Here is a 57,671-nt window from a genome sequence, read left to right on the forward strand (position 1 = left end):
CCTCTATATGAAGAACTTCTTCATATAGAGGCTTTTTTAATATGAAAGATATAAAGGGAGGAAAAACAAATGGATAAAAAAACATATTATATTACTACACCTATATATTATCCGTCAGCAAAGCTGCATATAGGTAATACTTATACTACTGTGGCAGCAGATGCACTAGCAAGATTTAAAAGACTTACAGGATATGATGTAATGTTTTTAACTGGAACAGATGAACATGGGCAGAAAATTCAAAGATTAGCAGAAGCTAAAGGAATTACGCCAATAGCTTATGTAGATGAAATTGTAGCGGGCATTAAAGACTTATGGAAAATGATGAATGTAAGCTATGATAAGTTTATAAGAACTACAGATGATTATCATATAAAAGCAGTTCAAGATATATTTAAAAGATTATATGATCAAGGAGATATATATAAGGATTCTTACGAGGGATGGTATTGTACACCTTGCGAATCCTTCTGGACAGAAACTCAATTGGTAAATGGTAATTGTCCTGATTGTGGAAGACCTGTTGAAAAGGCAAAGGAAGAAGCTTATTTCTTTAAAATGTCTAAATATGCAGATAGACTTATTGAATATATAGAAAATCATCCTGAGTTTATTCAACCAGAATCAAGAAAAAATGAAATGTTAAATAATTTTTTAAAACCAGGACTTCAAGATCTTTGTGTTTCAAGGACTTCATTTGATTGGGGAATACCTGTAACATTTGATGAAAAGCATGTTATATATGTTTGGATAGATGCATTAGCAAATTATATAACAGCGTTAGGATATGGAAATGAAAATAACGACCTATATAATAAATACTGGCCAGCAGATGTACATTTAGTTGGTAAAGATATATTGAGATTCCATACAATTTACTGGCCAATAATGTTGATGGCTCTTGACATTCCTCTTCCAAAGCAAGTATTTGGTCATGGATGGCTTTTAGTTGACGGGGGGAAAATGTCAAAATCAAAGGGAAATGTTGTAGATCCTGTAGTTTTAGTAAATCATTTTGGAGCAGATGCTGTAAGATATTATCTTTTAAGAGAAATACCTTTTGGAGCAGATGGATTATTTAATAATGAAATATTCATAAAGAAAATAAACTCTGATTTGGCAAACGATTTAGGTAACTTATTATCAAGAACATGTGCAATGATAGAAAAATATTTTGATGGAACAATCCCAGCTCCGACAGCAAAAGAATCAATAGATGATGAACTTATCAATCTTGCATTAAAAACACCTAAAAAAGTAGAAGAAAGTATAGATAATTTGAGAATTCCAGAGGCACTAGACACTATATGGGAGCTTATAGGAAGAGCTAATAAATATATTGACGAAACAACTCCATGGATACTTGCAAAAGAAGAAAGTAAAAAAGAAAGACTTGGAACTGTACTGTATAATTTAGCAGAAGCGATAAGATTTGCATCAGTATGCATATCAGCATTTTTACCAGAAACTAGCGAAAAGATAAATAGACAATTAAATGCAGATGTTACTACTTGGAATAGTCTGGCTTCTTTTGATGGAACACAAGCAGGAAATAAGGTCAACAAAGGAGAGTTATTATTCCCGAGAATAGATGTAGAAGAAAAAATAGCCGAATTAAATAGGCTCAAAGAAGAACAAATGGCAGCAGTTAAAAAAGTTGAAATTCAACCAATTAAGGATGAAATAACTATAGAGGATTTCGAAAAGGTTGATTTAAGAGTAGTAAAGGTTATAGAGTGTGAACCTGTAAAAGGCGCGAAGAAATTGCTTAAACTAAAAGTAGATTTAGGTGGAGAAGAAAGACAGGTAGTTTCTGGAATAGCTAAGTATTACAAACCAGAGGATCTAATTGGAAAATATGTTGTACTTGTAGCAAACTTAAAGCCTGTAACACTCAGAGGAGAATTATCACAGGGAATGATTTTGGCGGCGTCCACAGATGATGATAGTAAATTATTCACGGTGAGTATTCCAGGCGAACTTCCAACAGGAAGCATAGTTAGATAATATTTAATGTGTTTAAAGTCTCATCTTTACTTTATAGTGAGGATGAGACTTTATATTTTTAAAGTTATATAACATACCATAAAAATGTAAATTTTGAATAATAAGTATAAAAGTTGTAAAAAATAAGTTTGTGGTATAAAATACTTATAAAATGGGTTCAATATATAAAGTTTAATATTACCTATTTTTTACTTTTTTATCAATGGACAAGTGCTATATTAAAATGAAAAATATTAGAGAATATTAAAGCTTTATAAAGAAATTAGCTAAATAAATAAAAAAAATAAAGTTGACTATATACCTGATTGTAATAAAATGGTAATATATTCAACAATTACTAAATGTGTTGAATGGAGAATTGCAATGGAAGAAATAACAATAATAGATAAGAAAATAAATATATTTGATGCACATTCTCATTATGATGATGAGCAATTTGATGAAGATAGGGAGTTGATTATTGAGGAACTAAGAAAAAATAATGTAATTGGAGTACTAAATTGTGGTGCATCCTTAAAAGGTAGTGTAGATTCAGTTTCCCTTGCTGATAAATATGATTTTTTTTATGCAGCAGTAGGGATACACCCAGAATATGCAGATAAATTAGACGAAGCCGTTATAGATGAACTTAAAAAGTTAGCGAAAAATGATAAGGTTAAGGCTATAGGTGAAATAGGACTTGATTATTATTACGATGAAAATCCAGAAAGAGAGATACAAAAAAAGGTATTTATAAGGCAAATGGAGCTTGCAAAAGAACTTAATCTACCTGTAATTATACATGACAGAGATGCACACGAAGATACATTAAATATAATAAAACAGTTTCCGGAGGTTACAGGGGAAATACATTGCTTTTCAGGAAGCTTAGAGTTTGCAAGAGAATGCTTAAAGTTAGGATATTATATAGGCATTACTGGTGTTGTGACTTTTAAAAATGCTAAAAAGATAATTGAGGTTGTAAAAGAAATACCTTTAGATAAAATTGTAGTAGAAACAGATTGCCCGTATATGGCTCCAGTTCCGTATAGGGGAAAAAGAAATAAATCAGACTATATTAAATTTATAATAGAAAAAATAGCTGAAATTAAGGAAGTAGAGCCTGACGAAGTAAGTGAAGTAACAATTTCCAATATTAAGTACTTGCTAAATATAAAAAAATAGTGTAAAATGGGTATGCGATTTTTAAGCTTTAATTGTGTTTCCATATTTAGGTGATTAAATGCTTTTTTAAGGCATATAATTATAATAAATTTTATAAATTCCACTATAATAAATTTTATAAGTTCCACCTAAAAATAAGCGTAGACTGTTTTGGAAAACAGCAATCATAATTTTTTATATTCTTAAGATTTATGCACAGAGTTGCATTGTAAACAGTCTAAAAAGCATGAACGATATTTAGAAAAATAAAGTATGTATTTGTGGCAGTATTGTCGTTCTTGCCTGAAGGAGGTATTGTAATGGTGGAAAAGTTAAAAGATTACTTTAAAAAACATTTGTCAAGTGGTCCTAAGGCTATTTCAGCAGTAATGCTAGTTTTAGCTATTTTAACAGTAGTGATTTGCAGCATGAGAAAAACAATTATAGTTTCAATAGACGGAAAAGAACAGAAAATTACTACGTTGAGTAGTACTTATAAGAGTGCATTAAGTAACAACAACATAACTGTAGGACCGAAGGACAAGGCAATCCCAAGTTTAGACAGTAAAGTTGAAAGAGGCGCTAACATTTCCATTAAGAGAGCATTAAATGTTCATGTGGATGTTGATGGAAAACAATTAACTATACAATCTGCAGAAGATAGTGTTGAAAAAATGCTAGAAAAAGAGGGTATAGGACTTAAAGAGTTTGACAAGGTAACTCCATCAAAGGATGTAGCGCTTAAGGACGAATTAAAAGTAGCAGTAGTAAGAGTTGAGACAAAAGAAATAAAAGAAACTAAACCAATAGATTATGCAACAGTTGTTAAAAAAGACGATGATATGGAACAGGGGACTAAAAAGACTATACAAGAAGGACAACCAGGAGAGAAAGAAACTGTTTCAAAAGTGGTCTATGAAAATGGTAAAGAAATTTCAAGAAAATTAGTAAGTGAAACTGTAAAAAAGAACCCTGTTGAAAAAATAGTAGCTATGGGCACAGTAGGTGTGTACACTCCTTCACGTGGAGGAAAGGTTGCTTATAAAGACTCCATTAGAATGAGAGCTACAGCTTATACTTCAGATTATGAAAGTACAGGTAAAGGACCTGGTGATGCAGGATTTGGAATTACAGCAACTGGAACTGTAGCTAAAAGAAATAGCAATAGTTATAGTTCAGTGGCAGTTGACCCGAGGGTTATCCCACTTGGCACTAAACTCTACATTGAAGGATATGGATACGCAGTTGCAGAAGATACTGGCGGTGCTATAAAGGGTAATCGCATAGATGTATATTTTAATTCAAGTTCAGAAGCAGACAACTGGGGTGTAAAATGGGTCAACGTTTATGTGGTAAAATAGGAGCATATGCTCCTATTTTTTTCTGTAAATTGTTTAGGCATCTTCAAAAAATAACTAGTCAGTAGATTAGTCTATTTGACTTATTATTTTTTCAGATGTCTTATTAAAGTTATGTTATTATGATATTATGAGAATAATTATATTATAAGTGTTTTATTTTTTTATGGAGGTTAAAGTCCTAAATGGACTTTAACGGGTAATTTTGCTAGGTAAAAGTTCTAAATGAACTTTCACGGGTAACTTGTAAGCGGAAGCGAAAATCTTAAGTTACCCGGTACCCGAAGGGAAACAAGCAAAACTACCCAGTGTTCCGACTAAAAGGAGGAAAACTATGATTAAAGAAGTCATTGTAGTTGAAGGAAGAGATGATATTACTGCAGTTAAAAAAGCTGTAGATGCCGAAGTTATAGCTGTTGGTGGATTCGGAATAAACAAAAAAGTGATTGATAGAATAAAAGAAGCTCAAAAAAGGCAGGGAGTAATAATTCTTACTGATCCCGATTTTGCGGGGGAAAAAATAAGAAGAATAATATCTAAGAGAGTACAAGGAATTAAACATGCATATATCTCCCAGAAAGATGGTATAAAAGATGGAGACATTGGTGTAGAGAATGCAGAACCAGATACCATAATTAGAGCATTAGAGTGTGCTAAGTGTGAGAATAAGGAGAAAAGAGAGGAATTTAATGTTGAAGATATGATTTTCTTTGGTCTTACAGGGAACAATAATTCAAAGAAAAGAAGAGATATCCTAGGAAAAGAATTGGGTATAGGATATTGTAATACTGCTCAATTTTTAATGCGTCTTAATAATTATGGAATTACTAGAGAAGAGTTTATAGAAGCTGTAAATAAAATAGATAAGGAGAAATAGTATGGAGAACTTATCCACTAAAGATATAGTAAAAAAATATGAATTTAAATTTTCAAAAAGTCTAGGACAAAATTTTTTAATAGATAATTCTGTTCTAGAAGATATAGTATGCGGTGCTGAGGTTAATAAAGATGATTTGGTAATAGAAATTGGACCAGGAGTTGGTACTTTAACTAAAGAGCTATTAACAAAAGCTAAAAAGGTGTGTGCAATAGAATTAGATTCAGACTTGATACCTATTTTAAATGAGGAGCTTAAAGAATTTGATAACTTTCAACTTATACATAAAGATGCACTAAAAGTAGATTTTAATGAAATTATAGGTGAAGAAAATAGCGTTAAGGTTGTAGCTAATTTACCTTATTATGTAACTACACCTATAATTTCAAGACTTTTAAATGAACATTATAAATTTAAGTCATTAACTATAATGATACAAAAAGAAGTTGGAGAGCGAATTGCAGCAAAGCCTAATACAAAAGAATATGGAGCGCTTTCAATTCTCGTACAATACTATTGTGATATAGATATAGTTAGAAGAGTAAGTCCAGCTTCATTTATACCTAGGCCAAAAGTAGATTCTATAGTTTTAAGGCTAAATAAGCTAGATTCTCCTAGAGCGGAAGTTAAAGATAGGGATTTATTTTTTAAGGTTGTAAGACATTGCTTCAATATGAGAAGAAAAACCATGTGGAATGCTTTAAAAGGTTTAAAGTTATCTAGTGAAACAATGGAAACAGCTTTTAATAACGCAAATATAGATCCAAAGAGAAGAGGAGAAACATTATCTATAGGTGAATTTGGTAAATTAGCAGATTCTATACATGATTTATTATAATCTTTTTTACAACTTTTGTACTATTTGTTCACTTTTTGCATGTTACTTCATATATTATAATGAATAAAATATATGGAGGTACACGGAGTTGGTACAAAAAAAGAGCTATAGTAGGTATTTCATAATATTACAGGAAGATGAAAAAGGATACTCTATATCATCTGATAAAGTAGTTTCAGGATATGCCAAGTTAGAAGTAAAAAACGAAAAGTGTAAAATATCTTATTATGTGCAAAACCTCAAAAAAGAACTAGCGCCTTATTATATGATGTTAATATGTAATAAAAAAGAAGTAAAAAAAATAATTAAAATTGGAGAAATGAACATAGATGACTACGGCAGAGCAGATATTTGTTACGATTATCCTATGGATAATGTAGCTGGTAGTGGCATATCCGTTGACAAGATTTCAGGAGCAGCTATAGTTAAATTATTAGATAATAATATATTAGGTGTTATGAGTGGATTTTCAAGTACTGAAATACCGGATTGGAAATCATTTGCTGTGATTGAAGATAAGGCTAGAGAGTCCAAAGAAGAGGTAATGGAAGAGCCGAAAAGTATATTCGATAAGTATGAGGAGAGTATAGAGGCAGCAAAATTAAGTGAGAATAAAGAAAGCATTATTGAAAATAATGGAACTACAAGACAGGATGAAAGTGGAGAAGTTGAGAGCGTAGTATTAGAAGAGTATGCTGAGCAGCCTAGAGAAAATAAAAACGATCAAGTTGAGGAGCTTACTCGTGAAGAAGAAAAACAACAAGATGTTGAAGTTGAGGAGCTTACTCGTGAAGAAGAAAAACAACAAGATATTGAAGTTGAGGAGCTTACTCGTGAAGAGGAAAGACAACAAGATGTTGAAGTTGAGGAGCTTACTCGTGAAGAAGAAAGACAACAAGATGTTAAAGTTGAGGAGCTCACTCGTGAAGAGGAAAGACAACAAGATGTTGAAGTTGGGGAGTTTACTCGTGAAGAAGAGAACATAAAATTGGAAAATGAAGATGTACAAGTAGCAAATAGAGAAGATTCAAGTGAAGAACTTTTAAGAGAAAGTAAAGATGAACCTGATGATTACCCAAGAGGATCAACAGGAGACTTTTTTAGAAACTTAACTGATGGATTTGAAGAAATTACAGATATGGCTTCAGATATAAAAAGAGCTAAGTGGTTTAGAGTTTCAGTAGGTCAAGTGGAAGATATGTATGATGCATCAAATTATAACAGATATACTATATTATATTATCCTATGATAAGTTACTATCCTTATTTTAAGAAGCATGGACACTATGTAGTAGGTTATAAGTATGATAAGCAAGGAAAAGTAAAATATTTGGTTTATGGAATACCAGGAACAAGGGGTAAAGAGCATCAACCTTATGGTGGTAAGACTGGATTTGTTACTTGGGTACCTGCAAAGTCAGCATATGGTGATCGTAGCGGCTTTGGGTACTGGCTTATGTTTTATGATTTTAGAACCTCAACTATCGTTGTACCAGTAAAAAAGTAGAACATGATTTATTATTATAGCACCAAAAATATCTAATATTTTTGGTGCTGTTTTCATATAATTAACTAAATCAAGTTGATAATTTAAGACTATAGGAGGTGAAAATGAAACTTATATTTTATTTAAGGTGGTACTCATATGAAACTTATAATAATAAATAGAAAAAGATTAGGGGTTACAGTAATAATAATAGGTCTTATGTTTGTATTATTAGGACTTGAAAAAAAATTTGATGCAGGACTTAAGTTTACTGCTCTTATACAAAACAATATAAGTTCCCTGCAAAAATATGAAGCTTTAGATAAGAAGTTGAGCTATAAACTTCCATCCGAATGGGCTACAGAACAAAGAAACTTTTCAGGAGGAGAAATAATATATCATAATGATTTTATAGCAAAGGATTCTAAAATTCATGGTTTTGTAGAGGCTTGGAATCTAAATAAGGATTTAAGAACATTTTTAGAAGAGAGTAAAAAAATATCTAGTGAGCAAAATTTGTATAAGGATTATAGTATCAATCCTATAATTATAAATAATAGAGATGGTTATTTGGTCTCTTATACTATAGTTACTCCCTCAAATGAAAGTGTTAAAGGATATGAATATTTTTTGAGAAATAAGGATAAATTTTTTAGGTTTTCCTTTTTTGTAAGAGAAAATAATTTTAAGGAGAACATGCCAACTATTTTTAAAACTATAGTTCAAACATTAAATTATAAAGAATAATAAGTAAGAAAAAACTCTCTTGTGACATATATTACAAGAGAGTTTTTTTATATTAAATATGTTATAATGTATGAAGCAGCTTCAAAAAAATAACTAGCCAGTATGCTAGTCTATTTTCTTCTAGGTGCCTAAAGTAAAACTTTAAGTAAGTATTGAAGTTTAGGAGGTAATATTAGTTGACAAAAAGAATTAATAAATCATTAAATATAAAAAGATTCTTCTTAATTATTTTTATGATAATTTGTGTGTTCTCTACTGGTTGCTCGAGGTTAGATAATATAAAAATTAAGTCTGGCCTTAAAAATACTGATTTCGAATATATAAAGCAGGGGAAAATACAGAAAATTGTAATACAAAGTACTAGAGATCAAGGATTTAGATTTATAGTTACCGACCAAAAGGCAATAGGAGAGCTATATGACATATTATCGACTGCAAAAGCTGCTACACAAAAATCCTCTCTTGAACCAGATTATGTCTTTGAGATGGTGGAAGGAAATAACAAAGTACATAAGTTTAATTATGTAGCAGGACTTGACAAGTCAGATTCCGGAAATCTTTATAGTGATGATAAAACCTATGTTGTTTCTAAAAGAATTGACAATGATATAATAAAAAGTTTTTGGACAATAAGGAAGCCAAAGGACTTTAAAGAAGTGTATTATGGTTCAATAATAGATACCTTAAGTGAATATTTAAAAGATAAGGACAAAAATAAGAGTGTAGGAGTAAGTCTAAAAGATGATGTGGATGCAGCAAAGTTTATATTGTCTACTGACTTGGAAGACTTCAAAGGAGAATTAAAAGATAAGTTTAATAATGCAAGTGTTGCAGATAAGGGTAAAGAAAATTATGATATTTGGGTAACAGTAAAGACTCAAGGATATAAATCAACCTTATATAAAGCGACAGTGGTTTTTTGGGATAAAGCTGAAAAAAGCGAAAAGAAGTACTATATTTATGACAAATATGAAAATAGTAGGTGGAATGTAAAAATATCATCAGAAAAACCTTCTGAATTCTAGAAGTACTATGGAATTTATTCTATAGTACTTTTTTATTTAAATGGAAAAAGTAATAATGAAAGTGGTATAATTGTATTTAAATTGAATAATGTGGAAACATAATTTTTATAAAACACTTTTAGCAAGACGTATAAAGGAGGAATTGAAATGGGAAATTGTAATAGCTGCCCAAGTAAAGGAAATTGTAATAGTGATAGTGGATGCTCAGGACTAATACCTAAGTATGGGAAGATAAAACACATAATTGGTATTATAAGTGGAAAAGGTGGGGTTGGAAAATCCACAGTTACAGGGATATTAGCAGTTCAATTGAGAAAATTAGGATATACAGTAGGCGTATTAGATGGAGATATAACTGGCCCATCAATACCAAGGTTTTTTGGAATAAATGATAAGAGATCAGATATTTCTCAAGTTGGCGATGGTGATGAGGTAAAATTTGCTCCAGTAGAGACTTCTATGGGAATTAGAGTTATGTCTTTAAATCTGTTAACAGAGGAAGAAGAAGCTCCAGTTATATGGAGAGGTCCAGTAATTACTGGAGTTTTAAAACAAATGTACAGTGATACCGAGTGGGGTGAACTGGATTATCTTCTTATAGATATGCCTCCAGGAACCGGTGATATAGCCTTAACTATAATGCAAGAGGTTCCGTTAGAGGGAATGGTGATAGTTTCAACTCCACAAGAGATGGTATCTATGATAGTTAAAAAAGTGGTTATAATGGCGAAAAAAATGAATGTAAATATAATAGGAGTAGTAGAGAATATGTCCTATGTTACATGTGGCAAGTGTGGCGAGAAAATTAGAGTCTTTAGTAAAAAAACAGCAGAAGAACAAGCTGAATATTTAGGATTACCGCTTCTTGCTGAAATGCCAATAAATCTTGATCTTGTAGAAAGTATGGAAAATGGAAATGTTGAGGATTATGTAAGCAAATCTGAAGAATATGAAGTTTTATTGGATAATTTTAAAAGTAAAATAGGTATTTAATTTTACTTAAGCAATCTTTCTGTTTTAGCATAAATAGAAGTATTTTGGAAAAGAATATTAATTGTATAAGTTATAATTAAATAATGTACAGGAGGAATACAAATGAAAGCAGTAGTTGATAAGGATACTTGTATAGGCTGTGGCTTATGTCCATCCATATGTCCTGAAGTTTATCAAATGGATGATGACGGAAAAGCAGTTGCAATATCTGAGGACGTTCCACAAGGAGTTGAAGATAGCGCACAAGAAGGAGCAGATAGCTGTCCAGTTAGTGCTATATCAATAGAATAAAATAAAAAACTAAGAAGGTGTCGGCACCTTCTTAGTTTTTTATTTTGGGCATCTTTACAAAAATAGCCAATCAGTATTCTAAACTACTTTAAGTCATACTGTGTTGATAGAACCCTTAGAAGAAATCTACTAATTTATCATTTGTCATTCTTGTTGGTCTAGGTTCAATATTTATAGTATCTCCCACTTTAGAACCAGGAGGAAGATGAGAAACTCCAATATCCATGGTAGTGCCATCTTGGAAACTTATGAAAGCATCTGTAACGCTCATATCAAGTATTTTGCCAATCATTTAGTATCACCTCTACCATAGTTTGACTATTTTATATACCAATTATTCATTAATATTAAATATCAAGTCATATACTATAATAAAAAATAAAAGAATACGAAGGTAAGTTAAAGTAAACAGTGATAATATACTCTTAACATTAATTTAAAAATTGATTAAAAAATTTTCTCATAGTATAATAGCAAAGTATTTAGCACAATATATGGTAGGTTGGAGGTATGTAGTATGCTACATGTTGTGAAAAGGGATGGTAGAAAAGTAGAGTTTGATTCTATTAAAATAACCAATGCTATTAAAGGCGCCACTGAAGAGATAGGATATGATCTAAAAGAAAGTGAGTTTATAGAACTAACTCAAAAAGTAATTAAAAAAATAGAAGAAATTAATGTAGAGCAACTTAATGTTGAACAAGTACAAAACATAGTTGAAAATACCCTTTTGGAAAATAACTATAGAGAAATAGGAGTTACATATTCAAATTATAGAAGAGAAAGAACTAAAATAAGAGAAATAAAATCAGATTTAATGAAAGCAATAGAAAAAATAGGTGTAGAAACAGATAGAGATAATGCTAATGTTGGAAACAACTTTAGTTCAAAACTACTAAGGATAGCAAGTGAATCAAATAAGTGGCATAACTTATCTGCTATGCCTAAATATTTAGCTAAAGCTCATGAAAATGGAGATATATATTATCACGATTTAGATAGTTACAATTTAACTACAAATTGTTTACATATACCTACCAGAGAAATACTTGAAAGAGGATTTAATACAGGATACGGTACTATAAGAAGACCAAGGAGAATAGAGTCTGCTGCAGAACTTTCATGTATTTTATTGCAATCAACTCAAAATGATATGTTCGGAGGACAATCACATCCGGATTTTGACAATGACATGGGAGTGTTTGTTGACCCAACTAGGAAGGAAATAATAAAAGAATTAACGGAACTAGGTATTGATGATGAAAAGATAAAGGAAGTTACAGAGAAGAAGCTCAGAAGATGTATAGAGCAGTCTATGCAGGGAATTGTGTATAATTTAAACACAATGCATAGCCGTGCCGGAAGTCAGGTACCATTTTCATCTATAAATCTTGGAATACCAGATTCAAAAGATGCAGCACTAATATGTGAAATATTTTTACTTGAGTACGAAAAAGGATTAGGTAATGAAGAACAACCTATATTCCCAAATATAATATTTAGAGTTAAAAAGGGAGTTAACAAAGAGGTTGGAGATCCATACTACTATCTATTTGAATTAGCTTGTAGAGTAGCAGCTAAGAGAATGAATCCAACATTTATGAATTTAGATGCTGATTTTAATAAGGTTTATTATGACAAAGGTGTAGTACCTGCTACAATGGGATGTAGAACTTATATATGTTCTAATGTAAATGGTGAACCTGGAACAAAAGGAAGAGGAAATATAGCTCCAACTACTATAAATTTACCTAGGATTGGTATTTTAGCGAAGAAAGATATAAATAAATTTTTTAAGCTTTTAGATAGCAAGTTAGAATTAGCTAAAGAATCGTTAATGCATAGATATGATGTATTAAAAAGATTAAGAGTGAAAGATTTGCCATTTGTAGCTGGACAAGGCCTTATGAAAGGGTCAGAGAATTTAAAAGCTGATGACTCAATAGAGCCAATTTTAATACAAGGAACTTGGGTTATAGGATTCATAGGATTAGCAGAGACTGTGACAGCATTGACAGGAAAGCACCACGGTGAAGATGAACAATCTAGAGAGCTTGGGCTTAAGATAGTCTCTCATATGAGACAGTATACAGATAGATTAGTTGAAGAGACTCACTTAAACTGGAGTTGTTATGCAACGCCAGCAGAAGGATTGAGCGGCAGATTTATTGTTCAAGATAAAAAAGTATTTGGTGAATTACCAGGAGTAACTGATAAGGATTATTATACAAATTCATATCACGTACCTGTAGGGCATGCTATATCAATAAAAGATAAGATAGATATAGAAGCACCATACCATAAGTTGTGTAATGGTGGACATATAAGTTATATAGAGTTAGATGACTACCCATCAGCAGAAACGATTATGGATATACTAAATTATGCATATAACAATACAAATATTAATTATATAGGTATTAACTTTCACATAAGATATTGTAGAGACTGCGGAACATATCTTCATGGAGAAGAAAAGTGTCCTAACTGTGAAAGTAACAATATACAAGGGATATCAAGAGTAACAGGATATCTTTCACTAGATGAACGATTTGGTTCAGGAAAAGTAGCGGAAAGATCAGATAGAATATCTCAGGGAAGTAGCAAACACGTATATACAATTTAAAAGTTGACATAAGTTATATATTTTAAAAGGCAGAGTAAATTCTCTGTCTTTTAAAGCTTAGGCATCTTCAAAAAAATAACTAGTCAGTATGCTAGTCTGTTTTGCGTCATACCTCGTCGGCAGAACCCTTAGATAGGGTTCACTATCTGCGGAACCTGTCTCCTTATCTGACACAAAATATCCGTCGCATCTTTGACTTGTTATTTTCTTTCAGATGCCTTAACAAAAATTATATATAGGAGGTGGCTTTTTATGAAAACTAATTTAGTAAGGTTGGCTGGAATAGCATATGAAAGTTTAGTTAATGGACCAGGATTAAGAAGAGTGTTTTTTGCCCAAGGGTGCAAGCATAATTGCAAAGGGTGCTTTAATCCAAGTACTCATGATCTTGAAGGTGGGGAACTTAAAAACATAGATGAACTTGTAGATGATATTAAAAGCAACCCCATGATAAAGGGAGTTACTTTTTCAGGGGGAGATCCCTTTGAGCAGGCAGAAGAATTTAGTATAATTGCCAAAAAGGTAAAAGATCTAGGACTTAATGTGTGGTGTTACACAGGATATACTTTTGAATATATTTTAGAATCTATGAACAATGGTAAAAACTGGAATAAACTTCTAAATAATGTAGATATCCTAGTTGATGGAAAGTTTGATGAGGACAAAAAAGATCTGAAGCTAAAATTTAGAGGTTCAAGTAATCAGCGAATCATTGATGTAAAAAGAAGCATTAATTTAAAGAAAGCTGTAATTTTAAACATCATAAGTTAGAGAGCAGCCAGTTTAAACTAGCTGCTTTAATACTATTTATAATTAAGTATCTTAACTTGTTTTTCTCCTTCTAAGAGCTCTTCTATAGATAGCTTATTGCTGCCTACTTTTTCACCATTTTTCATATAGGTTAAAAAGTTTTCCAAACCATCCAATTGAAAAGAAAGCATAGGGGTATTGTAATGCATAGGAATAATTAGTGGGCTATTTATACTATGAGCTAGTTTTGATGCTTCTTTTCCATCGATAGTGTAGTTTCCGCCTATAGGTATGAGCAATATATCTACCTTGCCTAGACTTTTTATTTCCTCTGCAGATAGTATATATCCTAAGTCTCCTAAGTGGCAAATTCTATAACCATCCATTTCTATAATAAAAATCATATTCTCTCCGCGCTTAGCACCCTGCATTTTGTCATGGTAAGATGGAATTCCTGCCACAGGTATATCGCAGAGATAGAAAAAACCTGCTTTGTCTGCAATGTGGCTAAATTTTACTTTTTCAGTGTAACTATGATCAAAATGATAATGGCTTATTGTAACTATATCTACTTCACCCTCAAAAACAGGATATCCCACACTTTCATCAAAGGGATCCATCAAAACTTTTCGTCCCTTTGAATCCTCTAGCAAAAAAGATGAATGTCCAAGCCAAGTTATTTCCATAAAAGCACCTCTTTCATTATTATTCATTTAATATTATATCCTTATTAGAATATATTAAAATATACAACTGTTGTTATTTAACTATAGAAAAATTTTTGTTATTATTTTTTTATAAGGCGGTGAGTATGATGGATATTTTAGTTTCTTTTATAGTTTGTTTTTTTATGTTAATTATAAGTGTATATAGAGGAATATTTGTAGGTTATCCTCTTGCGGTAGGATTAATAATATTTATATTTTGTGCTCTAAAAAGGGGATATAAACTAAAGGAAACCCTTCTAATGGCTTATAATGGCGGTAAAAAATCAGTTACGATATTACAAATTTTTGTTTTGATAGGAGCGATTACTGCTATTTGGATGGCATCAGGAGCCGTATCGGCTATTGTATTCTACGGAGTAGAATTTTTAAATCCTCACCTATTTATTCTATCGGCATTTTTAATAAGTTGTATCGTATCCTTTCTTATAGGAACTTCCTTTGGGACAGCAGGAACAGTTGGAATAGCGCTTATGGTTATAGCGAGAGGTGGTGGAGAAAATATCGGAGCTGCTGCTGGTGCAATAATTGCTGGGGCTTATTTTGGTGATAGATGTTCGCCTATGTCTTCAAGTGCTAATTTAGTAGCATTTTTAACGGATACAGATATATATGACAATATAAAAAATATGATTAAGACTAGCATAGTACCTTTCATTTTATCCATAATCTTATATACTATAGTATCTATGAAATTTCCTGTAAGTACAGGAGGAAGTGGAATAAACAATGAAATAATTAAGGTATTTAATATTAATATCTTTGTTCTTTTGCCTGCTTTTATAATTTTTATTTTATCTTTACTTAAGATAAATGTTAAGACTTCAATGTTTTTTAGCATAATATGTGCAGTATTTTTAAGTATGTTCATCCAGCATAATAGTTTTATTGAAAATATAAAGTATATCATTTGGGGATATAGCATAAAGCAAAATAGTAACTTAAGTGGCATAATCAAAGGTGGCGGAATTATTTCTATGCTTAAAACCTCTCTAGTTATTTTTATTTCCTCTGCATTTTCAGGAATATTTGAAGGAACGGGTATGCTGAGTAAAATTGAGAACTATACTAAAAAGTCTAAGTCTAGATTTGGTCTATTTAAGAATACCGTTATAACCAGTATATTTACATCTATTTTTGGATGTAGCCAAGCGTTATCGGTTATTTTAACTCATATGCTTAATAGCAAAGCTTATGAGAATAAAAAGTCAGGGAAAAGTTACATGGCTGTGGATTTAGAGAATTCAGCTATAGTAGTATCAGCAATTATTCCATGGAATATAGCTCTATTATTGCCTATGGTAAACTTAAATGCTGATAACAGTTGTATTCCATATTTATTTTACTTATATCTACTACCTCTGATTAACCTAGTAATCATAAAAATTAAAAATAAAGTTCTTGAGCAAGCTTAGTTTTCTGTAAATTTTTATGTAAATTACCCATATGTCTTATATGGTAAAAAATTGAAATGAAATTTAATTTAATATGAAAGTATATTTGATTTTTTGTATAAAATTTGGTTAATTTATATTATAATAGTATTTAGTGAATATTATATAATGATATTCAAATATATGGTAAATAATGATGATTTTTAGTAAATGTGGGGTGGTCACTTGAAAAGTAAAAGGAGATATGCTGTCTTAATCTCAATGTTATTACTTATATTTAGTTTTTTGATAAAAGCAAATGTTGTACATGCTGATGGTGTCTATGACGACAAAGGAACTAAAGCAAATATAGAACTAGATAAGTCATGGACAATAAGGTTTAATCAAAAACTAGATAAAAATACAATTGATAGCTCTCTTATAGTAGTAACGGATGAAAGTGGACAGCAGATACCAGTTGATCTGAAGCTGGGGAGTGATGAGAGTTCTATCATAGTATCACCTAAAGGTCAATACACCTATGGCAAAAACTATGATTTAGTTATTAAGGATGGTATAAAGGGTATAAATAAAGGTAATTTAGCAAAACCAGCTAAAATGAAATTTTCCACTAAGAGCAGTACGGCAAACAATGATCAAAAGCTTACCGTTTGCATTGATGCAGGACACGGTGGAAACGATTCAGGAAATGTAAGTTTGTCAGGAATAAAAGAAAAGGATGTAGACTTATCTGTAGCTCTAAAAGTAGGGAAGATTCTTCAGGATAATGGTGTAAATGTAATATATACAAGACAAAGTGACAGCATTACATGGAGCAAAGATAATGATTTAAAACCTCGTTTTGATATAGCTAACAATGCTAAAGCAGATTTCTTTGTAAGTATACATTGCAATTCATTTCCTAGCAACCCATCAGCAAATGGAGTAGAAACATATTATACTGATTCTGATGCTATAGGGCAGAAGTTGGCTCAAGCTATTCAAGATGGATTGGTAAAGAATACTGGACTTACTAATAGAGGAATAAAAGTTGGACTTGCACAACATGAAATATTAAGAGGAACTTCAGGGAATGCAGTAATGGTGCAGTTAGGATTTATGAGTAATCAACAAGAAGGAGACTTGCTTGGAACTTCAGATTTTCAAGATAAAAGTGCATCAGCTATAGCTAATGGAATAATTAAATCTCTTGATTTAAAGAAACAAGATAATGTGAAAATAAGTTCAATAGCAGATACTCCTGCTAGTGTAGCTGTTGGAAGTAGTTATACGCTTCCGTTGGCTGTAACTGCTACTATGAGCGATGGAAGTACTAAAAAGGTTAATGTAATATGGGATTCAAAAAATGTAGATACATCTCAAGAAGGTACATTTACATATAAAGGTACTGTAGCTGGATATAGTGGGAGCGTAAGTCTTATATTGACTGTTTTCTCAAAACCAGATACATCAAATAATAACGTAGTATGTATTGATCCGGGGCATGGAATAGGTAAAGATACAGGTGCAACAGGTATAGGCGGGTTACAAGAAGATGATGTTACATTATCTGTAGGCTTAAAAGTAGGAAAAATACTTGAAGATAGAGGTGTAAAGGTAGTATATACAAGAACAGAAGATCAAAGATCAGTACCTATGAGTGTTACAGAAAGTCTTCAAAAACGTTGTGATATATCTAATAATGCAAATGCAAAGTATTTCGTATCTATACATTGCAATTCCTTTGAAGTTGAGAGTGCAAATGGTACAGAAACTCTAAGAAATGAATCAAATTCAGAATCCGAAAGGTTAGCCACAGCTATACAAAAGAACATAATTAGTGGAGTAGGTACTTATAATAGAGGTCTTAAAGACGGAAACTGGCTTTATGTTGTAAACAATACAAATTCGCCAGCAGTACTTACAGAACTAGGATTTTTAACAAATCCTAATGATGCTGAAAAATTAGCAAGTGATTCTTACAGACAAAAGTATGCTGAGGCTATAGCTAATGGAATTTTAGAATGTTTAGGAAAATAGGCAAAATTCATATCAAATTTTTATATAAATAAATTGACAATGAAAAAACCTTATACTATAATAAAAACAAATTAAAAACATAATGTAAATTATAAGATTAAAAAATGTTGAGCAGGAAAAGTATTTAAATCTATGTTACTTACAGAGAGTGGAGAATGGTGAAAATCCACAGGAAAGATTTAAAGAAAATCACCTGGGAGTTAAGCAGCTGAATAAGATTAAATCTTTAGTAAGTTTCTTCGTAATTCTGCGTTAAAGAATAGAGTATGTCTGTGCTTGAATTATTGTTACCCATAGGTGGTATAGCGAATTTAACTTCGTCCTATTTTGGATGAAGTTTTTTTATTTATAAAATGGTTACTTTTAGTATAAAACTAGAAAATTAGTTAAAAATTACAATATGAATAGAAAGGGGCTTAGATTATGTACAAAAAAATTGATAACTCCAGAAGTTTCGTGCAAATGGAGAAAGATGTAATGAAACTATGGGAAGAAAGAGACGTAATAAAGAAAAGCTTTGATTCAAATAAGGATGGAGAATATTTTACTTTCTATGATGGACCACCTACAGCAAACGGAAAACCACATGTAGGACATATTCTTACAAGGGTTATGAAAGATATAATTCCAAGATATAAAGTTATGAGAGGATATAAAGTTTTAAGAAAAGCTGGATGGGATACACATGGATTACCAGTTGAATTAGAAATAGAAAAGAAACTTGGGATTTCAGGAAAACCTCAAATAGAGGAATATGGCGTGGAAAAATTCGTTAAAGAATGTAAAGAAAGCGTATTTACTTATGTAAGCAAATGGGAAGAGATGACAAAACAAATAGGTTTTTGGGTTGACATGGAAAATCCATATGTAACATATCATGATAACTATATTGAGTCAGTATGGTGGGCTTTAAAACAAATGTGGGATAAAGACTTACTTTATAAAGGACATAAGGTAATTCCTTACTGTTCAAGATGTGGAACAGCTTTATCATCACACGAAGTTGCTCAAGGATATAAAGATGTTAAAGAAGCTACAGCATTTGTTAAATTTAAGGTTAAAGGTGAAGAAAATAAATATATACTAGCGTGGACAACAACACCTTGGACATTGCCTTCAAACATGGCTTTAACTATAAATAAGGCTTATACCTATGTTGAAGTTTTAAATAACGGAGAAACTTACATTGTTGCAAAAGACTTAGCTTCAAAGGTTATAGAAGGAGATTACGAAATTGTAAAAGAATTTAAAGGTGAAGAATTATTAGGAACGGAATACGAGCAATTATTCAAGTTCGAAACTCCACAAGAAAAAGCTTTCTTTGTAATTCATGGTGATTTTGTAACTTTATCAGATGGTACAGGAATAGTTCACACTGCACCAGCTTATGGTGAAGATGACAACCTAGTATGTAAAAAGCATAATATACCATTAATAAATCTTGTTGATGCAGAAGGTAAATTTGTAGAGTCAGTAAAGCCTTGGGCTGGAATGTTTGTTAAAAAAGCAGATCCTAAGATCCTAGAATATATGAAAGAAAACAATATGCTTTATAAATCAGAGAAATTTACTCACTCATATCCACATTGTTGGAGATGTAATACTCCACTTCTGTACTATCCAAAGGATAGCTGGTTTGTAAGAATGACATCATTAAGAGATAAACTTCTTGAAAATAATAATAAAATTAATTGGTATCCAGATAACATAAGAACAGGAAGATTTGGTAAGTTCTTAGAAAATGTTATCGATTGGGGTATTTCAAGAGATAGATACTGGGGTACACCGCTTCCAATTTGGGAATGTGAATGTGGTCACAGAGAATGTATAGGAAGTAAAGAAGAGTTAAAAGAAAAATCTGTTGGTAATGTTGAAAATGTAGAACTTCATAAGCCATTTATAGATAATGTTAAGCTAAAATGTCCACATTGCGGAAAAGAAATGACTAGAACTGCAGAAGTTATAGATTGCTGGTTTGACTCAGGTTCAATGCCTTTTGCACAACATCACTATCCATTTGAAAATAAAGAAGTATTTGAAAAGAACTTCCCAGGTCAATTTATATCAGAAGCGGTTGACCAAACAAGAGGTTGGTTCTATACATTACTTGCTGTATCAACAGCTATATTTGATACAAATCCATTTGAAAACTGTATTGTATTAGGACACGTTTTAGATAAACATGGATTAAAGATGTCAAAGTCAAAAGGAAATGTTGTTGACCCATTTGAAGTTTTAGAAGCTCAAGGAGCAGATGCTACAAGATGGCATTTCTATACTGCAAGTGCACCTTGGTTACCAACAAGATTCTCAGTTGATGATGTTGGAGAAACTCAAAGAAAGTTCCTAGGAACACTATGGAATGTATACTCATTCTATGTTTTATATGCAAAGTTAGATAACTTTAATCCATTAGATTACAATGATTTTGTAAGTGGAAATGTAATGGATAAATGGATTATGTCAAGATTGAATTCTTTAATTAAAGAAACAGAAAACTATCTAGATGGATATAAGATAACAGAAGCTGCTAAGAATATAGCAGAGTTTGTAGATGAATTATCTAACTGGTATGTAAGAAGAAATAGAGCTAGATTCTGGAGTGAGGAATTAACAGATGATAAGGTAGGTGCATATGTAACTTTATATAGAGTGTTAAATACCTTAAGTTTAATAGCAGCTCCATTTGTACCATTTATGACAGAAGAAATTTATCAAAACCTAGTTGTAGGTCTTGATTCATCAGCTCCAGAAAGTCTTCATTTATGTAACTGGCCACAATACAATGAAGCTTTAGTTGATAAAGATTTAGAAGAAGACATGGAAGATGCTTATAGAATAGTTAAACTAGGAAGAAGTGCAAGAAACTCAGCTAACATAAAGAACAGACAGCCACTTTCAGAAATGCTTGTAAGTACTAAGTCACTTCCAGAATACTATGGAGATATAATAAAGGAAGAGCTTAATATAAAAGATGTTAAGTTTGGAGCGGATCTTTCAAAGTATGTTAATTTTGACATAAAACCAAATTTACCTGTGCTTGGTAAAACATATGGTAAGCTAATACCAGCTATAAGAAAAGAAATTTCATCAATGAATCAAATGGATTTAGCTCAAAGAATACTAGCTGGAGAAATTGTTTATATAACAATAGATGAAGAGGACATTGAGTTAACAAGTGAAAGCTTACTAGTAACAATGCAAGGATTAGAAGGATTTGCATTTGCAGGTGAAGGTGAAGTTGGTGTAGTATTAGATACTCATATTACAGAAGAATTAAAAGAAGAAGGAAATCTTAGAGAAATATTAAGCAAAGTACAAAATATGAGAAAAGAAAGTGGATTTGAAGTTGCTGATAAGATAAAACTATACGTTTCAGGAAATAAATCTCTTGAAGAAGTAGTTAAAAAGCATGAGGAAGAAATTAAAAAGGATACTCTTGCAGCGAAAGTTATTTATAATGCAGATGTAGAGTATAATAAATGCAAGATAAACGGAGAAGACTTTAATATATCAGTAGAAGTAGTTAAGTAATAATCCCCAAAAATGTGTATAAGATAATAGTATCTTATACACATTTTTAATATAAGACATCTTCAAAAAATAGCAAGTTAGTATGTTAAGTACATCTGATTTGTGATTTTTTAGGTGATTAAGCTATAATTAACACAAACTAACTTGTAATAAAAACGTTTTATAAGTATAATATTTAAAAGAAAATATATCGGGAGTTGATAAAATGGCAGCATCAATTAAGGATGTAGCAAAAGAAGCAGGCGTATCAATCGCTACAGTCTCAAGAGTACTAAATGATGTAGATGTGGTAAATGAAGAAACTAAAAAAAAGGTTTTAGAAGCTATAAATAAGTTAGGGTATAGACCAAATATAGTAGCTAGGAGTCTAAAGACTCAGAAAACAAGAACAATAGGTATAATAATACCAGATATATCAAGTCAGTTTTACCCTGAAATAGTGAGAGGGGCAGAAGATGTAGCTAATATATATAACTATAATATAATGCTATGTAATACAGATTTAGATCCAGAAAAAGAAATAGAGTATCTAAGAGTTTTAAAAGAAAAGATGGTAGATGGAGTTCTATATATGAGTACTTCCCTTGAACCGAATATTTTAGAACTTATAAACCAACTAGAACTTCCAATGGTTTTAGTTGAAACTACAAGTAGAGAAGGGGATATTCCAAGTGTAACTATAGATAATGAAAAAGCTGCTTTTGATGGCGTAGATTATCTAATTAGAAAGGGCAACAAAAGGATAGCTTATATAGGAACTCATGAAGATGCAGAGCATGCTAGTGCCTTAAGGTACATAGGATACAAGAAAGCTTTAGAGCAAAATAATATTGAATTGAATGAGAAAATTGTATATTTTGGAGGATTAAAGGCACAAGATGGATATGAAGGTATGAATAACATCCTTCAAAACGAAAGTTTAGATGCTGTATTTTGTGCTAGTGATGAGATCGCAATGGGAGCAATAAATGCATTGAGAGATAAAGATGTAAAAGTTCCTGAAGAAGTAGATGTTATAGGTTTTGATAATATTTACTCAGCTTCTGTTTTCTATCCAAAACTTACAACGATAGCTCAACCTATGTATGATATGGGTTCAGTAGGTATGAGAATGCTTATAAAAATTATAAATAAGCAGGAGCTAGAACTTAAAAATTATGTTTTAGATCATGAATTAGTAGAAAGAAACTCATGTAAAAAATAACAAAATATTTTATTTGAGAAGTATGATTTAACCGTAAGATTATTTGTGAAAATAATCTTACGGTTAATAATTGAGTAAACCTATAAGCAATTTGGAAAGTTATTGGTGTTTAATATAGATTTTAATATGCTAAAGTTAGGCACACTCAAACAAATGACAAGCCAGTATGACAGTATATTTTCATGTGTCTTAAGAAGGGAAGTTATATATGATAGAAAGTTTAATAAATGTAGTTATTTTAGTTCTAGATAAGTTAGGGTATTGGGGGATATTTTGGGGAATGGCATTAGAAAGTGCATGTATTCCAATACCAAGCGAAGCCATCCTTCCTTTTGGGGGTTATCTAAGTTATACCGGAAGACTAAATTTATTCTGGATGATAATGATGGGAACTTTAGGAGGTACTGTAGGATCAATTGGAGCATACTACTTAGGAAAATACGGTGGAAGGCCATTAGTTGAAAAATACGCAGATAAATTAAGGCTATCTAAATCTAAAATAGAGAAAAGTGACGAATATTTCAACAAATATGGTGAAAAAATTGTTTTTTATTCTAGATTACTACCTATAATAAGAACTTTTATATCTTTACCAGCAGGTATAAGCAAGATGGACTTTAAGAAGTTTACTATATACACATTTTTAGGATCATTAATATGGAGTATAATTCTTGGATATGCTGGATATAAAATGGGAGAGAATTGGGTTGCAATACGTCCATGGTTCCATATTGCAGACATAGTTGTAGCAATTGCTATAGTTGGATACATAATATATATAGGTATAGGAAAATTTAAAAATGTTACTGAATAAAAAGAGCTCAATGAACTTTTATAGTTCATTGAGCTCTTTCTTTAGAAATAAGTCTAAAAAAGCTGTCAGTTATATTTGAAATATGTTTAACGAAAATTTTGAATAACATCACTATAAATGGTATAATTTTACAAGAAAGCAAATATACTTATAGGTTAATATTATGGGAGGGAAAATAATGGACTACAAAGACAAAGTAATACAGTTATTTTCTTATCTATTAAATGTAAAGAATTTAAATGAGAAAATAATAAGGACTGTTTGGGACTATGAAAAGATATACTGGGAAGAAGATCTTTGCAAAACTATTGGATGCAACATAAATAAAAGTAATGACAAAGACTGGTGGCTTGAAATAAGTAAAAAGTGTAAAAGCATATATGAACAATTTTTTAAACTTTTTCTGGAGTTTCAGAAAAAAGGAGAAAGTGTAGAGATTGTATGGGGACATGGACTCGTAGCTTGGAATTTTAACAATGAGAAAATAATGCATCCTGTCCTAACAACAAGAATGAAACTAGATTTTAATGCTAACAGTAATATATTTAGTTTAATTCCAGATAATAAAACAATTATGGAAGCTAATATATTCGATGGAATGGATATACCTAATTCATACAGCATACTTGACATAGAAAGAAAATTAAAAGATATAAATTTTGATCCACGAAATATGAATGAAATAGAAGACATATTGACAGAAATAGTATCATACTTAAGTCCTAATGGGAGATTTGAAAAGCTAAGAGTTCCAATAGATAAAATAGCTTTGTCAAGTGATCCTGTAATTTATAATATACCTGTAATTCTAATTAGAAAAAACAATATGAGATTATGGCAGCTGGAACTCAATAATATTATAAATGAGGTGAATAATGGACAACCAATACCTAAAACTATTAAGTCGCTAGTCAATGATGAGAAAATAGAACAAAGTAAAGAAGATTTAAAGGAGTGGAGTGAAGTACATAAAGATGTGTTATTTCCATTGTCATCTAATTCGGAGCAAAGGGAGGTAGTGGAAAGAATATGTGAAAATTATGGAGTAGTAGTACAAGGTCCTCCAGGAACAGGGAAAAGTCATACAATAGCAAACCTAATATGCCATTTATTAGCTCATGGGAAGAGAGTGCTCGTAACTAGCCAAACGGATAGAGCACTAAAGGTTCTAGCAGATAAGATACCTGAACAGGTTCAGCCACTATGCATGAGTGTTTTAGGGAATGATATTGCTTCATTAAAAAAGCTTAATGAGGCGGTAAAAAAAATATCTGACAATCTTTCTGTAAATCCTAAAAATTTATATGAAGAAATCCAAGACTTAAAGTTAGAATTAGACAAATGTAAAAAAAACCAAGAACTTCTGTATAACCAATTTAAGGAAATTCAGCATATAGAAAATGAAGTTATAAATTATAACAATGAAAAATATAAGATTATAGATATTGCAGCTTGGGTTAAAAGAAACAAAGAAAAATGCTCTTGGATAGAAGATAAAGTTAGCTTTGAGAAAAAAATGCCTATATCAGAATTAGAGTTTGAAAGACTGACTTTTTTATTAAGCAGAATTAGTAAAGATGAAAAAAATAACTTTGATACATTAAAGGTTATGGTAGATAAGTTGCCTAAAAGTAAAGAAATATGCCAAAAAATAATTAGGTTTAAAGAAATAAGTAATGAATATGAGAACTGTATAAAATATATAAAGAATTGGCGTATACCTGATAAAGACAGATGTAACTATGACAGATTGTTACAATTATTAGTACAATGTAAAAATTCAATATGCGAGCTAGAAAATAGCATATTTAGCAATATATTTGCAAAATATTATGAAAGTAAAATAGTGCATGATTCTATGATTGATTTATGGCATAAATCTAATGATTATATGTTAGTGTTGGGGAAAATAAGAAATGAATTAAGGAATCATAGTGTGGAATTACCTGATAAGGTTGATATAGATAAACTTAATAAGGATTTTGATATTCTATATGAAAATATAAATTCAAAGAAAAAAATAGGTAAGTTTTTTAGAATTATTCATCCCGAATTTAATTATATAATTAATGAATGTATAATAGATTACAAACCGCTAGAGACTTTAGATCAAGCTTTTATATTAAAACTGTATATTCAAGAAAAGCTTATAGTTAGAGATCTAACAACGCTTTGGAATAATACGATTAAGGAATATGAAAGTGAAATATCAGAAGCTTATAAGAACAATCTTCAAATGATTAAAATAGAACAGCATATAAAACACTTGGATAGTATTGTTCAGTGGGATAAAAATTATAAAAAAGAAGTAATAGCAGCATTAGGTAAAATATCTATATCAATAAATATAGATTGGTATAAAAAAGAAACTTATGACTACTTAATCGAAGGTGTTAAATGTATAAAGAAAATAGATGAGTATAACAATCTAAAAGCATATATTGATGTTTTGAAAAAGCTTATTTTGGCTACAGGAAAGTTAGAACAATTATACGATGCTGTTGGAGAGATGAATTTAGTTAAGATTAATGATGCGCTAAAGGAAATCGATAATTTTAAAATTATAAAAAGCAAGTTCATAGAGCTTGATAATCTTATAGGAAAATTAGAAGAAGCCTGTCCGAATACAGCCCAAAAGATACTTAACCAGTGGGAAAATGCTGGATCGCTCTTTAAAAATTGGTCTAGCGCATGGAAATGGGCGGAGTGGAGATCTTTATTAAAGGATGTTCATAAGTTAAATATTGACTCTATTGAAGAAGCTATATCTGAGGAAAAAAGAAGAGAAAAAATGTTGATAAAAGAACTAGTAGCAAAAAAAACTTGGTATAACCAAATATTAAAAACTACAGAAAGTGAAAAGAGAAGTCTATTTGCATGGATGCAAGCGGTAAAGAGGATTGGCAAAGGTACTGGAAAAATGGCTTCAAACTATAGAAGAATAGCTCAGGATGAGATGGAGAAGTGTAAAAGAATAATTCCAGTATGGATTATGCCTTTAAATAGAGTAATTGAAAATATAAAACTATCAAGAGACTTATTTGATGTAATTATATTTGATGAAAGCAGTCAAAGTGATATATTTTCAATATGTGCATTAATGAGGGCAAAGAAAGCTATTATAGTAGGAGATGATAAGCAGATAAGCCCGGAAGTCATAGGAATAGATCAAGGGTTTATACAGGGGCTAATTAACAAACATTTAAGGGATATACCTCAAAACGAATGGTTTGACCTTCAGACTAGCCTTTACGATACTGCACTAAGAGTTTTTCCTAATAGATTAATGCTTAGAGAACACTTTAGATGTGTACCAGAAATAATTAAGTTTAGCAATGATAACTGCTATGCTGGAGATATAAAGCCTTTAAGATATCTTAAATCCTATGAGGCTTTCTATCCTCCTGTAGTACCAGTAAAGATTGACAACGGGTACAGAGAGCAAAGCAAGCCAATTAATATTCCAGAGGCAGAGTTTATAGCAAATAAAGTAGCGGAATGCTGCAGAGATAGGCGATATACAGGAATGACAATGGGGGCTATATCTCTTCTTGGAGAATCTCAAGGTGAACTGATTGAAAGTATGATAAGAGAAAAAATAGGTGAAGAAGAGATGATAAAAAGAAAACTTATATGCGGAGATGCCTATTCCTTCCAAGGGGATGAAAGAGACATAATGTTTTTATCAATGGTTATTTCAAATAATGTAAAATTTACGTCTTTGACCAAAGAGTCAGATATTAGAAGGTTTAATGTAGCAGCGAGCAGGGCTAGAAATCAGATGTGGCTAATTTATTCAATAGATTTAGAGGAGCTTAATACAGAATGTATTAGATATTCTCTTCTAAATTATTGTTTAAACTATGATAAAGTTAATTGTCATAATACAAATATTAATTACGCTTTTCAAACGAGATTTCAAAAAGACGTATATAATATGATTAGTGATAAAGGAATTGAATTAGCCTCTCAAGTTAAAATAGGAAGATATAAAATAGACTTTGTGGTAGAAGGCTCAACAAATAAAATAGCAATCATATGTGAGGGAGGGATGCTTAACGAAAGTTACGACTGGGAAGAGAGATTAGAAGCACAGATGGAATTAGAAAGAATAGGGTGGACATTCTTAAGAATAAGACCAAGTGAGTTTTACTATAATCCTGAAAAGACTATGGATAAGTTATGGCAAAAGTTAAAGAATAACGATATGGAACAATACAAAAATAAAAATTTAATAGCAGAACAATTAAAAGTCGTATAAATTGTATTTAAAATAATGATTATTACATTTATAATTAAAAGTAGACGGAATATACTGCTGAATATATTAATTTATGATATTGCTTTTTATGCAGACATGCTTCTGTATAAAAAGCAATATGTGATTTCAATGTATTTTATTATTTTATATAAGGGTGATTGGATATGTTAAAGTCTATAAATAGTAATATTCCCATAGAATTCGTATCGAAAATATCTAAAAAAGAAGCAAATAGTAAGAAACCCATATATCAAATACATAAGTGGTTTGGCAGAAAAACAGATGCTATATTTCGAAGCATTCTTTTATCATTGGAACTAGATAAAGAGAAAGTGAGCGATTTTCACAATATATACTATAGGAATAATCCAAAGCTACTAGAAGGCAAGGTAATACTGGATCCATTTATGGGGGGAGGAGTTACACTAGTAAATACTCTTAGACTTGGTGGGAAAGCCATAGGCATAGATATCAATCCAGTTGCTTGGTTTATAACAAAAAATGAACTTCAAATACCAGAACTAGATAAAGACAATTGGCAGCAAGAAATGATAAAGAAGCTGCAGCTTGAATTTACTAGGATAGAAAATAATATAGGTAATGAAATAAAAGAGGAATACACCACTGAAATATATGATTACAATGAAAATACAAATCGAAAAGTTGATATAATGTATGTACTTTGGGTAAAGAAAGCTAAGTGCCCTAACTGTGGCAGATACATTAAGTTGTTTCCATCCTATTCTATTACGAAGCTAATTAAAAAAAATTTTGATAACTATAATATATGTCCTAAGTGCGGAAAAATAGTAAGAGGAAATGAAAAGATTCTAATATGTAAAGACTGTAGCTATAAATTTGATAAGGATACAGGCGTTTATAAAGGTAGAAACTTTATATGTGATAATTGTGGTGGAAAGTGGAACTTGATGAAAGATATAATGAAAAAAAGAAAAGACCCACTTTCAGCGGAGATCTACGCAATTCAATACTATGATCCTAAAACAGGAGAGAAAGGTTTTAAAATACCTGATAAAAACGATTTCGATAAATATAGGGATATTAAAACGAAATATCAAAGTTTAAGTCATAGGATAGGTAAATTTATTCCTGATGTTCAAATACCAGATGGATATAATACGAAGCAAATTAGAAATCATAATTATAATTACTGGAATCAGATGTTTAACTATAGGCAACTCTATTACTTATCTAGGCTTATAGAAGAAATAGATAAAATTGAAGATGAAAAAATTAAGGAGTTACTTTTATGCGTATTTTCAAACACTATAAATGCCAATAACATGTTTTGTATATATAATTCACAATGCGGGAAGGTAGAACCATTATTTGGTGATCATCACATGGCTCCGGTAATGAATCCCGTAGAAAATAATATATGGGGTACAAAACTTGGAAGAGGAAGTTTTGTGAAATATTTCAAGTCTTTTATTCAAAGTAAAGAGTTCAATTATTGCCCTTACGAAAGAAAAAGTATAGGTGGAAAGAATAAGAATGTAATATTAGAAGATGAAAAATTTTATTCGGAATTTACTGATAATTTCCAAGAGTTGATAAGTTCTGATAAAAATACTATGTTAGAGTGCGGCAGTGCAGATGATTTATCTTTTTTACCAGATAAATCTATAGATGCTGTAGTTACAGATCCACCATACTATTCAGCTATAAACTATAGTGAAATAAGTGAGTTTTTTTATGTTTGGGATAGAATGATACTAAAGAACAAATATAATTTTTTTGGTCAGGAGCATATACTGTTTAATAGTGAAGTTACTGTAAATAATGTAAGAGGGATAACTATGCAGCAATTTCAATTCAAATTAACTAAATGCTTTAAGGAAACCAGAAGAGTACTAAAAGATGAATCTCCATTAATACTTACTTACAATAATAGTACCGTAGAAGGATGGCAAGTATTAATGGAAGCTCTAATTGAATCAGGTTTTTCAGTTGAAAAAACCTACCCAATCCATACAGAGCTGCGAGCAGGGCTTATAGATAATAGAAGGGATAAAATGAATTATGACCTAGTTATAGTTGCAAGGGTCAAAAGCAATCTTAGTTTAGAAAGTATAAGTATAGATGAGTTTATGGAAGTAGTGGAATTAGAATTTAAGAGAACTTACTTAGAACTAAATGATGGGAATCTAGGCCTATTAGATAAGACTTTAATTAAAGTGGGAAAAATTTTTGAGCTTTATTCAAAATATCATGCTAATATATATATGGGCAATAAAAAAATAAACATCAAACATATATTAAGACACATTTATCATAATGAAAAACTCGAAATAGAAATTAATTCAGGTGCTCAGCTACCTTAGTTACAGGATAAAATTTTCATTGTATTATATAACAGTTATTAATATAATTAAATCATAGAAGTAAAAAAGTAGGTGAAGAAGTGAGCATAGCTGAATTAATATATAGAGTTAAGGATATAATGACAAAAGACTTTATAAAAGTTGATGTTGATACAAGCGTAAAAGAGGCACTGTATATGATGATAGAAGGATATAAAGATGAAGTTGTCATTACAGATGAAGGCCATAAGTTACAAGGAATTTTTACTATGAATGATATGGCAAAAATTAAAAAGAGAAATATATCCTTTGACTCACCTATAGTTGATTTTGCGCATAAGAATGTAATAACCATTGATCTAGACTCATCTGCAAGAGAAGCTAGAGATATTATGCTAGAAAATAATATAGGTAGACTACCTGTAATAGAAGATGAAAGAGTAGTAGGAATTGTAACTAGTAATAATATAAGAGATACCTTTTACTTAAAGATGGATGAGTTATTTAATCTTCAGAGTAATGTGTTTGATAACTTACATGAAGCTGTGTGTATATGTGATGAAAATGGAATAGTAAGATATTGGAATAAAAGTGCAGAGAAGCTCTATGGAGTAACTGTTGAGGATATAATAGACAAGAGTTTAGAGGATTTTTTCCCAAATGCATTAAGCATACAAGTACTAAAAACAGAAAAAAGAGTAGATAACGTATGCCATGAGCCCGTTGAAGGGAAATTAGTAGCATTAAGTGCTGTTCCGCTATATAATTCAAAGGGTAATTTGATTGCCGTGGTATCTACAGACAGAGATATCACTGATGCTGAAAATTTAACAAAGCAGCTTGAGTATGAGAAGAAAAAGGTAGAACTTTTAGAAAATGCATACAAAAAAGAAATAGCATCTAAATATAATTTCCCATCTATTATCGGAAAAAATAAGAAGATAATAGAATCTATTGCTATTGCAGAAAAGGTAGCACCAACATCAACTAGTGTTCTTATAACAGGTAAAAGCGGAACTGGTAAAGAAGTTTTTGCTAGATCCGTTCACGAGGCCAGCGGTAGAACTGGCAACTTTGTAGCAATTAACTGTAGCGCAATACCTGAGAGTTTGTTTGAAAGTGAACTTTTTGGATACGTGGAAGGTGCATTTACTGGAGCTATAAGAAAAGGGAAGATAGGTAAATTTGAATTTGCTAATGGGGGAACTTTATTTCTTGATGAAATAGGAGACATGCCACTGGAAATGCAGGCAAAAATTTTGAGAGTTTTACAGGATGGGATTATATATAGGCTTGGAAGTGAAAAACCTGTAACCACAGATACGAGAATAATAGCCGCAACTAATAGAGATTTAAAAAAATTAATATCTGAAGACAAATTTAGAGAAGACTTATTTTATAGACTAGCAGTAGTTCAAATCCATCTCCCGGACCTTAAAGATAGAAGGGAAGATATAAAGGATTTGTGCAATCTATTTTTAGAACAAGTCTCAAAACAAGAAGACATTAAAATAAACGATATAGAGGAAAAAGTGTACAAAATACTAATTAATTATAAGTGGGATGGTAATATACGAGAGCTAAAAAATGTAATTCAAAGAATGGTTGTACTGTCCAATGACGGAAAAATAACAGTAGACTCTATTCCTGAATATATTTTAGAAAGTGCATCTGATAATGAAGATATGGGAGAAAATCAACATGATCTTGAAAGAATTGTTGAGAATGTTGAAAAAAGAACCATTAAAGATGTAATGAGTATGGTTAATGGTAATAAACAACAAGCTGCTAAAATATTAAATATTAAAAGAAGTACTCTATATTATAAATTAGGAAAGTATAATATAGAATAAACTATATATCTAAGTTTTTAAATTTTTGACAGTTGTGTCCATTTTTGGACATAGCTGTTTTTTATTCTTAACCCAGTAATATAGCTATCTGTAAATAAATTACAGCTAAAATTGTGTCAATATTTTGAAAAGGAATATTATGTATAAAAAGGTATAAGATTTGGTTATAGCTGTCGAATACAGTATTTGTAATACTTATAAAAATTTTAAATAATATACATATAATTGGCATGGAATATGCTGGCTATTAATTATGAAATATAAATTACTAGGAGGGATTACATGGGAGCTTATTATTATTTCCCTCTCAAAATGCATGTAGGTGCACCAGATGTCCCTACAGTTAAAGAAGGCCAGCTGGTTAAAAGAGGGGAATGTATTGCAGAGCCAAATGGGCTAGGAGCAAAGATTCATAGTAGTATTTCTGGGACAGTATCTAAGATTACAGCTAATGAAATCGTTATACAAGCTGATGAAGCTCAATCAGAAGATTATGTAAAAATAAAACAATGTGAAAGCATCGTGGATTCAGTATACGAAGCTGGAATCGTTGGAGCTGGAGGAGCAGGCTTCCCAACTCATATTAAATTAAAAGCACAAATATCTGATGGATATATTGTGGCTAATTGTGTTGAGTGTGAACCTGTACTTCATCACAACATAAAAAGAATAGAAGAAAATCCAGAGCTAGTAGTTAAAGGTATAAGATATGCTATGCAGGCTACTGGTTCTAAAAAAGCATACATAGCTATAAAGGCCAAACATCCAGAAGCTATAGCATCATTGGAAAAATGCTTAAATGGTAATAGCTCAATAGAAATTAAGAAGTTAAGAGATATGTATCCAATGGGAGAAGAAAGAGCTATTATACATGAAATATTTGGAGTATGGCTAGAGCCTACACAATTACCACTTGATGCCAAGTGTGTAGTTTTGAATGGAGAAACTTTAGCAAATATAACTATGGCTGTTGAGGAAAGAAAGCCAGTAATAGATAAAGATATAACCGTAATAGGAAAACTTAAATCAGGAAAAGAACCAAATGTATTCTTTGATGTACCTGTGGGAAGTAGTATAAAGAGCCTTATAGAAAAGTGCGGTGGCATAGATGGAGAGTATGGTGAAATTGTAATAGGTGGACCATATACAGGAAAATCAGGAGAATTAGAAAATTCAACCGTAACAAAGATTTCAGGCGGAGTTATAGTAACTATATCATTACCAGAATACAAAGGAAAGTTAGGACTATTAGTTTGTGCTTGTGGTGCTAACGAAGAAAGATTACGAGAAATAGCAGAAAAAATGAATTCAGATATAGTTACCGCTGTTGAATGTAAGAATGTAGAACATGTTAAAGGTGCTCTAAAGTGTAAAACTCCGGGAGAATGACCGGGCCAAACAGCTGCAGTTTTGCAGTTAAAGAAGGCAGAAGCAGAAAGAATATTAATATCTAATTGTAGTGATTGTACAAATACAGTTATGAGTTGTGCCCCAAAAGCTGGTCTTGGAGTATATCATCATACAGACCACATTTTTAGGACAGTTGACCATAAATTAACTAGAAGATTAGAAGAATAGAAGGAGGTAATGTACTTATGTCAATGAGTGCTGAACATGCAGAACAGCTTAAAAATGAATTAGCTGTAGTATGCTGTAGGACTGAAGAAGGAACAATAATATCAGCAGCTAATTTAGAAGACCCGGCTATATTTCCAGATATGGTTGATTCGGGGCTTTTAACTATACCAGATAATTGTTTTAAAATAGGAGAGGTTTTAGGAGCAAAGCTTTTAAAAACTATCGATTCTCTTACTCCATTAACTCCAGATATTTTAGAAGGCGTTAAAGTTACAGCTCAAGAAGAAAAAGTAGAGGAGTTAACTGAAGCAGAGGAAAAGGCAGTTTTAAAATATAATAAAAAAGCAGGTCAGGTTATAGGTATAGAGGATTTAGAAAATCCAATGAATTTTGAAAAACTTGAAGACTCATTATTGATAGAATTAACTGATAGAGTTTTAAGTAGAGGGGAAGTTATTGGACAAGCATTAAAATTTGATACTCCAGCTCTAACACCTGTGAATCCTGAATTGCTAGAAGGATATGAGGAGGAAGTTGATATGGGAGAAGCACAAAAAGCAACATCAAGTGTAACCAATGGTATCTTAAGAATTAAGATAGCAGAAGGTAAGGGGATAGATATAGAAGTACCTTTAAATTCTGTAAGTACACCAGCACAATGTGCAGCACCAGTTTCAGTAAAGGCTGATAAAGCCGTAAAAGTAGAAAAAGCTGCTGCAGCAGATACTGTTAGTGAAGTAAAGCTTGAAGAAAAAGTTCTAAGAACTCTTACAAGAAAACACTTTAAAATTGATAAAGTAGAATTTGGACCAGAAACAAAAATTGAAGGAACAACTCTTTATATAAGAGAAAATGTTTCCGATGATGCTGTAAAAGTAAGGGATTTAGTTAAATCTATAAAGATTGATATCATAACTCCAGATAAGTACAACACATACAGTGAAACAATAATGGACGTTCAACCAATAGCAACTAAAGAATCAGACAGCAAACTAGGTTCAGGAACTACGAGAGTACTTGATGGTGTTATAGTAGTAGTTACAGGTACTGATGAAAATGGAGTTCAAATAGGTGAGTTCGGTTCATCAGAAGGTATTTTAGAAGAAAACATCCAATTTGGTAGACCAGGAGCTCCAGACAAAGGAGAAATATTCATAAAGACTGAAGTTATAATTGCAGCTGGAACAAACATGGAAAGACCAGGTCCACTTGCTGCTCACACTGCAACTGATTTTATTACTCAAGAAATCAGAGAAGCGTTAAAGAAACTTGATGATTCTCTAGTTGCAAGCACACAAGTATTTGAGCAAAAGAGAAGACCAGGAAAGAAAAAAGTTGTAGTTGTTAAGGAAATAATGGGTCAAGGTGCTATGCACGATAACTTAATACTACCAGTTGAACCAGTTGGAGTACTTGGTGGAAAACCAAACGTTGACTTAGGAAACGTTCCGGTAGTTTTATCACCACTTGAAGTATTAGATGGAGGTATCCACGCATTAACTTGTATAGGACCTGCATCAAAAGAGTGTTCAAGACACTACTGGAGAGAGCCATTAGTAATGGAAGCTATGAATGATCCAGAAGTAGATCTTTGCGGAGTTATATTTGTAGGAAGTCCTCAAATAAACAGCGAAAAGTTCTATGTATCAGAAAGACTAGGTATGACTGTAGAAGCTATGGACGTTGATGGAGCAGTTGTTACAACAGAAGGATTCGGAAACAACCACATTGACTTTGCAAGCCACATTGAGCAAATCGGTATGAGAGGAATACCTTGCGTAGGTATGTCATTCTGTGCAGTTCAAGGAGCTCTAGTTGTTGGTAACCCATACATGAAATATATGGTTGATAACAATAAGTCAGAAGCTGGTATAGAAAACGAAGTTTTATCATGCAACACTTTATGTCCAGAAGATGCTATAAGAGCATTAGGAATGTTAAAGACAGCTATGGATGGAGAAGAAGTTAAAGCTTCAGAAAGAAAATGGAACCCAAATGTTAAGGAAAGCAATCTTGAGTTAATAGAAAAAACTGCTGGAAAAACAATTGAAAGAGTTGAAAACGAAACAGTTGTTCCTATGAGCCAAAAGAGATTAGAAAAATACTCAACAAAGTAGGCGTTTTATATGGATTTAAAATACGGTGATAAGATTATCGAAATGCAAGGTATAATTGTGGAAGTCCATGATGGTTGCGTTTCATTAGATCTTAAAGGAAGATTGGGATACTTGAAAGTTCCTATGAGAATGTTGATAACTGACTATCCTTTAAAGGTTGGTCAGGAGGTTGGCTTTAAAATGAGCTTTTTAGAAGTTTTATCAGAAGAAGCTAACGAAAAATACGTTAGTAATATAGATATAAAAAATCGGAAGGAAGGTAATTTATAATGAGTTTAACTGTTGTTAAGGGATTGCAATCAGAAATATTTGTTCCTATAACACCTCCACCAGTTTGGACTCCTGTGACAAAAGAACTTAAAGATATGAAAATAGCATTAGCTACAGCAGCAGGGGTACACTTGAAGTCAGACAAAAGATTTAACCTAGCAGGAGATTTTACTTTTAGAACAGTACCAGGTGATACAGCATCAGGAGAGCTTATGGTATCACACGGTGGATATGATAATGGCGATGTTAATAAAGACATCAACAGTATGTTCCCTATAGATAGAATAAGAGAACTTGCAGCAGAAGGCTTTATAAAAGAAGTTGCTGAAACTCATGTAGGATTCATGGGCGGCGGCGGAAACCAACAAAAATTCAGAGAAGAAACAGGTCCAGCTATTGCAAAAATATTAAAAGACGAAGGCGTAGATGCAGTTTTAATGACTGCTGGATGAGGAACCTGTCACCGCTCTGCAGTATTGGTGCAGAGAGCAATAGAAGAAGCTGGAATACCTACTATAATAATAGCAGCGTTACCTCCAGTAGTTAAACAAACAGGTACTCCAAGAGCAGTTGCTCCAAGAGTTCCAATGGGTGCTAATGCAGGAAAACCACATGATGTAGAAATGCAAACAGGTATAGTTAAGGATGCATTAATCCAATTAACAAAGATAACTACAGCAGGAACGATAGTTCCTCTACCATATGAATATATAGCTAAAGTATAAAATAAAAATTTTGCTACACAAAATTTTTATCAATTGACAGAGGACAATTGACAATTGTCCTCTAAAAAATAATACGTCGTATTATTTTTATTAGTTGACAAAGATAATTTTAAAAGCGTGGTGGTTTTGCTTGGAAAAGGAAATGAGACGTCTGGTAATAAAGACTTTTCATATTGAAAAGGTTGAACTTGCAGAAAAAACCTATATAAAAGATGGAGTACTATATATAAGAAATAACGCATCAATAGATTCAATAAAAGAAGAAGATTTAATTGATAAGCTAAAAATAAATATTTTGTATCCGGACAACCATAACATATTTGTGAATTCAATAATGGATTTTTCTCCAATAGCTACAAAGGTATTAGGAAAATTAGGTGAAGGGATTACTCATGTTTTAACAGGAGTAACGGTAATGTTAACAGGTATTGACGAAAAAGGAGTACAGGTTGCAGAGTTTGGATCTTCTGAAGGAATATTAAAGGAACAAGTTAAATTTGGTCGAAGAGGTACACCTTCAGAGAATGACATTATAATACATGTGGATGTTATTTTAAAAGATGGAGAGGGCAGTAGGAGACCTGGCCCTATGGCGGCTCATAGAGCATGTGATGTCATAATACAAGAAATAAGAGAAGTTCTAAAAAAGTTAAATGGAAGACTATGCGATGAAAAGTACGAATATTTTGATAAAGTAAAACCTGATAAGAAGAAAGTTGTTATTTTAAAACAAGTAGCAGGACAAGGCTGTATGTATGATACAGGGATTCTAGGAAAAGAGCCAGGTGGTTTCTTAGGATGCAGATCAATAATTGATATGGGTAATATGCCTATATTATTAAGCCCTAATGAGTATAGAGATGGTGCATTGAGAGCTATGCACTAATCTGTTAATCAGGAGTGATAAATGTGGGAATCGGACCATCTACTAAAGAAACTACTTCACATCATTTCAGAGATCCACTAGTTGAAATTGTGTCTAATGATGGAGATGTAGATCTTCTTGGAATCATAGTGGCAGGAACGCCGCAAGAAAATGAAGACAAGGTTTTTGTTGCTCAAAGAGCAGCTGCCTGGATAGAAGGAATGAGGGCTGATGGAGCTATTGTATCTATAGATGGTTGGGGTAATAGTAATATTGATTTTGCTACAGCGTTAGAAGAAATAGGCAAAAGAGATATTCATGTTGTTGGAATGAGCTTTGTTGGTACACAGGCTCAATTTGTAGTTACAAATCAGTATATGGATACTATAGTAGACTTCAATAAGTCTAAAGAAGGAATTGAAACTGAAGTTGTAGGAGAAAACAATGTTGTGGAGCTAGATGCTAAAAAAGCATTGGCATTCTTAAAACTGAAAATGAGAAATAAAGAGAAATAGGGAGGCAGAAAAATGAAATCAGAAAGAACGATATTTGCTATAGACTCACATACAATGGGAGAACCAACAAGAATAGTAGTAGGAGGAGTTCCTAATATACCAGGAAAAACAATGCCTGAAAAGAAAGCATATCTTGAAGAGCATCTTGACTGGGTAAGAACAGCTATAATGCTAGAACCAAGAGGACACAATGACATGTTCGGTTCAATAGTAACTCAACCAACAACAGAAGAAGCTGACTTAGGAATAATATTCATGGACGGCGGCGGATATTTAAATATGTGTGGACATGGATCAATAGGAGCAGCAACAGTAGCAGTAGAATCAGGAATGGTTCCAGCAGTTGAGCCAGTTACAAACCTAACTTTAGAAGCTCCAGCAGGATTAGTTAAGGCAAGCGTTAAAGTAGAAAACGGAAAAGCTAAGGAAGTATCAATAGTTAACGTACCAGCATTCCTTTATAAGAGAGATGTAGAAGTAGATGTGCCAGGAATAGGCAAAGTAGTAATGGATATATCCTTTGGAGGAAGCTTCTTTGCTATAGTTAAAGCAGAAAATTTAGGATTAGAAATAAGCCCAGCAAGTGCACAAAAGTTAATAGAAGTTGGAATGAATGTTATAAAAGCTGTAAATGAGCAAATAGAAATACAACATCCAACACTTCCACATATAAAAACTGTTGATCTATGTGAAATATATGGACCTGCTAAGAGTGCAGATGCAACAATGCAAAATGCAGTTGTGTTTGGCCAAGGACAGCTTGATAGATCACCATGTGGAACAGGAACAAGCGCTAAGATGGCAACATTATATGCAAAAGGTCAACTAAAAATGAAGGAAGACTTCATATATGAAAGCATAATTCAAACTAAGTTTAAAGGAAGAGTATTAGAAGAAACTAAGGTTGGAGACTATGATGCGATAATCCCAGAAATAACTGGAGCAGCATATATAACAGGACACAACCAATTCTTTATAGACCCTGAAGATCCTGTTAAACACGGATTTATACTAAAATAACACTAGAAAAATTTCTAATTAAGTAATATTTTGTATCAAAATAAAATAAATTAGTATTACAAAAATAATTATAAAATATGGAGGGGACTTATAATGGTTAAAGTAGTATCTGGATTACTTCTGCTTTTGACAATTTATTTTGCAATTGTGTTCTTTAAAGACTATGCTAAAACATCAAAAGAGGGAAACCTTGAAAAGACAAATTTCTTTGCGCTTGGAGCAGTAGGATTTTTAACAAACTTTTTAGATACCCTTGGTATTGGTAGCTTTGCTCCTACTACAGCGTTACTTAAGTTCTTTAAACTTAGCAAAGATAGAACAATACCAGGTACTCTTAATGTAGCGTGTACAATTCCAGTAGTTGTGGAAGCGCTAATATTCATAACTGTTATAAAAGTTGAAACAGTAACTTTGTTTGCAATGTTAATTTCAGCTACTGTAGGAGCATTTATAGGTGCAGGTATTGTTTCGAAACTTGATGAGAAAAAGGTACAAATTGGAATGGGAATAGCATTATTAGTAGTAGCATTATTGATGCTTGCAAGTCAATTGAAATTAATGCCTGTAGGCGGAGATGCTATAGGGCTTACAGGAGCAAAACTTATAATAGCGGTAATAGTTAACTTTATATTAGGAGCACTTATGACACTAGGAATAGGACTTTATGCTCCATGTATGGCACTAGTATTTGCACTTGGAATGAGCCCTAAAGTAGCATTCCCAATAATGATGGGATCCTGTGCATTCTTAATGCCAGTTGCATCAGCTAAATTCGTTAAAGAAGGAGCATATGATAGAAAAGCCTCTATGGCTATAACTATATTTGGAGCTGTAGGTGTTCTTATAGCTGCATATATTGTAAAATCACTTCCTTTAAAGATATTAACATGGTTAGTTATAGTAGTTATTCTTTACACTTCTGTAATGATGTTTAGATCAGCAACTAAGAAAACAGATGCAGAGGTTTCAGTTTAATCAAAAGTCTAATGGCTATACATGGTGATTACACCATGTATAGCCATTATTTTTTTACATAAATTTTGTGTGATAAAACAAAATATAAATGAATGCTTAATGGTGTCAGTTTTTTGACTGTAAAAATGACAAAATATACTGATTTTTTTAGATGATAAGCAAAACTTAGCATAATGTGACGATTTTTTGGATATTATGTGTCAAAAAAAACTACACAAATCACATATTATTTACATCTATAAAAAATCCATATAGCCCACAAAGCATTGTATTAGCATATTTTATAGCTGTTCAAGAGAAACTAATTTTATTGGCATGAAAGTTGCTTATAAAAATTATGTAAAAAAAAGTAGGAGGGATCATATGGCAACTTTATATAAGTTCCCCCTTAAAATGCACATTGGTGCACCTGATGCTGCGATTGTTAAGGTAGGTCAGGAAGTTAAGAGGGGAGAATGCATTGCTGAACCAACAGGTCTAGGTGCAAGAATTCATACGAGTGTATCAGGAAAAGTAACAGATATAACTGATACTGAAATCGTTATCGAGGCTTATGATACTCAGTCAGAGGACTATGTAAAAATTAAAGAGTGTGACAGTATAATTGATAGCATATATGAGGCTGGCATAATTGGGGCTGGTGGAGCAGGATTTCCAACTCATGTTAAAATAAAAGCTAATATTCCAGATGGATATATTATTGCAAATTGTGTTGAGTGTGAACCTGTTCTTAGACATAACATAGAATTGCTAGAAAAGAATCCAGGAATAGTTATTAGAGGCATAGAGTATGCAATGAAAGCAACAGGAGCTCCTAAAGGCTATATAGGAATAAAAGCTAAAAACAAAAAGGCAGTAGCTTCTCTTAAGGATGCATTAAAAGGAAGAACTGATATAGAGGTTAGTGAGTTAAAAAACCTTTATCCAATGGGAGAAGAAAGAGCATTAATAAATGGTATATTTGGAAAATGGCTTGAACCAAATCAGCTTCCACTAGAAGCAAAATGTGTTGTAATGAATGGCGAAACTCTTGCTAACATTACTAGAGCTGTTGAAGATAGAAAGCCAGTTATAGATAAAGATATAACTGTAGCAGGAAAGCTTAAGAGTGGAAAAGACTCTCACGTATTTTTCCAAGTTCCAGTTGGAACATCTATAAAAAGCTTAGTAGAAAAAGCTGGCGGAATTAAAGGTGAATATGGTGAACTTGTAGTAGGTGGACCATACACTGGAAAATCCGAAGAATTAGAAAAAGCCATGGTTACAAAGACTTCAGGTGGAGCTATTGTAACTATACCTCTTCCAGAGTATAAAGGAAAGATGGGACTTTTAGTATGTGCTTGCGGAGCAAATGAAGCAAGATTAAGAGACATAGCTAACAAAATGGGATCAGATGTAGTCTCAGTTGTAAATTGTAAAAACATAGTGGAAAACAAAGGTGTAGCAAAATGTAAGACACCTGGAGAATGACCAGGCCAAACGGCTGCAGTTTTGCAGCTAAAGAAAGAAGGAGCAGAAAGAGTATTAATATCTAATTGCAGTGACTGCTCAAATACCGTTATGAACTGTGCACCAAAAGCTGGTCTGCCTGTATATCATCATACAGACCATATATTTAGGACAGTTGATCATACATTAACAAGAAGACTAGACGAAGAATAAAGGAGGTAACCCAATATGTCAATGAGCGCTGAACATGCAATGGAGCTTAAAAATGAGTTAGCTGTTGTATGTTGTAGAACTGAAGAAGGAACAGTAATATCAGCAGACAATTTAGAGGATCCAGGCATATTCCCTGATATGGTGGATTCAGGACTTTTAACTATACCAGATAACTGCTTAAAGATAGGTGAGGTTTTAGGAGCAAAATTACTTAAAACAATAGACTCACTTACACCTATAACTCCAGATCTTGTAGAAGGAGCTAGTGTAATGACTTCCGAAGAAAAAACAGAAGCAGCAGCTGAAGAGTTAACTGAGGGAAGCGAAAAAGCAGTTTTAAAATACAATAAAAAAGCAGGAGACACTATTAGTGTTGAAGATTTAGAAAACCCAATGAACTTTGAAAAACTTGAAGACTCATTATTATTAACATTACATGATGCAGTTTTAACAAGAGAAGAAGTTATTGGAGCAACATTAAGAGTAGATGCACCAGCATTAACTCCTGTAACACCTGATATGTTAGAAGGATATGAGGAGGAAATAACAATGGCAGAAGCACCAAAAGCAACAACAAGTGTATCCGGCGGCGTTCTTAGAATTAAGATAGCTGAAGGAAAAGGTATTGATATCGAAGTACCTTTAAATATTGGAGGAACAACTCCAGCAGCACCAGCTGTACCACAAGCTCCATTAGCAGTAAAGGCTCAAAAAGCTGTTGCTGCAGCAGAGGTTCCAGCAGCTAAAGAAGTTAAGCTTGAAGAGAAAGTTTTAAGAAGTCTTACAAGAAAATACTTCAAAATTGACAAAGTAGAATTTGGACCAGAGACAAAAATCGAAGGAACAACTCTTTATATAAGAGAAAATGTTTCCGATGATGCTGCAAAAGTAAGTGATTTAGTTAAATCTATAAAGATTGATATCATAACTCCAGATAAGTACAACACATACAGTGAAACAATAATGGACGTTCAACCAATAGCAACTAAAGAAGCAGACAGCAAAATAGGTGTAGGAAACACTAGAGTAATTGATGGTGTTATAGTAGTAGTTACAGGTACTGATGAAAATGGAGTTCAAATAGGAGAATTCGGTTCATCAGAAGGTATCTTAGAAGAAAACATCCAATTTGGTAGACCAGGAGCTCCAGACAAAGGAGAAATATTCATAAAGACTGAAGTTATAATTGCAGCTGGAACAAACATGGAAAGACCAGGTCCACTTGCTGCTCATACTGCAACTGATTTTATTACTCAAGAAATCAGAGAAGCGTTAAAGAAACTTGATGATTCTCTAGTTGCAAGCACACAAGTATTTGAGCAAAAGAGAAGACCAGGAAAGAAAAAAGTTGTAGTTGTTAAGGAAATAATGGGTCAAGGTGCTATGCACGATAACTTAATACTACCAGTTGAACCAGTTGGAGTACTTGGTGGAAAACCAAACGTTGACTTAGGAAACGTTCCAGTAGTTTTATCACCACTTGAAGTATTAGATGGAGGTATCCACGCATTAACTTGTATAGGACCTGCATCAAAAGAGTGTTCAAGACACTACTGGAGAGAGCCATTAGTAATGGAAGCTATGAATGATCCAGAAGTAGACCTTTGTGGAGTTATATTTGTAGGAAGCCCTCAAATAAACAGTGAAAAGTTCTATGTATCAGAAAGATTAGGTATGACTGTGGAAGCTATGGACGTTGATGGAGCAGTTGTTACAACAGAAGGATTTGGAAACAACCACATTGACTTTGCAAGCCACATTGAGCAAATCGGTATGAGAGGAATACCTTGTGTAGGTATGTCATTCTGTGCAGTTCAAGGAGCTCTAGTTGTTGGTAACCCATACATGAAATATATGGTTGATAACAACAAGTCAGAAGCTGGTATAGAAAACGAAGTTCTATCATGCAACACTTTATGTCCAGAAGATGCTGTAAGAGCATTAGGAATGTTAAAGACAGCTATGGCTGGAGAAGAAGTTAAGGCTTCAGAAAGAAAATGGAATCCAAACGTTAAGGAAAGCAATCTTGAGTCAATAGAAAAAGCTGCTGGAAAATCAATTGAAAGAGTTGAAAACGAAACAGTTGTTCCTATGAGCCAAAAGAGATTAGAAAAATACTCAACAAAGTAGGCGTTTTATATGGATTTAAAATACGGTGATAAGATTATCGAAATGCAAGGCGTAATTGTTGAAATACAAGATGGCGCTGTAGCATTAGATCTTAAAGGAAGATTAGGTTACTTGAAAGTACCTATGAGAATGTTAATAACTGACTATCCGTTAAAGGTAGGTCAGGAAGTTGGCTTCAAAATGAGCTTCTTAGAAGTTCTTTCAGAAGAAGTCAATGAAAAATATGTTAGTAATATAGATATAAGAAATAGAAAGGAAGGAAAAATATAATGGATTTAACAGTTGTTAAAGGATTACAATCAGAAATATTTGTTCCTATAACTCCACCACCAGTTTGGACTCCTGTAACAAAAGAACTTAAAGACATGAAAGTAGCTTTAGCTACAGCAGCAGGAGTACACTTAAAGTCAGATAAGAGATTTAACTTAGCAGGAGACTTTACTTACAGAACAATACCAGGAGATGCTCCATCAGGCGAACTTATGGTATCACACGGTGGATACGATAACGGAGACGTTAATAAAGACGTTAACTGCATGTTCCCAATAGATAGATTAAGAGAACTTGCAGCAGAAGGATTTATAAAAGAAGTTGCTCCAACTCATGTAGGATTCATGGGCGGCGGCGGAAACCAAGAAAAATTCAAGAATGAAACAGGCCCAGCTATCGCTAAGATATTAAAAGACGAAGGCGTAGATGCAGTTGTATTAACTGCTGGATGAGGAACTTGCCACCGCTCTGCAGTATTGGTGCAGAGAGCAATCGAAGAGGCAGGTATACCTACTATAGTTATAGCAGCGTTACCTCCAGTAGTTAAACAAACAGGTACTCCAAGAGCAGTTGCTCCAAGAGTTCCAATGGGTGCTAATGCAGGAGCTCCAAATGATCCTGCTATGCAAACAGCAATAGTAAAAGAAACATTACAAGAATTAATTAAAATACCAACAGCAGGAACAATAGTTCCACTTCCATACGAATATATAGCAAAAGTTTAATTAGTGCATACTTTTTCGAAATATAAGAAAAAGTTACTATGAAATATAAGTATAATTACAAGTCCCCATATGTGGGGCTTGTAATTATATAAAGTATATTTAAATTAAAGATGTGGTGATATGTGTGGAAAAAGAAATAGAGATGAGAAGACTTACAATAAAGACTTTTCATATAAAAAGAGTTGAATTTTCCGAAAAAACATACATTGAAAATGGCATCTTATATCTAAGAAAAGATATAGGAGATAATGCCTCAGTAGATGAAAAGCTTATAAAAGATATAAATATAAGCATAGTTAATCCAGATAACCATAACATATTTGTTAACTCAATAATGGATTTTTCTCCAGTAGCTACAAAAGTTCTTGGAAGAATGGGTGAAGGAATTACTCATGTTTTAACGGGAGTAATGGTAATGTTAACAGGAGTTGATGAAGATGGAATTCAAGTTGCAGAATTTGGTTCATCAGAAGGTATACTAAAAGAGCAGGTTGTATTCGGAAGAGCAGGTACTCCTGATAAAAATGATATTATAATTCATGTAGATATTACATTACACTCAGGTAAAGGAACAAGTAGACCAGGACCTATGTCAGCTCATGAAGCTTGTGATAAAATAATACAAGAAATAAGAGCTTACTTAAAGAAAATGAATGGAAGACTATGCAACGAAAGGTACGAATATTTTGACAAAATAAAACCTGATAAGAAGAAAGTTGTTATTTTAAAACAAGTAGCAGGACAAGGGGCTATGTATGATACAGGGCTTCTAGGAAAAGAGCCAGGTGGATTTTTAGGATGTAGGTCAATAATTGATATGGGCAATATGCCTATATTATTAAGTCCTAATGAATATAGAGATGGTGCATTGAGAGCTATGCACTAATCTGTTAATCAGAGGTGATGGATATGGGTATTGGACCATCTACTAAAGAAACTACTTCACATCATTTTAGAGATCCTTTACTTAATGTAGTATCCAATGATGGAGATGTAGACCTTCTTGGAATCATAGTTGCAGGAACGCCTCAGGAAAATGAAGACAAGGTTTTTGTTGCTCAAAGAGCAGCTGCCTGGATAGAAGGAATGAGAGCTGATGGAGCTATTGTATCTATAGATGGTTGGGGTAACAGCAATATTGATTTTGCTACAGCGTTAGAAGAAATAGGCAAAAGAGATATTCCCGTTGTTGGAATGAGCTTTGTTGGTACACAGGCTCAATTTGTAGTTACAAATCAGTATATGGATACTATAGTAGACTTTAATAAGTCTAAAGAAGGAATTGAAACGGAAGTTGTGGGAGAAAACAATGTTGTGGAGCTAGATGCTAAAAAAGCATTGGCATTCTTAAAACTGAAAATGAAAAATAAAGAAAAATAGGGAGGCAGAAAAATGAAATCAGAAAGAACAATATTTGCTATAGACTCACATACAATGGGAGAACCAACAAGAATAGTAGTAGGAGGAGTTCCTAATATACCAGGAAAAACAATGCCTGAAAAGAAAGCATATCTTGAAGAGCATCTTGACTGGGTAAGAACAGCTATAATGCTAGAACCAAGAGGACACAATGACATGTTCGGTTCAATAGTAACTCAACCAACAACAGAAGAAGCTGATTTAGGAATAATATTCATGGACGGCGGCGGATATTTAAATATGTGCGGACATGGATCAATAGGAGCAGCAACAGTAGCAGTAGAATCAGGAATGGTTCCAGCAGTTGAGCCAGTTACAAACCTAACTTTAGAAGCTCCAGCAGGATTAGTTAAGGCAAGCGTTAAAGTAGAAAACGGAAAAGCTAAGGAAGTATCAATAGTTAACGTACCAGCATTCCTTTATAAGAGAGATGTAGAAGTAGATGTGCCAGGAATAGGCAAAGTAGTAATGGATATATCCTTTGGAGGAAGCTTCTTTGCTATAGTTAAAGCAGAAAATTTAGGATTAGAAATAAGCCCAGCAAGTGCACAAAAGTTAATAGAAGTTGGAATGAATGTTATAAAAGCTGTAAATGAGCAAATAGAAATACAGCACCCAACACTTCCACATATAAAAACTGTTGATTTATGCGAAATATATGGACCTGCTAAGAGTGCAGATGCTACAATGCAAAATGCAGTTGTATTTGGCCAAGGACAGCTTGATAGATCACCATGTGGAACAGGAACAAGCGCTAAAATGGCAACATTATATGCAAAAGGTCAATTAAAAATGAAGGAAGACTTCATATATGAAAGCATAATTCAAACTAAGTTTAAAGGAAGAGTATTAGAAGAAACTAAGGTTGGAGACTATGATGCTATAATCCCAGAAATAACTGGAGCAGCATATATAACAGGACACAACCAATTCTTTATAGACCCTGAAGATCCTGTTAAATATGGATTTGTATTAAAGTAAGAAGATTTTAAAAATTATGTAGAATGATGTTGATTAAATATAATTGACTATGATATATTATTTACAATAAGCAATTATACAATAAAAAATATAGTATAACAAAGGGAGGCTATGTAATGGTAAAAATAGTTTTCGGCATATTGCTGCTTTTAGTAGCATACTTTGCATTTTTGTTCTTTGTAGATTACGCAAAAGCATCAAAAGAAGGTAAACTTGAAAAATCAAACTTTTTAGCACTTGGAGCTGTAGGATTTGTTACAAACTTCTTTGATACTTTAGGTATAGGAAGCTTTGCACCAACTACTGCATTGTTAAAAAACTTTAAGCTTTCAGAAGATAGAACATTACCAGGTACACTTAATGTTGCATGTACAATACCAGTTGCAATTGAAGCTCTTATATTTATTACAACTATAAAAGTTGATCCAGTAACACTATTTTCAATGTTAGCTGCTGCAACCATAGGTGCTGTAGTAGGAGCAGGAGTTGTTTCAAAACTTCCTGAAAAAGTTATACAGCTTGGAATGGGTGTAGCATTAATAATAGTTGCATTTGTAATGCTTGCAGGACAACTTAATTTAATGCCAGCTGGTGGAGAGGCTATAGGACTTACAGGAACAAAACTTATAGTAGCAATAATAGGTAACTTTATATTAGGAGCACTTATGACACTAGGAATAGGACTTTATGCTCCATGTATGGCACTAGTATTTGCACTTGGAATGAGCCCTAAGGTAGCATTCCCAATAATGATGGGATCCTGTGCATTCTTAATGCCAGCAGCATCAGCTAAATTCGTTAAAGAAGGCGCATATGATAGAAAAGCTTCTATGGCAATAACTATATTTGGTACTATAGGTGTTTTCATAGCTGCTTATATAGTTAAGGAATTACCTCTTAACATATTAAAATGGTTAGTAATAGTAGTTATTTTATATACAGCAGCTATGATGTTTAGATCTGCATCTAAGGCAAAGGCTGCTAGCAGAGCGTAAAATTTTACCCAAAAAAGTTAAAATATTAACGATATAAAAAGTAAACTCCAGGTTTTTAAAAATCTGGAGTTTACTTTTTTATGCATTATATTTTATGTACTAAGAATATAGTAAGTTTATTCTATAATTATAATTGATCTTTTCACAATTATATCAAAAATTACATATTATAGAATAAAGCAATATTTAGGGGTGAGGCTTATTGTTGTACGCACTGATTCTTGCGGGTGGTAAAGGAACAAGACTATATCCTCTCTCAAGGGCTAAAAATCCAAAACAATTTTTAAAAATTATAAATGATAAAAGTTTTTTAAGGAATACAGTAGATAGAATAAAACCACTGGTAAGTAAAGATAATATTTATGTAGTAACTAATAAGGAATATATAGACAAAGTATATGCGGAACTTCCTGAGATAGATAAGAAGAATATATTTGTAGAACCAGAAAACAAAGAAACCCCTACATTCAATATATAGGTCATTATGTAAAATTTGATGATTTAAGATAAAAGAATAAAAGCTCCTTACGTGGAAAAACTAATTTTAGAAAGGGGAGTTAAATATGACTGATAGAATACACCATAAAGCAAGTAATAGAGAAAATAAGAAAAATGATGTAAGTAGACCATCCGGAAATAAAAAGAACACTAAGAATCCACCTAAATTTGAAAATTTTAATGGAGAGCCAATTTACTAGACCATAAAAAACAAAGGAAGTGATAGCATGAAACAAGTGACACAAATAGAGCTGCAGCATGATTTTAAGAGAGAAAATAACAAACCAGGGTCTAGATCTCAATCTTCTTTTGAAAGTAAAGCCATAAGAGAGGCTAAGCAAATAGTTAAATCTTCCGATTAAAAAGAGCCTTTAGGGCTCTTTTTTATTATCTGAGCAGATTATATAATTAATATATAGCTTTTAAGGCTATGAAATAGTAACAAATTATATATTTATGGCGGTGAATTGAATGAAAAAGCTTAGTAGGGAGTTTTATAGTAGAGATACAGAAACAGTTGCAAAAGAACTTTTGGGAAAAATATTAATTCATGAAGTAGATGGTAAGAGGTTGTCCGGAAAAATAGTTGAAACTGAGGCCTATTTAGGTATAAAAGACAAAGCAGCACACTCTTATGGAGGAAGAAGAACTCCAAGAGTGGAGGTTATGTATGGAAAGGCAGGATTTTCATATGTTTTTATAATATATGGAATGTATTACTGTTTTAATGTAGTTACTCAGAAGGAAGATATACCTGAGGCAGTACTTATAAGAGCTTTAGAGCCCATAGAAAACTTAGATATAATAGCAAATAATAGATTTAAGAAAGATTATAATGACTTAACTAAGACTCAAATTAAAAATTTGACTAATGGACCTGGGAAATTATGTGATGCATTAAAAATTAATAAGACCTTAAATAATGAAGATTTATGCGATAATAGATTATATATAGAGGATAACGATGAAGAGTTTAATATTATAACCGATAAACGTATAGGAATAGATTATGCAGAAGAGGCAAGGGACTATTTATTAAGATTTTATATAGAAGACAATAAATATGTATCTGTAAAATGATTTTTTTAAGGGGAATAGAGGGTGAATTACGTATATATTTTAAAATGTAAAGATGGTAGTCTTTACACAGGATACACTAATAATTTAGAAAGAAGAATAAAAACTCACAATAATGGTAAAGGAGCAAAGTACACTAGATGCAGACTTCCAGTAGAGCTAGTTTACTATGAATCTTATGAAACAAAGAGCGATGCTATGAAAAGAGAATATTGCATAAAGCAAATGAGTAGGGAAGTAAAAGTAAAACTTATATCAAATAAATGAATCAAAAATGTTTAACCTCCAGCATATTATTAATTATGAACTAATATGCTGGAGGCTTTTATGTCTAAAAAGGAAAAAATAATAGTAACTAGGGTTTTTGGAAAAAAGAATTTAAATGAAATAATAAAAAAGATAATTAAAAGTAATCTAAGTGAAACTAAGATAGCTATCACGAATAAGGTATGGAGTGATAGCTAAATGAGTATTTGGAATGTGGCTATTTATGCAAGAGTAAGTACGGACAAGTATGATCAGAAAGAATCTATACCAGCTCAGATTCAAGGCTTAAAAGAATGGATTCTAGAAAAAAGCAAAGAAGAGGAAAACTCTATATATAATCTTGTGAATGTTTATGAAGATTGTGGATCTTCAGGCTCAAATTTTGAGAGGGAAAGTTTTATACAGATGAAAGAAGATATAGAGAACAAAAAAATAAACATGATACTAACAAGAGATCTCTCGAGATTTTCAAGAAACTATATAATGGCTGGATATTATTTAGAGGACTATTTTAAGGCTAAAGATATTAGATTTGTTTCTGTACTCGATAACGTAGATACATTATTTGAGTTCAATGATATAATTCCATTTAAAAATATTTTAAATGAAATGTATATAAAAGACTGTTCAAGAAGAACTAGAGATGGTCTTAGACAGAGGATGATAAGAGGATCTAGTATTGCCAGTAAGCCCCCTTATGGCTATAAATTTGAAGAAAGTTTTGAAGAAAATATAAAAATTATAAAATTAATACCAGCAGAAAATGAAACTACTAAAATAGTAGTAAAAATATATGAATTGTATTTAAAAGGATGGGGATTTAAAAAGATTGCAGACTATTTAAATTCGATTGGAGTAAGGCCGCCATCGTGGCATGTTAAAAATTTCGGAAAATCCAAGTTTTTTAAATGGAATAGCAATTCCATAAGGTATATTTTAACAAATCCTAAATATTCGGGACAGATGCTGCAAGGAAGATGGAGAAAGGTAAGCTATAAGTTAAAAACAGTGAAAGCCTTACCAAAAGACCAATGGATATATGGAGGAGAATTTAAAGGAATAATACCTAAGGAAACTTTTGATGAAGTTCAGGAGCTTATAAAAAAGAGACAGAGAATATTAAGGTGTAAAAATGGCGAAGTACATTTATTTTCAGGAGTACTTAAGTGCGGTGACTGCGGTGGAAGCATGTGCTATAGAAAGAAATATAACGGATACAAGTGTACAAATAGCCAAACTGGTAAAAAAAAGTGTACTGCTCATTCCATAAAGGAAGAATATATAAAGCAAATTATCATAAATGATTTGATAAATTACACAAAAGATTTAAATAAGGAAATATTTTATGAAGAACTAAAAGAACTTATTAAAAGTACTAATCATGCTAAAGAGCTCAAAAGCATAAATAGCAAGCTTAAAGAGATAGATATAAATATTAAGCGAATATATGAAGATAGATTAAAAAACATAGTAAGCGAAAAAAACTTTAAAATGATTTTAAAAGAAATTCAAGATGAACAAAGTCGACTAGAAAAAAGAAAAGATCAAATAGAAGATGAAATAAATAATAATAGAGAACATATGATTGATTTAATATACAGTAAAATTAATCATGTATTAAGCTTTAATGAAATTAAAAGAAACGATATAGAGGAACTGGTAGAGAAAATAATTGTTTTTGAAGATAGAGATGTAAAAGAAAAGTATATACAGGTTTTTTATAAATTTAATGTCCAATAGTTTATATGACCTATAATGAGATTTAAGGGACCGCCACCTGTATAGGACTCTCTGCGGTAAAACTATTAAAAAAAGACAACGATGCTACTATGGTAATTTTACCGTCAGATCATTATATAGAAAATGAAAAATTATTTATAGATACTCTATCACAAGCTAAAGAGATCGCAGAAAAACGAAGAAGTCTTGTAACTATAGGTATAACGCCTACAAGGCCTGAAACTGGATATGGTTATATAGAGATGGGTGAAAGAATTGGTGGTGAAATTGCAAGCTTTAAGGTAGAGAGATTTCTAGAGAAACCTAACATTGAGGTTGCCAAAGATCTTTTGCTTAAAGGCACTTATCTTTGGAATAGCGGGATGTTTGTGTGGAGAGCAGATGTTTACTTAAGAGAAATGCAAAAGTATTTGCCTAAAATGCATAAAAGCATGATGTCTATATATCAGAGCTTAGAAACAGAAAAAGAGGAAGAGAATGTAAAAGAACAATATGAGGTTATAGATGGAATTTCCGTAGATTTCGGAATTATGCAAAAAACTAGAAAAGCATATGTAATAAAAAGTGAATTCTTATGGGATGACATAGGAACATTTGCTGCATTAGGGAGGTTCTTAAAAAATTATAAAGGAAACAATGTAACAGAAAATACTTTCTTAGAAGCAAGCGAAAATTGTATTGTATTTGGAGGAGATAGACTTATTATAGTTTTTGGAGTAAAAGACTTAATTGTAGTAGATTCTGAAGATGTAGTACTAGTTATGGATATAAATAAGGATCAAGAAATAAAGTATCTTGTTAATCAATTAAAAAATGAAGAAAATAAGGAAGAATTTTTATAGTAGAGCAAGCTGTCAACAATGGGTTGGCAGCTTTTGTTAAACATTATATAAGTCATTAGCATAATTTTTAAGAAAAGGAGGAAAGAAAGTATTTTTAATAAGAGTTCACTAAATACTTAAAAAGGAGTTGGGGGTTATGAAATTTTATAAAAATACCGCTTATATTTTTATAATTGGTTCAGGTGATGAACAAACTCCACATCTTGCTTTAGGGGCAGCATATGACCCTAGAGATAAGACTATAGCTTTTTGGTTTAAGGGCAGAAGTAGAAGTTTTAATGTAGATAAGGTGGTAAAAGATGAGGAAAGCTTATTTGAGTTTATTGATGCAAATCTAGTAAGAGTCTCATTTCATCCAGTAACACTTGAAGATTTAAAGAAATATGGACATAGTCTATTTCACAATGCGCCTACATTTAAAACAAGTGAAGGATTACAAAATTGGTTAATGGGTAATGGTTACTAAATCTTAGGTGAGATATTTATAAAATAAAAAGGCCCTAGGAGCAGCATTAAAGCACCTAGGGCCTAAAATTGTGCGTCTGTAAGATATTCATTATAATTATGTTCAATTTATTTGCAACCATACTGCATAAGTTTATTTTTATATGAATCACAAAAATCAAGGAAGCTATCTGGTAAAAAGCCAGGGTTAGTTTCACTTAAATTTTTAGCAAAATCCTTTAATTTATCTATAAAAGGTAAGAAGTTGTTGCTATTTTTACCATCAGGAATAAAAGATGGTATTTGTATACCCTGAAATCTCATTACAGCAGCTACCTTACAGTACCATAAACTCATATCTGCAGTACCTCCAGTAGAAGTTGGTATATAACCAAAATCAGAACAAGTATCTTTAAAGGCATCAAATAATTGTAAGTGTGTTATGTCTCATAATTTACTTTGCAATCTTTTGTTCTGAACTATGGGATAAACTTAATATTATTTCGGTACATTCAATAAAATACTTGATATGTAAAAATAAATTAAAACTTGATTTATTTTTACATATCAAGTATTATTATGTAGAAAAAGGGACATGTTACCATTCTTAAAGAGCTTAATGAACTAAAAGACACTATAGAATCTCTACAATTAGCAAACTACAGACTAGAGTATAAAGTAGAACAATTAGAAGTATACATACAAAACAGAAAATTTGAAAGTAATGTTGTAATTAGTGATCATTGTACAGGGAGAGTTAAGTCTAGGAGCTTTGAAGTATATAAAAACATTCTAGATTGATTTTTATTATTCTGTAAGGCTTAAGTTATATACTATGCGCGAACTCCTTAGCTAAAGCATGTTTGAATTTATTTCAGCTCATAAAGAATAATAAGTAGCAAATGTTGTTAACCTTTTCAGTTAGTAACGCGTCACACAAAGCCAACATTAGCCATTAGTTTGGTTAATTCCTCCATGGGGAGCACATCCTTTCTTATTATTATATATGCATTTAGGAGAAAAGTATTATGTTGATGGAAATAAAGAACTTAGGGAATGTGGATGCAGAAATAGGTATAAATAAAGACTATGTAAATATGACAGTAGTTTAAATAAGTCTGCTGCATCATGATGATGACAGGTTTATTACTATAGCTGTTAAGAAGGATTAACCAAATAGGATTTATAATAGAGGTGGATATAACTATAAAAATAAAACTTTAATAGACAAGCTCTGTATTACCCAGGAGGAAATGAAAAAGCTAAGCACTATTATTAATAAAAGTTAGGCAAAAAGGCGAAATAATGAAAAAACTATTTTTGGATAACTTTAGAGTTTATCCATATTAAGGTTAAAAGAATAAGTTAGTTTGGTGAGGTATTTATGTTTAATGTATTGGTAATTGAAGATTGTGAAATTCAAAGAAAAAGTATTATTCATATACTATTACAAACAGGATTGGATTTGAAAATATATGAAGCAGATAATGAGAATGAATCCTTAGAAATTTCTAAGAATGTTAATATAGACTTATTTTTTGTTGATATAGCTCTAAATGAATCATCAGGATTAGACTTTGCTTTAAAGATTAGAAGTATTGAAAAGTATAAACTTAGTTGGATTGTATTTACCACTACACATATAAATTATATGATTCAAGCATTTAAAGAAGTTCATTGTTATGACTATATACTAAAACCATATGAGCCAGAAAAAATTATAGAGCTTACTAAGACAATTTTAAAAAATACTTATGTTAAAGATTGCGAGCAGAATACAGAAAAGAGTGTAGTATTTAACAGTAAAGGTGTAGAGATTATTATATCTAAACATGATATAATTTTTTTAGAAGTTAATATTAAAAACTGTATTATTCATACTAGAGTTGGAAAGTTTGAAATAAATAGATTAGCTTTAAAAAAAGCCTTAGAAATAATTGATGAACCTTTTATTATAAAATCACATAGGTCCTTTGCTATAAATATTAATTATATAACAAAAATTGAGAAGTATTCCGTAACATCATGGAATGTTTACTTTAAAGATTATGAGTTTAATGCAATTATTGGATTAAACTATAAACAAATTGTAAATGATGCCATAAATAAACTTATAACTAAGAGGAGAATTATATGAATAATTATGAACTATTTATAATTACATTTTTTGAAATTAGTTCTTTTATGCTTATATTTTCTATATTTAATAAAAGCCAAGAAAAACTGTTTTTTAAGAATTTTATTATCACATTATTTGTATCATTTTTTGTTATGGTATCAAATACTTTTTTTCTAATATAGGTAATATTTTAAGTTATATTGTTATGTTTATTCTTATAGTTATTATCTATAAGGATAAACATAATTTTTATGAGATTACTTTAGAGTTTTGTATTTCATTAATTATAATAATATTATTAGAACTTTTCTTTACTACAATATTAAAGTTAATACCAGCATTAGGCACTATATATACATTTAATAATGGTGTTATAATAGATTTTCTTTTGTTAGGTGTTTCTTTGAATATTTATTATAAATTTCCAACGAGGAAACAATATAAATTGTACAAATCAATAATTGGACAATTTACATTTAAAATATTGATATTAAATTCAATTATATATATTATATGTTTTAAGTTATTATGGGAATATAATAAGAATTTAGTGTTGGATTATATTGTAATCTTCACATTAATTTTCCTATCATCTAATATAGCAAACTTTATATTAGCTAATCAAATTATTAAATTAGCAGATAAGAAAAGATCTATTGAATTAAGTTCTATGTATTCTTGTTTTGTTGAAGAAATGATTTCTGAAATAAAAAGGAAACAACATGAATTTAAAAATCATCTAAATACAATCTATGGTATTTGTTATACTACAGATGAAAAATTTATAAAAGAAAATATAACTAAATATGTTAAATCAATAGATTCATCAATAATAACTGTAGATGAATTAATTAATATTGATAATAAAATAGTGGCTGCTGTCATATACAGTAAGATATGTGAAGCTAAGTCTAAAAACATAAAATTTTTACATTCAATAAAAAGTAAATTGGATAACACGAAACTAAAAGAGTATGAACTAGTAGAACTATTGTCTAATCTTCTTAATAATGCTTTTGAATATATAGAAGTTAATAATATTAATGAAAAAGTTGTTTATGTTAAAGTAGGTCTAGAAAAGAACGTAAATTTCATAGAAGTAGCGAATTATTACATTCCGACAGACTCTATTGATATTGGTTCAATATTTAAAAAAGGTTTTTCAACAAAAGGTAAAGATCGAGGGTATGGACTATACAATGTAAAAAAAATAGTAGAAAACAGTGGAGGAAAACTCCAAATGTTTTTTAAGAATAAATATATAATATTTAAAGTTTTATTTTAAAAGATCTTTTGGTGGTTCAGGCTCTCCCCATAAGGCAAAAGAACCTTGAAAAGCAATAACTTTAGAAGCACTAACTAACATTAAAGCTAAGAATAAGCAGATTTTATTTTTATTTAATGAATATTTCATATTAATACCTCCTTACGTGATAATATTAATTGGACAGATTGAATAGTAATTGTAGTCAGGCCACAATTAAATAAGGAAATATCAGCAACATAAAAAAACAAAATTCCAAGCCATACAATAGCAAAGAATATCGATAAAATTTTTAAATATATAAGTCTATTAAAATTTTTAATAGGTCTTTTTTTGCTTGGACAAGGTGATTTTATGGAAACTGACAAAATATCAAAAATGGCAATTACATAATAGATTTCGTTATAAGTTTTAGGTATCATTGGTGAAATTAAAGATGTTATTATAAATACAAATATAGAAAATAACAAGCATTGAGCAAAAGTTTTAAGATGTATACCTCCTGAAAAAGTTCTAATAGACATTAATATTAATATTGAAAAAATAAAAAATTTAATTCTATGTAGAATTAAAAATATAAGTATTAATATTGTGATTTTAAGTGCCTCTCCTAATATAGCCTTCAGCGCATAAATAACCTTTTCCTTATCTGATTCATTAATAGAACAATTTGAAAAAATATAAATTCCTATCATATTTGATAGCGTATCTATTATCATAATTTACCACCATACTAAATTATAATTATTATTTATACAAAGTAAATAAAATTGGCGTAAAAAGTATAAAAATCGTCATAAAAAGTGATTTTTTAAAAATTTATATTTTAATGTCAAAATATAATAATTTAACTACAAAAATATTGATTTTATTACAAAATGTAGTATTGTGGTAACTGAAAGGA

At 31.5% G+C, this 57,671-nt stretch carries 50 protein-coding genes, 2 pseudogenes and 2 other annotated features (1 of these 54 running past the window's edge); of the genes and pseudogenes, 47 read left to right on the forward strand and 5 right to left on the reverse strand.

The genetic code is table 11. The features are described from left to right. Positions 1-8: a binding site (T-box leader), on the forward strand; it begins 253 nt to the left of the window's first position. 61 nt (positions 9-69) lie between these two features. The 10 genes from metG to ACZ5N4_RS27285 all read left to right on the forward strand — a co-directional run bounded on the left by metG (position 70) and on the right by ACZ5N4_RS27285 (position 10,765). Then, positions 70-2,007, forward strand: a complete 1,938-nt coding sequence (metG, locus tag ACZ5N4_RS27240) for a methionine--tRNA ligase (protein WP_464205942.1) — start codon at positions 70-72, stop codon at positions 2,005-2,007. Between the two features lie 363 nt (positions 2,008-2,370). Then, positions 2,371-3,171, forward strand: coding sequence for a TatD family hydrolase (locus ACZ5N4_RS27245; protein WP_464205943.1), 801 nt, complete (start codon positions 2,371-2,373; stop codon positions 3,169-3,171). Positions 3,172-3,470: 299 nt separating this feature from the next. After that, on the forward strand, positions 3,471-4,511 hold the full coding sequence (locus ACZ5N4_RS27250; RefSeq protein ID WP_464205945.1) for a 3D domain-containing protein: 1,041 nt from the start codon (positions 3,471-3,473) through the stop codon (positions 4,509-4,511). A 331-nt stretch (positions 4,512-4,842) separates the two neighbouring features. Beyond that, positions 4,843-5,385 (forward strand): ribonuclease M5, encoded by a 543-nt coding sequence (gene rnmV, locus ACZ5N4_RS27255; protein ID WP_464205947.1) that lies wholly within the window; start codon positions 4,843-4,845, stop codon positions 5,383-5,385. 1 nt (position 5,386) lies between these two features. Further along, positions 5,387-6,223, forward strand: a complete 837-nt coding sequence (gene rsmA, locus ACZ5N4_RS27260; RefSeq protein WP_464205949.1) for a 16S rRNA (adenine(1518)-N(6)/adenine(1519)-N(6))-dimethyltransferase RsmA — start codon at positions 5,387-5,389, stop codon at positions 6,221-6,223. 88 nt (positions 6,224-6,311) lie between these two features. After that, positions 6,312-7,730 (forward strand): DUF7922 domain-containing protein, encoded by a 1,419-nt coding sequence (locus tag ACZ5N4_RS27265; protein WP_464205951.1) that lies wholly within the window; start codon positions 6,312-6,314, stop codon positions 7,728-7,730. A 138-nt stretch (positions 7,731-7,868) separates the two neighbouring features. Then, positions 7,869-8,456 (forward strand): hypothetical protein, encoded by a 588-nt coding sequence (locus ACZ5N4_RS27270; protein ID WP_464205952.1) that lies wholly within the window; start codon positions 7,869-7,871, stop codon positions 8,454-8,456. A gap of 233 nt (positions 8,457-8,689) precedes the next feature. Then, positions 8,690-9,481 (forward strand): hypothetical protein, encoded by a 792-nt coding sequence (locus ACZ5N4_RS27275; protein WP_464211072.1) that lies wholly within the window; start codon positions 8,690-8,692, stop codon positions 9,479-9,481. Positions 9,482-9,628: 147 nt separating this feature from the next. Beyond that, the gene (locus ACZ5N4_RS27280) at positions 9,629-10,474 is read left to right on the forward strand and encodes an Mrp/NBP35 family ATP-binding protein (protein WP_464205953.1); all 846 of its coding nucleotides are present in this window, start codon (positions 9,629-9,631) and stop codon (positions 10,472-10,474) included. 102 nt (positions 10,475-10,576) lie between these two features. Next, on the forward strand, positions 10,577-10,765 hold the full coding sequence (locus tag ACZ5N4_RS27285; RefSeq protein WP_464205955.1) for a ferredoxin: 189 nt from the start codon (positions 10,577-10,579) through the stop codon (positions 10,763-10,765). A gap of 115 nt (positions 10,766-10,880) precedes the next feature. On the opposite strand, the gene ACZ5N4_RS27290 is transcribed toward ACZ5N4_RS27285, so the two are convergent. Next, on the reverse strand, positions 10,881-11,057 hold the full coding sequence (locus tag ACZ5N4_RS27290; RefSeq protein ID WP_464205957.1) for a hypothetical protein: 177 nt from the start codon (positions 11,055-11,057) through the stop codon (positions 10,881-10,883). A gap of 225 nt (positions 11,058-11,282) precedes the next feature. Here ACZ5N4_RS27290 and nrdD point away from each other — a divergent pair, with 225 nt between their 5' ends. Both nrdD and nrdG read left to right on the forward strand, forming a co-directional pair. Next, positions 11,283-13,391 (forward strand): anaerobic ribonucleoside-triphosphate reductase, encoded by a 2,109-nt coding sequence (gene nrdD / locus ACZ5N4_RS27295; protein ID WP_464205959.1) that lies wholly within the window; start codon positions 11,283-11,285, stop codon positions 13,389-13,391. A 252-nt stretch (positions 13,392-13,643) separates the two neighbouring features. Beyond that, positions 13,644-14,162 carry an anaerobic ribonucleoside-triphosphate reductase activating protein gene (nrdG, locus tag ACZ5N4_RS27300; RefSeq protein ID WP_464205961.1) on the forward strand — a complete coding sequence of 173 codons (519 nt, stop codon included), beginning with the start codon at positions 13,644-13,646 and terminating at the stop codon, positions 14,160-14,162. Positions 14,163-14,194: 32 nt separating this feature from the next. Here the strand turns inward: nrdG and ACZ5N4_RS27305 are convergent, their stop codons facing one another. Continuing rightward, positions 14,195-14,827, reverse strand: coding sequence for an MBL fold metallo-hydrolase (locus ACZ5N4_RS27305; RefSeq protein WP_464211074.1), 633 nt, complete (start codon positions 14,825-14,827; stop codon positions 14,195-14,197). Positions 14,828-14,952: 125 nt separating this feature from the next. Between ACZ5N4_RS27305 and ACZ5N4_RS27310 the strand changes: the two genes are divergently transcribed. The 33 genes and pseudogenes from ACZ5N4_RS27310 to ACZ5N4_RS27470 all read left to right on the forward strand — a co-directional run bounded on the left by ACZ5N4_RS27310 (position 14,953) and on the right by ACZ5N4_RS27470 (position 53,406). Next, entirely contained in the window at positions 14,953-16,281 is a 1,329-nt protein-coding gene (locus ACZ5N4_RS27310; RefSeq protein WP_464205963.1) for a Na+/H+ antiporter NhaC family protein, read from the forward strand. A 204-nt stretch (positions 16,282-16,485) separates the two neighbouring features. Next, positions 16,486-18,279, forward strand: a complete 1,794-nt coding sequence (locus ACZ5N4_RS27315) for an N-acetylmuramoyl-L-alanine amidase (RefSeq protein WP_464205965.1) — start codon at positions 16,486-16,488, stop codon at positions 18,277-18,279. 98 nt (positions 18,280-18,377) lie between these two features. Continuing rightward, positions 18,378-18,607: a binding site (T-box leader), on the forward strand. 95 nt (positions 18,608-18,702) lie between these two features. After that, complete coding sequence (gene ileS, locus ACZ5N4_RS27320) at positions 18,703-21,813, forward strand: isoleucine--tRNA ligase (protein ID WP_464205967.1); 3,111 nt, start codon at positions 18,703-18,705, stop codon at positions 21,811-21,813. 205 nt (positions 21,814-22,018) lie between these two features. After that, positions 22,019-23,017, forward strand: a complete 999-nt coding sequence (locus ACZ5N4_RS27325; RefSeq protein ID WP_464205969.1) for a LacI family DNA-binding transcriptional regulator — start codon at positions 22,019-22,021, stop codon at positions 23,015-23,017. Positions 23,018-23,225: 208 nt separating this feature from the next. After that, positions 23,226-23,831, forward strand: coding sequence for a DedA family protein (locus ACZ5N4_RS27330; RefSeq protein WP_464205970.1), 606 nt, complete (start codon positions 23,226-23,228; stop codon positions 23,829-23,831). Between the two features lie 178 nt (positions 23,832-24,009). Further along, the gene (locus tag ACZ5N4_RS27335; protein ID WP_464205972.1) at positions 24,010-28,092 is read left to right on the forward strand and encodes an AAA domain-containing protein; all 4,083 of its coding nucleotides are present in this window, start codon (positions 24,010-24,012) and stop codon (positions 28,090-28,092) included. Between the two features lie 164 nt (positions 28,093-28,256). Continuing rightward, on the forward strand, positions 28,257-30,437 hold the full coding sequence (locus tag ACZ5N4_RS27340; RefSeq protein WP_464205974.1) for a hypothetical protein: 2,181 nt from the start codon (positions 28,257-28,259) through the stop codon (positions 30,435-30,437). An 80-nt stretch (positions 30,438-30,517) separates the two neighbouring features. After that, positions 30,518-32,269, forward strand: a complete 1,752-nt coding sequence (gene prdR, locus ACZ5N4_RS27345) for a sigma-54 dependent transcriptional regulator PrdR (protein ID WP_464205976.1) — start codon at positions 30,518-30,520, stop codon at positions 32,267-32,269. A 282-nt stretch (positions 32,270-32,551) separates the two neighbouring features. Beyond that, entirely contained in the window at positions 32,552-33,847 is a 1,296-nt protein-coding gene (gene prdC / locus ACZ5N4_RS27350) for a proline reductase-associated electron transfer protein PrdC (RefSeq protein ID WP_464205978.1), read from the forward strand. Between the two features lie 17 nt (positions 33,848-33,864). Next, positions 33,865-35,964: a D-proline reductase (dithiol) proprotein PrdA gene (gene prdA / locus ACZ5N4_RS27355; protein ID WP_464205980.1), complete on the forward strand. Its 2,100-nt coding sequence runs from the start codon at positions 33,865-33,867 to the stop codon at positions 35,962-35,964. Positions 35,965-35,973: 9 nt separating this feature from the next. After that, positions 35,974-36,234, forward strand: a complete 261-nt coding sequence (locus ACZ5N4_RS27360; RefSeq protein WP_464205982.1) for a CBO2463/CBO2479 domain-containing protein — start codon at positions 35,974-35,976, stop codon at positions 36,232-36,234. Continuing rightward, a complete protein-coding gene (prdB, locus tag ACZ5N4_RS27365) occupies positions 36,234-36,959 on the forward strand; it encodes a D-proline reductase (dithiol) protein PrdB (protein ID WP_464205984.1) in 726 nt (241 codons plus the stop codon). Before ACZ5N4_RS27360 ends, prdB (ACZ5N4_RS27365) begins: the two co-directional genes overlap by 1 nt. Positions 36,960-37,089: 130 nt before the next feature. Further along, positions 37,090-37,845: a proline reductase cluster protein PrdD gene (gene prdD / locus ACZ5N4_RS27370; protein WP_464205986.1), complete on the forward strand. Its 756-nt coding sequence runs from the start codon at positions 37,090-37,092 to the stop codon at positions 37,843-37,845. A 23-nt stretch (positions 37,846-37,868) separates the two neighbouring features. After that, the gene (locus ACZ5N4_RS27375; protein ID WP_464205988.1) at positions 37,869-38,339 is read left to right on the forward strand and encodes a glycine/sarcosine/betaine reductase component B subunit; all 471 of its coding nucleotides are present in this window, start codon (positions 37,869-37,871) and stop codon (positions 38,337-38,339) included. Positions 38,340-38,351: 12 nt separating this feature from the next. After that, positions 38,352-39,359 (forward strand): proline racemase, encoded by a 1,008-nt coding sequence (locus ACZ5N4_RS27380; protein WP_464205990.1) that lies wholly within the window; start codon positions 38,352-38,354, stop codon positions 39,357-39,359. 93 nt (positions 39,360-39,452) lie between these two features. Beyond that, positions 39,453-40,334 (forward strand): TSUP family transporter, encoded by an 882-nt coding sequence (locus ACZ5N4_RS27385; protein WP_464205992.1) that lies wholly within the window; start codon positions 39,453-39,455, stop codon positions 40,332-40,334. 363 nt (positions 40,335-40,697) lie between these two features. Then, positions 40,698-41,996, forward strand: coding sequence for a proline reductase-associated electron transfer protein PrdC (prdC, locus tag ACZ5N4_RS27390; RefSeq protein WP_246517675.1), 1,299 nt, complete (start codon positions 40,698-40,700; stop codon positions 41,994-41,996). A 15-nt stretch (positions 41,997-42,011) separates the two neighbouring features. After that, positions 42,012-44,126, forward strand: coding sequence for a D-proline reductase (dithiol) proprotein PrdA (gene prdA / locus ACZ5N4_RS27395; protein WP_464205996.1), 2,115 nt, complete (start codon positions 42,012-42,014; stop codon positions 44,124-44,126). Between the two features lie 9 nt (positions 44,127-44,135). Then, entirely contained in the window at positions 44,136-44,396 is a 261-nt protein-coding gene (locus tag ACZ5N4_RS27400) for a CBO2463/CBO2479 domain-containing protein (protein ID WP_178906712.1), read from the forward strand. Then, complete coding sequence (gene prdB, locus ACZ5N4_RS27405; RefSeq protein ID WP_178906713.1) at positions 44,396-45,121, forward strand: D-proline reductase (dithiol) protein PrdB; 726 nt, start codon at positions 44,396-44,398, stop codon at positions 45,119-45,121. The genes ACZ5N4_RS27400 and prdB (ACZ5N4_RS27405) overlap by 1 nt, the downstream gene beginning before the upstream one ends. Positions 45,122-45,245: 124 nt before the next feature. Further along, positions 45,246-46,007, forward strand: coding sequence for a proline reductase cluster protein PrdD (gene prdD / locus ACZ5N4_RS27410; RefSeq protein ID WP_464205999.1), 762 nt, complete (start codon positions 45,246-45,248; stop codon positions 46,005-46,007). A gap of 23 nt (positions 46,008-46,030) precedes the next feature. Then, positions 46,031-46,501, forward strand: a complete 471-nt coding sequence (locus ACZ5N4_RS27415; protein ID WP_178906715.1) for a glycine/sarcosine/betaine reductase component B subunit — start codon at positions 46,031-46,033, stop codon at positions 46,499-46,501. Positions 46,502-46,513: 12 nt separating this feature from the next. Next, positions 46,514-47,521, forward strand: a complete 1,008-nt coding sequence (locus ACZ5N4_RS27420) for a proline racemase (protein ID WP_464206001.1) — start codon at positions 46,514-46,516, stop codon at positions 47,519-47,521. Positions 47,522-47,637: 116 nt separating this feature from the next. Further along, positions 47,638-48,516, forward strand: a complete 879-nt coding sequence (locus ACZ5N4_RS27425; protein ID WP_464206003.1) for a TSUP family transporter — start codon at positions 47,638-47,640, stop codon at positions 48,514-48,516. Positions 48,517-48,718: 202 nt separating this feature from the next. Continuing rightward, positions 48,719-48,982: pseudogene (locus ACZ5N4_RS27430) on the forward strand (sugar phosphate nucleotidyltransferase); the annotation flags it as partial. A 97-nt stretch (positions 48,983-49,079) separates the two neighbouring features. After that, positions 49,080-49,214 (forward strand): hypothetical protein, encoded by a 135-nt coding sequence (locus ACZ5N4_RS27435; RefSeq protein ID WP_281395983.1) that lies wholly within the window; start codon positions 49,080-49,082, stop codon positions 49,212-49,214. A 27-nt stretch (positions 49,215-49,241) separates the two neighbouring features. Continuing rightward, complete coding sequence (locus tag ACZ5N4_RS27440) at positions 49,242-49,376, forward strand: hypothetical protein (protein WP_464206005.1); 135 nt, start codon at positions 49,242-49,244, stop codon at positions 49,374-49,376. Positions 49,377-49,485: 109 nt separating this feature from the next. After that, positions 49,486-50,094: a DNA-3-methyladenine glycosylase gene (locus ACZ5N4_RS27445; RefSeq protein WP_464206006.1), complete on the forward strand. Its 609-nt coding sequence runs from the start codon at positions 49,486-49,488 to the stop codon at positions 50,092-50,094. Positions 50,095-50,115: 21 nt separating this feature from the next. Beyond that, a complete protein-coding gene (locus ACZ5N4_RS27450) occupies positions 50,116-50,358 on the forward strand; it encodes a GIY-YIG nuclease family protein (RefSeq protein ID WP_178906253.1) in 243 nt (80 codons plus the stop codon). A 60-nt stretch (positions 50,359-50,418) separates the two neighbouring features. Continuing rightward, positions 50,419-50,556: a hypothetical protein gene (locus tag ACZ5N4_RS27455; protein ID WP_464206007.1), complete on the forward strand. Its 138-nt coding sequence runs from the start codon at positions 50,419-50,421 to the stop codon at positions 50,554-50,556. Further along, entirely contained in the window at positions 50,557-52,098 is a 1,542-nt protein-coding gene (locus ACZ5N4_RS27460) for a recombinase family protein (protein ID WP_464206009.1), read from the forward strand. A 29-nt stretch (positions 52,099-52,127) separates the two neighbouring features. After that, positions 52,128-52,940, forward strand: a pseudogene (locus ACZ5N4_RS27465) (mannose-1-phosphate guanylyltransferase); the annotation flags it as partial. 136 nt (positions 52,941-53,076) lie between these two features. Then, positions 53,077-53,406 carry a hypothetical protein gene (locus tag ACZ5N4_RS27470; RefSeq protein ID WP_464206010.1) on the forward strand — a complete coding sequence of 110 codons (330 nt, stop codon included), beginning with the start codon at positions 53,077-53,079 and terminating at the stop codon, positions 53,404-53,406. Positions 53,407-53,513: 107 nt separating this feature from the next. On the opposite strand, the gene ACZ5N4_RS27475 is transcribed toward ACZ5N4_RS27470, so the two are convergent. Next, the gene (locus ACZ5N4_RS27475) at positions 53,514-53,741 is read right to left on the reverse strand and encodes a hypothetical protein (RefSeq protein WP_464206012.1); all 228 of its coding nucleotides are present in this window, start codon (positions 53,739-53,741) and stop codon (positions 53,514-53,516) included. Between the two features lie 1,027 nt (positions 53,742-54,768). On the opposite strand from ACZ5N4_RS27475, the gene ACZ5N4_RS27480 reads away from it, so the two are divergent. Both ACZ5N4_RS27480 and ACZ5N4_RS27485 read left to right on the forward strand, forming a co-directional pair. After that, on the forward strand, positions 54,769-55,521 hold the full coding sequence (locus tag ACZ5N4_RS27480; RefSeq protein ID WP_464206014.1) for a LytR/AlgR family response regulator transcription factor: 753 nt from the start codon (positions 54,769-54,771) through the stop codon (positions 55,519-55,521). Positions 55,522-55,708: 187 nt separating this feature from the next. Beyond that, complete coding sequence (locus ACZ5N4_RS27485) at positions 55,709-56,788, forward strand: sensor histidine kinase (RefSeq protein ID WP_464206015.1); 1,080 nt, start codon at positions 55,709-55,711, stop codon at positions 56,786-56,788. Here ACZ5N4_RS27485 and ACZ5N4_RS27490 read toward each other — a convergent pair. Next, a complete protein-coding gene (locus tag ACZ5N4_RS27490) occupies positions 56,780-56,917 on the reverse strand; it encodes a hypothetical protein (protein ID WP_464206016.1) in 138 nt (45 codons plus the stop codon). The two genes, ACZ5N4_RS27485 and ACZ5N4_RS27490, sit on opposite strands and share 9 nt — an antisense overlap. Next, the gene (locus ACZ5N4_RS27495) at positions 56,914-57,486 is read right to left on the reverse strand and encodes an accessory gene regulator B family protein (protein WP_464206018.1); all 573 of its coding nucleotides are present in this window, start codon (positions 57,484-57,486) and stop codon (positions 56,914-56,916) included. Before ACZ5N4_RS27495 ends, ACZ5N4_RS27490 begins: the two co-directional genes overlap by 4 nt. Positions 57,487-57,671 lie beyond the last annotated feature (185 nt).

The sequence above is a fragment of the Clostridium nitrophenolicum genome (assembly GCF_055391695.1).

Excerpts from the sequence above, each read along its gene's own strand:
- metG (WP_464205942.1), top strand. The coding sequence starts at position 70 with ATGGATAAAAAAACATATTATATTACTACACCTATATATTATCCGTCA.
- ACZ5N4_RS27245 (WP_464205943.1), top strand. The coding sequence starts at position 2,371 with ATGGAAGAAATAACAATAATAGATAAGAAAATAAATATATTTGATGCA.
- ACZ5N4_RS27250 (WP_464205945.1), top strand. The coding sequence starts at position 3,471 with ATGGTGGAAAAGTTAAAAGATTACTTTAAAAAACATTTGTCAAGTGGT.
- rnmV (WP_464205947.1), top strand. The coding sequence starts at position 4,843 with ATGATTAAAGAAGTCATTGTAGTTGAAGGAAGAGATGATATTACTGCA.
- rsmA (WP_464205949.1), top strand. The coding sequence starts at position 5,387 with ATGGAGAACTTATCCACTAAAGATATAGTAAAAAAATATGAATTTAAA.
- ACZ5N4_RS27270 (WP_464205952.1), top strand. The coding sequence starts at position 7,869 with ATGAAACTTATAATAATAAATAGAAAAAGATTAGGGGTTACAGTAATA.
- ACZ5N4_RS27275 (WP_464211072.1), top strand. The coding sequence starts at position 8,690 with ATGATAATTTGTGTGTTCTCTACTGGTTGCTCGAGGTTAGATAATATA.
- ACZ5N4_RS27280 (WP_464205953.1), top strand. The coding sequence starts at position 9,629 with ATGGGAAATTGTAATAGCTGCCCAAGTAAAGGAAATTGTAATAGTGAT.
- ACZ5N4_RS27285 (WP_464205955.1), top strand. The coding sequence starts at position 10,577 with ATGAAAGCAGTAGTTGATAAGGATACTTGTATAGGCTGTGGCTTATGT.
- ACZ5N4_RS27290 (WP_464205957.1), bottom strand. The coding sequence starts at position 11,057 with ATGATTGGCAAAATACTTGATATGAGCGTTACAGATGCTTTCATAAGT.
- nrdD (WP_464205959.1), top strand. The coding sequence starts at position 11,283 with ATGCTACATGTTGTGAAAAGGGATGGTAGAAAAGTAGAGTTTGATTCT.
- nrdG (WP_464205961.1), top strand. The coding sequence starts at position 13,644 with ATGAAAACTAATTTAGTAAGGTTGGCTGGAATAGCATATGAAAGTTTA.
- ACZ5N4_RS27305 (WP_464211074.1), bottom strand. The coding sequence starts at position 14,827 with ATGGAAATAACTTGGCTTGGACATTCATCTTTTTTGCTAGAGGATTCA.
- ACZ5N4_RS27310 (WP_464205963.1), top strand. The coding sequence starts at position 14,953 with ATGATGGATATTTTAGTTTCTTTTATAGTTTGTTTTTTTATGTTAATT.
- ileS (WP_464205967.1), top strand. The coding sequence starts at position 18,703 with ATGTACAAAAAAATTGATAACTCCAGAAGTTTCGTGCAAATGGAGAAA.
- ACZ5N4_RS27325 (WP_464205969.1), top strand. The coding sequence starts at position 22,019 with ATGGCAGCATCAATTAAGGATGTAGCAAAAGAAGCAGGCGTATCAATC.
- ACZ5N4_RS27330 (WP_464205970.1), top strand. The coding sequence starts at position 23,226 with ATGATAGAAAGTTTAATAAATGTAGTTATTTTAGTTCTAGATAAGTTA.
- ACZ5N4_RS27335 (WP_464205972.1), top strand. The coding sequence starts at position 24,010 with ATGGACTACAAAGACAAAGTAATACAGTTATTTTCTTATCTATTAAAT.
- ACZ5N4_RS27340 (WP_464205974.1), top strand. The coding sequence starts at position 28,257 with ATGTTAAAGTCTATAAATAGTAATATTCCCATAGAATTCGTATCGAAA.
- prdA (WP_464205980.1), top strand. The coding sequence starts at position 33,865 with ATGTCAATGAGTGCTGAACATGCAGAACAGCTTAAAAATGAATTAGCT.
- ACZ5N4_RS27360 (WP_464205982.1), top strand. The coding sequence starts at position 35,974 with ATGGATTTAAAATACGGTGATAAGATTATCGAAATGCAAGGTATAATT.
- ACZ5N4_RS27380 (WP_464205990.1), top strand. The coding sequence starts at position 38,352 with ATGAAATCAGAAAGAACGATATTTGCTATAGACTCACATACAATGGGA.
- ACZ5N4_RS27385 (WP_464205992.1), top strand. The coding sequence starts at position 39,453 with ATGGTTAAAGTAGTATCTGGATTACTTCTGCTTTTGACAATTTATTTT.
- prdA (WP_464205996.1), top strand. The coding sequence starts at position 42,012 with ATGTCAATGAGCGCTGAACATGCAATGGAGCTTAAAAATGAGTTAGCT.
- ACZ5N4_RS27400 (WP_178906712.1), top strand. The coding sequence starts at position 44,136 with ATGGATTTAAAATACGGTGATAAGATTATCGAAATGCAAGGCGTAATT.
- ACZ5N4_RS27415 (WP_178906715.1), top strand. The coding sequence starts at position 46,031 with ATGGGTATTGGACCATCTACTAAAGAAACTACTTCACATCATTTTAGA.
- ACZ5N4_RS27420 (WP_464206001.1), top strand. The coding sequence starts at position 46,514 with ATGAAATCAGAAAGAACAATATTTGCTATAGACTCACATACAATGGGA.
- ACZ5N4_RS27425 (WP_464206003.1), top strand. The coding sequence starts at position 47,638 with ATGGTAAAAATAGTTTTCGGCATATTGCTGCTTTTAGTAGCATACTTT.
- ACZ5N4_RS27435 (WP_281395983.1), top strand. The coding sequence starts at position 49,080 with ATGACTGATAGAATACACCATAAAGCAAGTAATAGAGAAAATAAGAAA.
- ACZ5N4_RS27440 (WP_464206005.1), top strand. The coding sequence starts at position 49,242 with ATGAAACAAGTGACACAAATAGAGCTGCAGCATGATTTTAAGAGAGAA.
- ACZ5N4_RS27445 (WP_464206006.1), top strand. The coding sequence starts at position 49,486 with ATGAAAAAGCTTAGTAGGGAGTTTTATAGTAGAGATACAGAAACAGTT.
- ACZ5N4_RS27455 (WP_464206007.1), top strand. The coding sequence starts at position 50,419 with ATGTCTAAAAAGGAAAAAATAATAGTAACTAGGGTTTTTGGAAAAAAG.
- ACZ5N4_RS27460 (WP_464206009.1), top strand. The coding sequence starts at position 50,557 with ATGAGTATTTGGAATGTGGCTATTTATGCAAGAGTAAGTACGGACAAG.
- ACZ5N4_RS27470 (WP_464206010.1), top strand. The coding sequence starts at position 53,077 with ATGAAATTTTATAAAAATACCGCTTATATTTTTATAATTGGTTCAGGT.
- ACZ5N4_RS27475 (WP_464206012.1), bottom strand. The coding sequence starts at position 53,741 with ATGAGTTTATGGTACTGTAAGGTAGCTGCTGTAATGAGATTTCAGGGT.
- ACZ5N4_RS27480 (WP_464206014.1), top strand. The coding sequence starts at position 54,769 with ATGTTTAATGTATTGGTAATTGAAGATTGTGAAATTCAAAGAAAAAGT.
- ACZ5N4_RS27485 (WP_464206015.1), top strand. The coding sequence starts at position 55,709 with ATGTTTATTCTTATAGTTATTATCTATAAGGATAAACATAATTTTTAT.
- ACZ5N4_RS27490 (WP_464206016.1), bottom strand. The coding sequence starts at position 56,917 with ATGAAATATTCATTAAATAAAAATAAAATCTGCTTATTCTTAGCTTTA.
- ACZ5N4_RS27495 (WP_464206018.1), bottom strand. The coding sequence starts at position 57,486 with ATGATAATAGATACGCTATCAAATATGATAGGAATTTATATTTTTTCA.